Source organism: Halomonas icarae (assembly GCF_009901955.1).
Lineage (GTDB): Bacteria > Pseudomonadota > Gammaproteobacteria > Pseudomonadales > Halomonadaceae > Halomonas > Halomonas icarae.
On sequence record NZ_WUTS01000001.1, the window covers coordinates 2,345,891 to 2,403,561 of the forward strand.

Genomic DNA, 57,671 nt, shown 5'->3' on the forward strand with positions numbered 1-57,671 from the left:
CCGCTCAGGGTACCAGGTCTTGCCCAGGCTGCCGTTGTAGCGGGCCAGGGCGTCGGTGAGATCACCGTTCTCCACCGCCAGGTAGTGGGCCAGTATCGTGCAGCCATAGCGCAGATTGCGCCAGGGGTCCTTGAGGTCATCGGCGGGCAGGCCCAGCTCGCGGATCCAGAACGGCATGATCTGCATCAGCCCAACCGCCCCGGCAGAGGAGACCGCCTCGATTCGAAAGGCGCTCTCCACCTGGATCAGGGCCAGCACCAGCTCGGGAGGCAGGCCCGCCAGGGTCGCCTCGTGATAGACCCGGCGCAGCAGCTCGTGGCGCAGTGTCGGTTCCTTGATATAGCGCTCGAGCGAGGGCTCCATGGCGTTGAGCCACTGACGCGCGGCCCACACCTCGGCCGGTGGGCGAGGGCGGGAGAGCGCCTCGTCGAGGGTGGTGCGCAGGGTGTGCGGCGCGGGCGGCAGCGGTTCGACCAGCAACGGCTTGCCGTCGGCCTCGAGCGCGCTTAGGAAGCCCTGCTCGTCGGCCGCTGACGCCGTCGCCAACCACCCGCCTATCACCAGGGCGACAAGCGGGCGCTGCACGTTAACCCAGCTGAACCTTCTGACGCAGGAAGTCGAGGATCTCCCCGGCCGGCACCATGGTGGCGTCGTTGTCACGGCGTCCCTTGTATTCCAGTTCACCCTTGTCCAGTCCGCGATCGCCCACCACCAGGCGGTGAGGAAGCCCCATCAGCTCGTGGTCGGCAAACTTCACCCCGGGGCGCAGGTCGCGGTCGTCCAGCAGCACCTCGAAACCGGCGGCGCTCAGCTCGGCATAGAGCTTCTCCGACTCCTCGCGTACGCGCTGTGACTTGTGGGCATTCATGGGCACCAGCGCGATATGGAAGGGAGCGAGGGCGTCGGGCCAGATGATGCCGGCGTCGTCATGGTTCTGCTCGATGGCGGCGGCCACCACGCGGGTGACACCGATGCCGTAGCAGCCCATCCAGGGGTGGATGGCACGGCCTTCGTCACCCAGCACGCTGGCGTTCATGGCCTCGGAGTATTTCTGCCCCAGCTGGAAGACATGACCGACCTCGATGCCGCGCTTGATGGCGAGCACACCCTTGCCATCCGGCGAGGGGTCGCCCTCGACCACATTGCGGATATCGGCCACGCTGGGCAGTGCCACATCACGCTCCCAGTTGATGCCGAAGTAGTGCTTGCCGTCGATGTTGGCGCCGGCACCGAAGTCGCTCATCAGTGCCACGCTACGGTCGATGATGACCGGCATCTCGAGGTTGACCGGACCGAGGGAGCCGGGACCGGCACCCACCGCGGCGCGGATCTCCTCTTCACTGGCCATGGTCAGCGGAGCGGCCACCTCGGGCAGGTTCTCGGCCTTCACCTCGTTGAGCTCGTGGTCACCACGCACCAGCAGGGCGATCAGGCCGTCCTCGGCGGCATGAACCATCAGTGTCTTGATGGTCTTCTCGATGGGCAGGCCGTGCTGCTCCACCAAGGCGGCGATGGTCCTGGCATCGGGGGTGTCGACCAGGCGCAGCTCCTCGCCGGGGGCGGCGCGCTGAACATCGCTGCCCAGCGGTGCCGGCAGTGCCTCGGCCTTCTCCATGTTGGCGGCGTAGTCGGAGTCGGTGGAGAAGACGATGTCGTCTTCACCGGACTCGGCCAGCACATGAAACTCGTGGGAGCCGGTACCGCCGATGGCGCCGTTGTCGGCGATCACCGGGCGGAAGTCCAGCCCCAGGCGGGTGAAGATCCGCGTGTAGGCGTCATACATCGCCTGGTAGGTCTCCTTGAGGGAGGCCTCGTCCACATGGAAGGAGTAGGCATCCTTCATGATGAACTCGCGGGAGCGCATGACCCCGAAGCGGGGGCGAATCTCATCGCGGAACTTGGTCTGGATCTGATAGAAGTTGGCCGGCAGCTGCTTGTAGCTGGAGATCTCCTTGCGGACCAGGTCGGTGATCACCTCTTCGTGGGTAGGGCCCACGCAGTAGTCGCGGTCGTGACGATCCTTGAGGCGCAGAAGCTCCGGGCCATACTGCTCCCAACGGCCGGACTCCTGCCACAGCTCGGCAGGCTGAACCGCCGGCATCAGCACTTCCTGGGCGCCCGCCCGGTTCATCTCCTCACGCACGATGCGCTCGACCTTGCGCAGGGTCTTCACCCCCAGCGGCAACCAGGTGTACAGGCCGGAGGTGAGGCGGCGGATCATGCCGGCCCGCAGCATCAGCTGGTGGCTGATGACCTCTGCATCGGCGGGGGTTTCCTTCAGGGTGGAAATCAGCATCTGGGTAGCGCGCATGGGTCCGGCGTTTCCTCGGTAGTCAAAGGGGGGCCGCAAGGGCGGCAATGATGGTGGCATTGTACGGCCAAGCCACGGGCGCGGCAAAAGGCGCTCGTCTCGATGAAAGAAGTACTATCGCATTGGGTCAAGATAACTGTATCGCGCGGGGTCAAGATAACGGTGATGTCGTGCATCCAGTTTTCCTACACTGGGCTGGATAGCAGAAGCCGCAGCGTCAGGCCCAGCACCAGCGTCGTGGCAACGCTTATCAGGGTGCCCAGCAGCACGTATTCGGTCAGCTTGCGATCCCTCGCCTCACGCAGGTCGCCATAGCGCAGTACCGACTTGGCCGCGAGCAGAAAGCCCACGGCGGCGAGCTGATCCAGCAGCACCAGGGAGAGCACCAGCAGGCGCTCGAGCATGCCGATCTGTGCCCCGGCCCGGTCCAGCGTACCGGCCTCCTCGATCTGGCGGCTCCAGGGCGTCAACACCATGGCGATGGCAAACGACAGGGGGCGCGTCACGATCAGGTAGGCCGCCGCCACGCCCAGCACCCCGGGCGAGAGCAGCCAGGCACCGAGGGGTTCCAGCGGCGCCATGCTGCCGATCCAGGCCAGCCAGATCAGGAGGAGCACACTCAGGTGCAGCGCCTGGTCGAGCAGGAACCAGCGTAAGGTGCCGGGTAGCCGGGCCTTCACCAGATCGATTATCCAGTGGCTGACTCCCACCCCCAGGGCGCCGCCGAGTGCTCCTGCCGGCCCCGGCGCGTCGGGCAGCAACAGGGTCGCGACAAGCAGCACCAGGGCGGTGAGTCCCCCATGCACGGCACCGTGATAGTAGAGATGGCGTGAGCGGTGGCGTAGCCGAAAACGCTCTTCGACCCAGTGGCGTGGCTGCAGCAGGAAGTCGCCGACCAGATGGGCGAGCACCAGGCCCAGCAGCAGCGAGAGTTCGTTCGGTGTCATGGTCAGCCAGCGTCCTTGTCGGCCAGGCGGGTCTCGAGATAGGCGAGGGTATCGCTGAGCAGTGGCCAGCGTGCCGCCTTCAGGCGTTTGTAGACGCTGGGCTGGCTGATGCCGAGATGCGTCGCCATGGCTTGCTGGGACAGGGTCCGCTCGAGGCTCAGCTGGACCACCTCCGCCGAATAGGGGGACCAGCCAGCGAGCAGGTCATCGAGAAAGCGCATCAGCAACGCCAGGCTGCCATCGTCAGGGTCGTCGAGCAGTGTCAGCGCGAGATGTTCGCTGCCCTCTCCCAGGCGATCCAGTCGGTGCCCCGAGGCGACGAAGGGGGCGTCATCGGCTTCGGCGATGCGCAGGTCGGCGTGCCATCTGGCCGGCCCCACGGCCACCGCGATACGGGCATCCCAACGTTGGTCGGGTTCGGAGTGTTCGATCAGCGCCGCACGCAGGGCGATGGCCGCCGTCATGGCATGCCGAGCCCGGGGCAGGGCGATCTGGAAGCCATCGCCGCGAAAGCGCTCGGCATGACCCTGTTGTTGCCTGGCCAGGCGCTGCAGGCTGTCATCCAGGAGGCGATAGAGGCGACGGCGGTCGCTCACCTTGCGTGAGTCGACCACGTCGCCGGTCAGTACGGCGATGCGTTGGGTCGGGGTGGTCTTCTCGAACACGCAGTCACTCCTTGAGCCTGCGTCTCAGTATAGCCGCCTGTGGCTATGTCGCCAGTTTATAGCCTTTAAAGGCTATTAAATGGGTTTATAGCCCTTATGGGCTATTTGTTCAGGGTTCGCATGGCGCTCTCCAGCCCCTCGAGAGTCATGGGGTACATGCGATCCTCGACCAGCTGGCGGATCAGCCGGGTGGAGTGGGTAACGTCCCAGGTGTGACGTGGCATGGGGTTGAGCCATACCAGCCGAGGGAACTTGTCGATCACGCGCTTCAGCCACACCGCGCCGGCCTCGTCATTGAAGTGCTCCACGCTGCCGCCGGGATGGGTGATCTCGTAGGGCGACATGGCCGCATCGCCGACGATCACCACCTGATAGTCATCGCCATAGGTGTGCAGCAACTCCATGGTCGGGAGGCGTTCGGCATGACGGCGAGTCTGGGTGCCGGCACTGCTGCGCCACACCCCCTCGTAGATGCAGTTATGGAAGTAGTAGGCTTCCAGGTGCTTGAACTCCGAACGGGCCGCCGAGAACAGCTCCTCGCAGGTGCGGACATGGTCGTCCATGGAGCCGCCCACATCGAGCAGCAGCAACACCTTCACCGCGTTATGGCGCTCGGGGCGCATCTGCACATTGAGCAGGCCGGCATCCCGCGCGGTTTCGCGAATGGTGGCATCGACATCGAACTCCTCCGCGGCCCCCTGGCGCGCGAACTTCCTGAGCCGGCGCAGCGCCATCTTGGTGTTGCGCGTGCCAAGCTCCAGGGAGTCGTCATAGTCGCGAAAGCGGCGCTCATCCCACACCTTGGCCGCACGCCGGTGGCGAGAGCCATCCTGGCCGATGCGAATTCCCTCCGGGTTATAGCCGTAGGCACCGAAGGGGCTGGTGCCGCCGGTACCGATCCACTTGTTACCGCCCGCATGGCGCTCCTGCTGCTCCTCGAGACGCTTCTTGAAGGTCTCGATCAGCTGCTCGAGGCCGCCCAGAGATTCGATTTGGGCCTTCTCCTCATCGGAGAGCTGCTTCTCGAACTCGCGGCGCAGCCAGTCATCGGGGATCAGCGCCTCGATGGCGGCGTCGAGGTTCTCGAGTCCTTCGAACCAGGCGGCGAAGGCCCGATCGAAGCGGTCGAAGTGGCGCTCATCCTTGACCATCACGGTGCGGGCAATCTGGTAGAACGCCTCCATGTCGGCGAAGACCACGCCGCGTTCCACCACCGCATGGAGGTCGAGCAATTCGCGCAGCGATACCGGGACGCCGGCACGCTTGAGGGTCTCGAACAGGCCGATAAACATGGTTCAGCGCCTCTGGTTGCCCTGGCGGCGCATCATGAAGGCCAACCGCTCCAGTAACTGGGTATCCTGTTCGTTCTTGACCAGCGCGCCTGCCAGCGGCGGGATCGCCTTGACCGGGTCACGCTGATAGAGCGCCTCGCGGGCCAGCTCGTCGCTCATCAGCAGCTTTAGCCAGTCGACCAGCTCCGAGGTGGAGGGTTTCTTCTTGAGGCCCGGGGCCTGACGCAGGTCGAAGAACACCTCCAGCGCCTCGCTGACCAGCTTCGGGGCGATGTCCGGAAAGTGCACATCGACGATCGCCTGCATGGTGTCGCGGTCGGGAAACTCGATGTAGTGGAAGAAGCAGCGGCGCAGGAAGGCGTCGGGCAGCTCCTTCTCGTTGTTGGAGGTGATGATGATGATCGGGCGGTGGCGGGCGGTGATGGTCTCGCCGGTCTCGTAGACATGGAACTCCATGCGATCCAGCTCCTGGAGCAGATCGTTGGGGAACTCGATATCCGCCTTGTCGATCTCGTCAATCAGCAGTACCACCCGCCTGTCGGCGGTAAAGGCGTCCCACAGCTTGCCGGGCTTGATGTAGTTGGCGACGTTCTCCACGCCCTCGACGCCCAGCTGGGAGTCACGCAGGCGGCTTACCGCATCGTACTCGTAGAGCCCCTGGGCGGCCTTGGTGGATGACTTGATATGCCAGGTGTGAAGTTCGGTGCCCAGCGAGGCCGCCAGCTCCTCGGCGAGCAGAGTCTTGCCGGTGCCGGGCTCGCCCTTGATCAGCAGCGGACGCTCCAGGGTCACGGCGGCGTTGACCGCCTGCTTGAGGGCCTCGGTAGCTACATAGGTGGAAGTGGAATCAAACGCCATGCGTCATGCCTCGGCTTGTCATCAGAGGGGTGAAGGGATCAAACAAGTGTACGGAAGGGCGCCAGCAGGGACAAACCTCAGCACGGTTATGCAAGAAGGATTACCAAGTTAACAGCCAGGCCAGGGTTTCATGGTTTATCTGTAGACTTGTGAAAGGGTGGCCCAGGAATCTTCAAGGGAGGAAACATGCTTCGCAACCTCTATGCATCACTTCCCGATAAGCTGGAAGAAGAGCAGTTCGATGAGCTGGCCGCCGGCCAGGGGGTGCGCATCGAGCGCATCATCTCGCGCGGCCACAGTTCGCCTAAAGAGGGCTGGTACGATCAGCCCCGGCACGAGTGGGTAGCGGTGCTGCAGGGGCGTGCGGTACTGGCCTTCGTGACGGGCGAGGAGCGAGAGCTCGGCCCGGGCGATCATCTGGTGATTCCGGCACACTGCCGACACCGCGTGGCGTGGTCGGATCCGGAGCAGACGACCATCTGGCTGGCGGTGCACTATAACGGATAGCCTTCGTCTGGGCACATGGCCTTCGCGTGGAGCCTGTATCAAACTGTGTCGTAAATGGCGTGCTACAAAGGGGTCTGAACCATGCGCTTGAGGGTACTCTCCGATCTGCACCTCGAGTGCTTCGATGAATGGCGAGAGCTGCCGGATGTGGAGTGTGACGTGGTGATTCTGGCCGGAGATATCTCGCGCGGGACTCGAGGGCTCGAGTGGGCGGCCGAGCGCTTCGCCGGCATACCGACTCTCTATGTCCCCGGCAACCATGAGTTCTATCGTAGCAGTATGCCGGTTCTACGCCGGGAGCTGGCCGACGAGGCAGCCAGGCTCGGCATCCACCTGCTCGACAACCGCTCACTGACCCTGGGCGGCGTGCGCTTCCACGGCACTACCCTGTGGACCGACTTCGACCTCTATGCCGGCGAGCCCGATCACGACCCGGCGCTTACCGAAGAGAGGGTACTGGCCTTTATGCCGGACTTTCGCATCGTCGAGCAGCCGGACGCAGTGGTGTTCACCCCGGCGGAGAGCCGTCGTCTGCATGCCAAGGCGAGGAGCTGGCTGGAGTCCGCGCTCGCCGAGCCCTTCGGCGGCCCCCGGGTGGTGATCAGCCACCATGCGCCGCTGGCCGAGTGCATCCCGTCCGGCTATCGGGGCGATGCGGCCTCGCCGGCCTTCGCGTCTCATCTGCCCGAGCTGATGGGGCGCATGGACCTCTGGATCCACGGCCACGTCCACGAGCCGGTCGATGTCGAAATCGCGGGGACCCGCGTTATCGCCAACCCCGGTGGTTACCCGGGAGAGTTCGATCCCCCGCTCTTTACTCCCGACCTGGTCGTTGCGGTGCCGGGGCCATCAAGCTGATGCACATCACCCCTGTGCTGCCTGCCGCCCGAACTGCAGCTCGGCCAGGCGGCGGTAGAGCGGGCTCGTGTCGAGCAGCTGGTCATGGCTGCCGGCGGCCACCAGGCGTCCCTCGTCGATCACCAGGAGGCGGTCGGCGGCGGCCACCGTGGCCAGGCGATGAGCGATCACCAGGCTGGTGCGTCCCACCATCAGCCGGTCCAGGGCCTGCTGTACCAGGCGCTCGCTCTCGGCATCCAGGGCGCTGGTCGCCTCGTCCAGCAACAGCACTCGGGGATCCTTGAGCAGCGCCCGGGCAATCGCCAGGCGCTGGCGCTGGCCGCCGGAGAGTTGTACGCCCCCGGGGCCCAAGGGGGTATCGAAGCCCCTGGGTAGCGCCTCGATAAAGGCCAGCGCGTTGGCCGCTTCGGCGGCCCTGCGCAGTGCATCGGTCGAGGCATCGAAGTCGCCGTAACGCAGGTTGTCGGCCACGCTGCCGGTGAACAGCACCGGCTCCTGAGCCACCAGGCCCAGGGCCGAGCGCAGCTCGAAGGGGGCCAGGTCGCGAAGGTCGATGCCGTCGAGGCGCAGGGTGCCGCTGTCCGGATCATGGAAACGCAGCAGAAGCGCGAGCAGGGTGCTCTTGCCGGCGCCCGAGGGGCCGACCAGCGCCACCCGCTCGCCCGGGCGGATGGTCAAGTCGATGGCCTCAAGCGCCGGGGTCTTCCGGCCCGGATAGGTGAAGCTTACTCCCTCCAGGCGGATCTCGCCGGCGAGTGGCCGAGGCAGAGGGATCGGCCGGCTAGGTGGTGCGATGCCAGGGCGGGTGTCGAGCAGCTCCAGCAGGCGCTCGGCGGCCCCCGCGGCGCGCTGCACATCGCCGGCCACCTCGGCAAGTGTGGCCACGGCGCCGGCCGCCAGCACGGCATAGAAGACGAAGGCCGAGAGCTCACCGGCGCTGATCTCGCCGGCGAGTACCGCCAGCCCGCCCTGCCACAGCATGATGCCCACCCCCGCGAAGACCACCAGCATGGCGACGCCGGTCAGCCAGGCGCGCTGGCGGGTACGCGCGATGGCGCTGGCGAAGGCCTCTTCGACGCGCCCGGCATAGTCGCGCCGATCGAGCCGCTCATGGGTGAAGGCCTGGATGGTGCGGATGCCGGAGAGCGCCTCGTCGGCATAACGGCCGAGCTCCGCCACCCGGTCCTGGCTGGCCCGCGAGAGCCCCCGCACCCGCCTGCCGAACCATAGAATCGGCAGCACCGTGGCCGGAATGCCCAGCAGCACGATGGCCGACAGCCATGGCTGGGTCGCCAGCATCAGCAGGACTGCACCGATCAACATCACCAGGTTGCGCAGGGCCAGGGAGATCGAGGAGCCGAACAGGCTCTGCAGCACGCTGGTATCGGCGGTGAGTCGCGAGGTGATCTCGCCGGCGGCCTGGTCGGGCGCCTGGGCACTCTCGAAGAAGCCGGGCTCCAGGGTCAATAGATGATCGAAGACCCGGCGGCGCAGGTCCGCGGCCAGCCGCTCGCCGATCCAGGATACCAGGTAGTAGCGTAGTGCCGAGGCCATCGCCAGCACCGTGACCACGACCAGCATCATGCCCAGGGTGCGCCCCAGGGCGGCGCTGTCGGCGTCCATGAAGCCGCGGTCGATCACCAGGCGCAGCCCCTGGCCCAGCAGCAGCACGCTGCCCGAGGCCATCAGCAGGGCCAGGGCGGCCAGCGCCAGGCGCCCTCGATAGGGGGCCAGCAGGCTCAGCAGACGCAGCAGTATGCGAGGATCGGGGCGTGACGACATCACCGCCTCCCTAGCCCTGACCCTTGAGCTGCTCCTTGAGCTGCTTGGGTACCTGCTTGATGATCAGGCGGTCGCTTGCCTCGTCGTATTCGATGCTGGAGCCCAGCAGGTGGGAGTCGAAGCTGATCGAGACCCCGCCGGCGCGTCCGGTAAAGCGCTTGAACTGGTTCAGGGTCTTGCGATCCGGTGGGATCTCCGGCGACAGCCCGTAGTCGGCGTTGCGAATATGATCGTAGAAGGCCTTGGGCTGCTGTTCGTCGAGCAGCCCCGAGAGCTCCTCCAGGGTGATCGGCTCGCCCCGACTGGCCTGCTCGCTGGCATACTCCACCAGGGTCTCGGTCTTCTCGCGGCTGCTCTCTTCGGGCAGGTCCTCCTGCTCGACATAGTCGCTGAAGGCCTTGAGCAGGGTGCGGGTCTCCCCCGGGGCATCGACGCCCTCCACGGCACCCAGCAGGGCCGCGAAGCCCTCGGCCAGTGCCTTGCCGCCACGCTCGCGGGTCCAGGAGAGGTACTGTCGGGAGTCGCCGCGCTGCCACTGGCTGATATCGAGCCGGGCGGCCAGGCTCATCTGGGTCATATTGAGCTGGCGCGCCGGCGTCGGCTGCAGATCGTCGTCGATGGCGAACCCCTCTCGATGGTGCAGCAGGGCCAGGGTCAGGAAGCGAGCATCGCCGAAACGCGTGTCCAGCACCATCAGGTCACCGGACACGGAGAGGTGGGCATCCAGCAGCGTGGCGAGGCGGCCGGCGAGGTCTCGTGTCACGGCAACGAAGTCGCGTTGCTCCTCCAGATAGGCGGTGAGCTCCATCGCCAGCGGTGAGGCGGCATCACTCTCATCATCCTGGCCGCGCTCCGCGAAGTGGCCCCAGGCCTTGTTCTTGGCATGATAGGCGCGGGTCAGGCCCTCGAGCATGGCCTCCAGGGCCTCCGACTCGGACAGCGGTTCACTTGCCGGCAGTAGACGAGCCGGGGCGTCACCGCCTTTCTCGATGCGATGCACGATGGCGTTGAGGATGGGCATGGGACCTCCCGCGATGGTGGACGAGGGCAGGCATGATACCCGCCGCTGGTCGCCGCCGATAGGCGCGACGGTCTCAGCGCTCCTCGAGATAGGCGGTCATCGAACCGGCCAGCAGCAGCGCGATCAGATCCGCCTGACGATGGGTATCGGTCTTCTGGAACAGGTTGCGCAGGTGAAAGGCCACGGTAGTAGGAGAGACGCCCATCTGCTCGGCAATCTCCTCGCTGCGCAGGCCCTCCAGCAGTGCGGTGGCGATTCGTGACTCGGTAGGCGTCAGCCCGAACAGGCTGGCCAGTATCTCCCGAGGCAATGGCGGACGCTGATCCGGCGCCGATAACAGCACCACGACACTGGCGTCCTTCCCCGTGGCTTCCGGTGTCTGTCCTAGCGCGCAGATCAGCACCAGCAGGCCGTGTCCGCCTGGCTGATGGGGCAGGCGCAGGGAGAAGACCGGCTCCTCGCCCTGGCAACTGGCCAGGGTCGCCGCCGCGAGGGTCTCGCGTAATTTTCGGGCCATGGCACCGCGCACGGAGAATGTCCGGTTCAATCGAAGAACGTCGCTCGCTGCGGCCAATTGCTGCGCTCGCTGATTGATGAAAGTGATCTCGCCCTGGCAATCAAGCAGCACCATGCCCGGTGCCACCAGATCCAGCACACGGGTGGCGGCCTGAAACGCCTGTTGTGATACTTCCTGGTGCAGCGCGCTCATGGCCTGGCGCAGCTCCTGGAGTTCATGGCTCGACTTGTCGCGCATGCGTGAGACCTGCCGCAACCGGGCATCGATCGTGGCCAGCAACAGGTCGAAGTCGATAGGTTTGACCAGGTAGTCGTCGGCCCCGAGGCGCTTGCCTTCGACCACCTCCCGAGGATCCGAAAGGGCGGTGAGAAACACGAAGGGCGTATCGGCCAGGTGTGGCCGCTGTTCGCGCACGGCATCGAGTACCCCGTAGCCGTTGAGCCCGGGCATATTGATATCGCACAGGATCAGATCCGGAGTACAGGCGTCGACCTGCTGCAGAGTGGCCTCACCATCGGCCGCCTCGAGCACGGCATATCCCGCTTCTCTGAGCTCATCGCAGATGTCGGCGCGCAGATCTTCCTGATCCTCGGCGCATAGAATCAGCGGTGAACGGTGAGTGATGTCATGACTGTTCATTGCCGTTCTCCCTGACCTCGGCGGCGGGTAGCCGCAGCGTAAAGGTGGTGCCCTCACCGGGGCGCGAGCACATCGTCAGGTCGCCGTGCTGGATCTGGGCCAGATGGCGAGCGATATTCAATCCCAGGCCGGTACCATCGCTGCCGGCCGCAGCGCTGCCGCGGAAGAATCGCTCGAACAGTCGCGGTTGCTCGTCGACAGCAATGCCACGACCGAAATCCGTTACCCGACAGATGATCTGATTCGCCTCGCGGGCCGTGGTGAGATGTACCGGCTGACTCTCGGGGGAGTACTTCACGGCATTCTCGACAAGATTGGCCAGTATCTGCTCGGTCAGGGTGCGGTCGCACCAGGCCCAGGCGTCTTCAGCGCCGTGCCGTGCCTGCAGACGCCGGGTACCGGAGACGTCGGCCTCCAGGTGGCAGAGCTCATCGACGATACGACGCAACGAATGCCGTCCCAGGCTGGCTATGACCTGCTTGCCGTCGATACGCGCGGCGGTCAGCGAGGACTCCACCAGGCGGGTCATCTGGGTGACCGCCTCGCGCAGCCGCGTATAGCGTTCGCTGCGCTGTTCGGGGCTGAACTGCAGATGCCGACGTTGTAGCCGCTGCAGGCCCGAGTCGATGACCGCCAGCGGCGTTCGGAACTGATGGGAGACCATGGCGGCGAAGCTGCGATAGAACTCGCTGACGCCACGCTCGCGGTCGAGGGACTGGGCGAGGGCCTCGGAGGTCTGACGATAGCGATAGACGTGACGTTCGACCTCCTCCTCCAGGCGGTCACGATGCACCATCAATTCACGCTGTGCGGCGCGTCGCTGGCGCAGGGCGATGACCAGCAGCATGACCAGTACCATGCCGCTCAGGCCAATGCCGATGATGGAAGCGATCACCTGCCTGAGGCTGCTATGGTACGTATCCAGGCGTGCCCCCGTACTCTCCCACTCGGCCATCATGACACGGTTGGCGATGCGATTGAGGCTGGCCATCAGCGCATCGAGATGTGGCGTGAGCCGTTGAGGGTCGAATCCGTTCATCCCTTCCGTGGTCGTGGCACTGTCACGCAGGGCTTGCATCTGAAGCAGTGCATCATCCAGACGCGCCGCCAATCCTTCGTTGGTGAGGTAGCGTCGCTGGGGGCCATCATCCAGCAGCGTCAGGCGGCTGGTGAGGATATCCAGGCGCAGCTCGGGGTCCTCGCGGAGGTCTCCCAGCGCCTGCCGGTTGATCGCCTGATCCAGTCGGTGGCTGGCCACCTGGGCCTGGGTCACCACCCACAGCATGTTCTCATCCACATTGACGCGCATGGCCTGCTCGACCTGAACGAGGCGAACCAGTGCGAAGACGAGAAACGCGGTCAATGCCACGATCACCAGAGTCGGCGCGGCATAGGCGGGTACGCTTCGCAGCTTGGCCATCAGTCGATCTCGAGCCGATGCAGCTGCCAGACCCAGCGGTAGTCGTAACGGATATCCTGCAGCTCGAGGTGGTCGTCACGCGGATAGACGATCCACAGGGGCCCCTTGTCGCGACGGGTGAGGCGTTGCTCGTTCATGGTGTCGGCCAGCAGCACATCGTAGCGCCGGAAGTCCTCGATCGGGATCTCGACCCGGTAGTCGTTGAGGGCCAGGGCCGTCACCGTTTCGCCGTCCGCCGCCAGGGCATCCAGCAGATCCCGAACCAGAAAGCCCTCGAATGTCTGGCGGCCGTCGGTAACGCTGGTATGGGTCGTCAGCCGCTCACGGGGCAGGGCATTCAGCATCTGGGCATCCAGATGAGCCTCATCACCGAGATTGGTGAGTGCAATATCGCCGGCGACCTCCAACAAGACGTCATCCCTGGGGGGAAGGAAGGGGGTGTCGGTGGACCAGGTCGCGGTCGGGAAGGCGAGTAACAGAGCCACCAGAAAACAGTATCGGAGAAAACAGTATCGGATCGGTATCACGTCAACGTCTCCCTTGTGATCGCCCCTCTTTTGTGATCGCCCCTATTGCACTGTAGCCCGCCGGGATCAAGGGTGACCCCCTGCGTATGAAGGGGTCGCGTGCTGCATCGGGGCGCTAGGCTATGAGAAGGCGGCGGCAGCAGGAACGCCTGGCGTCCAGGCTTTCGAGGGCGCACCTTCAGGGCACCCTAGCATGTTGCCGTATCGAGGGTGAGATAGGGAGCGACAGCCACTCAGGCTGGGTAGGCCGGGGGAGTCAAGACGATGACGAGTAATACGCTGCGACAGCCTGATATGCGCGAGCGCATTCAGCAATTATTACACCCGACAGGAGTTGCGGCAGAGCTGGCCGGTGAGTAGGGCCCTGCAGGGCGAGCAGCGCACGAACTCTCTGATTGGTGAGGGTGGTGAGGCGGATTAATGGGACCAGGCGCTGGAGTCGCCAGGAGCCTGAAGCGGGGCAGGTCCCCGGAATTAGCGAGGAGATCATCATGAAACGTGGCATGGCAGTTATTGCAGCCGGTGCGCTGAGCCTCGGGAGCTGGGTGGCACAGGCCCAGGCCGACGAAGTGGTCGAGCAGATCGAGCTGGGCCTGGAGCTCTACCAGGAGGAGGAGTATGGCGCGGCGATCACCGAACTGGAGTTCGCCATTAGCGATATGCGCAAGCTGATGGCGGCGAGAATCGCCGAGACCTTCCCCGCGCCTCCCGACGGGTGGAGCGCCGCCGAGGTCAGCACCAGTGGTGGTGGCGGTGCGGCGGCGATGTTCGGTGGGGGAGGGAGCATGCTGGAGCGCGAGTATCGGCAGGACGGCGGCGAGGGTCGGCTTACCGCCAAGCTGATGATCGACAATCCGATGATTCAGGCCATGTCGGCGATGTTCAACAACCCGGCATTGATCGCCGCCCAACCCAATATGGAGCGTATTCGCATCGGGCGCGAATCCGCGATTCTCAAGTGGGATCCCGACAACGGCAGCGCCGAGGCCTCCTTCCTGATGGATGGACGCATCCTGATGCAGGTCGATGGCAGCAGGCTGGAATCGGAAGCTCCTGCCGTCGAGCTGCTCAAGGCGTGGGATCTTGACGCCGTGCGCGAGCAGTCCGCCCGTTGACCGTAACAGTCCCGCTCCTGCGGGACTGTTACGATGGCTGGTCCCGGTGGCTAGGGCTTCAGTCGATAGCCGGTACGGAAGATCCAGGCCACCACCGCCAGTGCCGCGGCAAGGAATAAAACGATCATACCCAGGCTGAGCAGAGGGCTGACATCGCTGATTCCGTAGAAACTCCAGCGGAAGCCGCTGACCAGATAGACCACCGGATTGGCCAGGGTGACCGCCTGCCAGAAGGGGGGCAGCATATCGATGGAGTAGAAGGTGCCACCGAGGAAGGTCAGCGGCGTGATCACCAGCAGCGGCACCAGCTGTAGCTTCTCGAAGCCATCGGCCCAGATGCCGATGATAAAGCCCAGCAGGCTGAAGGTAGTCGCCGTCAGCACCAGGAACAGTGCCATCATCAGCGGGTGCGCGATGGTGTAGGGCACGAACAGCCGTGCGGTGATCAGCACGATGATCCCCAGGATCAGCGACTTGCTGGCCGCGGCGCCCACATATCCCGCGACGACCTCCCAGTAGGACATGGGCGCGGAGAGCACCTCGTAGACGGTGCCCGAGAAGCGCGGAAAGAAGATGCCGAACGAGGCGTTGGAGACGCTCTGGGTGAGCAGCATCAGCATGATCAGGCCAGGCACGATAAAGGCGCCGTAGCTGATGCCGTCCACCTCGCTGATCCGCGTGCCGATGGCGGCACCGAACACCACGAAGTAGAGCGAGGTGGAGAGTACTGGCGAGACGATGCTCTGCAGCACGGTACGCAGGCTGCGGGCCATCTCGGCACGGTAGAGGGTCTTGACGGACTCGAGGTTCACGTCGCCTCCTTGACCAGATTGACGAAGATCTCCTCCAGGGAGCTCTGGCGGGTATACAGGTCCTTGACGGCGATGTCCGCGGCCTCCAGGTCGGCCAGCAGCCCGGCGATACCGGTGCCATCATCCTCGTCTGCCGTGGCGTCATAGGCGTAGACCAGGGCGTGTCCCTCCTCGGCCAGCGTCAGGCGATGACGGGCGAGGCGTTCCGGCACCGATGCCAGCGGATCACGCAGATGGAGGGTGAGCTCCTTGCGGCCCAGCTGCTGCATCAGCGCCTGCTTGCCCTCCACCAGCACCAGCTCGCCGGAGCGGATCACCCCGATGCGGTCGGCCATCTCCTCGGCCTCCTCGATATAGTGGGTGGTGAGGATGATGGTCACTCCGCTGTCGCGCAGCGCCCGCACCACCTCCCACATGTCTCGGCGCAGGGCCACATCGACCCCGGCGGTGGGTTCGTCGAGAAACAGGATCTCCGGCTCGTGGGCCAGCGCCTTGGCGATCAGCACCCGGCGCTTCATGCCGCCGGAGAGGGTGATCATGCGATTGTTGCGCTTCTCCCACAGCGACAGCGAGCGTAGCACCTTCTCGATATGTGCCGGATCCCTCGGCTTGCCGAACAGCCCCCGGCTGAAGCTCACCGTATCCCACACCTTGATGAAGGCGTCGTTGGTCAGCTCCTGGGGCACCAGGCCGATGCGTGCCCGTGCCTCGCGAAACTGACGCACATTGTCGTAGCCATCGACCAGCACGCGTCCGCGGCTCGGGTTGACCAGCCCGCAGATCACGCTGATCAGGGTGGTCTTGCCCGCTCCATTGGGGCCGAGCAGGGCGAAGATCTCGCCACGACGAATCTCGAGATTGATATCCTTGAGTGCCTCGAAGCCGCCGGCGAATGTCTTGCCCAGGCCCTCGACGCGAATGGCCGTGCTGTCCCGCGCTTCACTCAAGGGTAATGTCGCCGTCGAAGGTCAGCGCCAGGTCGATGCCGTCGACCGTCACGGTGACCCGCGCCGGCAGCTGCTCGTCCCCCTTGAGGTCGCCCGCATCGATCGCCTGCTGCACGGCCTTCTCGATCTCCTGCTGGGTATTCACGCCGACGGTCTTGAGCAGCTTGCGAATGCTGTGCTGGAAAGCGTCCTGGTTCATGCTGAGACTCCTTTAGCAAGGGGGATCAATTTCCATCCTACCGTGACTGCTCGAGACTGTCGCCTCGGCGCCGATGGCATTTAGTCGGGAGATGGCACTTAGCCTGGAGATGGCACCGACGAGGTTCGCGTGAGTCTACGCAGAACGAAAAAAGCGACCCGAAGGGCGCTTTGGTATCGGCTCCGGCCGCCGCGAACGGCGGCCTGCGATGTTGCGAGCATCGGAGTCGAAGCTGAGGATATCAGAACCGCGGCACTCAGGCCTCTTGAGCGATCGGAATCACGTTGGAGGCGGCGTTCTGATACTCCTCGATCTCGTGGAAGTTCATGTAGCGATAGATCTCGCCGGCCATGGCGTCGAACTCGCTCATGTAGCGGCGATATTCGTCGACGCTCGGCAGGCGGCCTTCCACGGCGGCCACGGCCGCCAGTTCCGCAGAGGCGAGGTAGACGTTGGCACCGTCGCCCAGGCGGTTCGGGAAGTTACGGGTGGAGGTGGAGACCACGGTGCTCTTGGCGGCGACGCGCGCCTGGTTACCCATGCACAGCGAGCAGCCCGGCATCTCCATGCGTGCCCCGGCACGCCCATAGATGCCGTAGTAGCCCTCCTCGGTCAGCTGGTGCTGATCCATCTTGGTCGGCGGTGCCAGCCACAGGCGAGTCTTCAGGCTGCCGGCCGGCTGCTTCTCGAGCAGCTTGCCCGCGGCGCGGAAGTGGCCGATGTTGGTCATGCACGAACCGATGAAGACTTCGTCGATCTTCTCGCCGGCCACCTCGGAGAGCAGACGGGCGTCGTCCGGGTCGTTGGGCGCGCAGAGTACCGGCTCATTGAGCTGGTCGAGATCGATCTCGATGATCTCGGCGTACTCGGCGTCCTGGTCGGCACGCATCAGGCTCGGGTTGGCCAGCCACTCCTCCATGCCCTGGATGCGGCGCTCGATGGTACGGCGGTCGCCGTAGCCATTGGCGATCATCCACTTGAGCAAGGTGATGTTGGACTTGAGGTACTCGGTCACGCTCTCCTCGGACAGCGTGATGGTGCAGCCGGCGGCGGAGCGCTCGGCGGAGGCGTCGGAGAGCTCGAAGGCCTGCTCCACGGTGAGGTCCTCGAGACCCTCGATCTCCAGCACGCGACCGGAGAAGGCGTTCTTCTTGCCGGACTTCTCGACGGTCAGCAGGCCGTCCTTGATCGCGTAGTAGGGGATCGCGTGGACCAGGTCACGCAGGGTGACGCCCGGCTGACGCTTGCCCTTGAAGCGCACCAGCACGGATTCCGGCATATCCAGCGGCATCACGCCGGTGGCGGCGGCGAAGGCCACCAGCCCGGAGCCGGCCGGGAAGGAGATGCCCAGCGGGAAGCGGGTATGGGAGTCGCCGCCGGTGCCCACGGTGTCGGGCAGCAGCATGCGGTTCAGCCAGCTGTGGATGATGCCGTCGCCCGGGCGCAGCGAGACGCCGCCGCGGTTCATGATGAAGTCGGGCAGGGTGTGGTGGGTATCCACATCGACCGGCTTGGGGTAGGCGGCGGTGTGGCAGAAGGACTGCATCACCAGATCGGCCTGGAAACCGAGACACGCCAGATCCTTGAGCTCGTCGCGGGTCATCGGCCCGGTGGTGTCCTGAGAGCCCACGGTGGCCATCTTCGGCTCGCAGTACATGCCGGGACGCACGCCGTCCAGGCCGCAGGCCTTGCCGACCATCTTCTGGGCCAGGGTGAAGCCCTTGCCGGTGTCGGCGGGCTGCTCGGGCAGGCGGAAGACGTCGGAGGCGGGCAGGCCCAGAGACTCACGCGCCTTGGTGGTCAGGCCGCGACCGATGATCAGCGGGATACGGCCGCCGGCGCGCACCTCGTCGAGGATCAGCTGGGTCTTGAGCTCGAAGGTGGTCAGCACCTCGTCGGTGCCGTGCTTGCACACCTTGCCCTCGTAGGGGTAGACGTCGATGACGTCGCCCATCTCGAGCCTGGAGACATCCATCTCGACCGGCAGGGCGCCGGAGTCTTCCATGGTGTTGAAGAAGATCGGGGCGATCTTGCCGCCGAAGCAGAAGCCGCCGGCGCGCTTGTTCGGCACGTTGGGGATATCGTCACCGAAGAACCACAGCACGGAGTTGGTGGCGGACTTGCGCGAGGAGCCGGTGCCGACCACATCGCCGACGTAGGCCACCGGGAAGCCCTTGGCCTTCACGTCCTCGATCTGCTTGAGGGGGCCCTTGACGCCCGGCTCCTCCGGCTCGATGCCGTCACGCTCGTTCTTGAGCATGGCGTTGGCGTGCACCGGAATATCGGGGCGCGACCAGGCGTCCGGGGCCGGGGAGAGGTCGTCGGTGTTGGTCTCGCCAGGCACCTTGAAGACGGTCAGGGTGATCTTCTCGTCCAGCTTGGGCTTGGCGAGGAACCACTCGGCGTCGGCCCAGGACTGGATGACATCCTTGGCCACGGCGTTGCCCGCCTTGGCACGCTCCTCCACGTCGTGGAAGGCGTCGAACATCAGCAGGGTATGCTTGAGCTGTTCGCCCACTTCCTTGGCCAGGTCGGCATCGTCGAGCAGCTCGACCAGCGAGACGATGTTGTAACCGCCCTGCATGGTGCCCAGCAGCTTGACGGCGTGGACCCTGTCGATCAGCGGGGACTCGGCCTCGCCCTTGGCGATGGCGGTCAGGAAGGCGGCCTTGACGTAGGCAGCCTCGTCGACGCCCGGCGGGACGCGGTTGGTCAGCAGGTCGAGGATGAACTCCTCTTCACCCGCCGGCGGCGTCTTCAGCAGTTCCACCAGGGCGGCGACCTGCTCGGCGTTCAGCGGCTTAGGCGGCACGCCTTCGGCGGCACGCTCCTCGACATGTTGGCGATAGGCTTCAAGCACGTTAGGGCCCTCATTGCGTGTGGGGCCAGAGTGTCGCGACCCGGTGGAATCACGACCCAGTTAGAGTCGCTATTCGATTGAGTCGCTACCCGGTAGAAACAGCACCGGAACAAGCCTCTGGCGTGTGGAACAGGGAGGGAAGTCCCCGTTTCAGGTGGCGGCGATTCTACGCGAGACTGTCGACAATGTTAAGAGAAGCCCATGCTGGCGGGCCTTGCACTTTGGTCGGCGGGATGTGGGTTGTACTACAGGAGCCTCCCATTCTTGGGGCCTGACCCCAAAAGGGGAGGGCTCACAACGGCAGGTTGAGCTGGCGCCTCGCATCGGCCTCCACCAGCCGGGTGCCGACGCCCAGCAGACGCACCGGGCGTTGGCCGCGCCGCCAGGCCTGCTCCAGCAATCTGGCGTAGTTCTCGGGGGAGGGCGCCAGGCCACGGCTCTCCAGGGTGGTGAGGCTGAAGTCATCGAAGCGTACCTTGATGACGATGCCGGCAAGCGCCGGGTGGCCGTGGCGTGCCAGGCGCTCCTCCAGCTTCTCGCAGAGCGGCAGCAGTGCCTCCCGGCAGTGGGCGAGGTCGGGCAGGTCGCGGGCGAAGGTGGTCTCCACGCTGACCGACTTGCGCTCGCGCTCGGGCTTGACCGGGCGGTCATCGATGCCGCGGGCCAGCTCGAAGAGGCGCTTGCCGAACTTGCCGAACTCCTCCACCAGGCGCTCGATGGGCAGCTCTCGCAGCTCGGCGCAGGTGTCGATGCCCAGGGCGTCCAGGCGAGCGCCGGTGGCCGGGCCCACGCCGTGGAGTTTTTTTACCGGTAGCGCGCTGACGAACTCCTCGACTCGGTGTGGAGGGATGACCGTCAGGCCATCGGGCTTCTCCCAGTCGCTGGCGATCTTGGCCAGAAACTTGCTGGAGGCCGCGCCTACCGAGACGGTGATCCCGGTACGTCTCAGGCTCTCCTGCTTGATCCACTGCGCCATCCAGGTGGCGCTGCCCGAGAAACGCTCCACGCCGGTGACATCGAGAAACGCCTCGTCCAGCGAGAGCGGTTCCACCAGGGGGGTCAGCTCATGGAAGATCGCCTGGATCTGGCGAGAGACCTCGCGGTACTTGTCGAAGTCGCCGCGCAGCAGGGTGAGGTGAGGGCAGAGGCGTAGTGCGCGGGCCGTGGGCATCGCCGAATGGATGCCGAAGGCCCGCGCCGGGTAGTTGCAGGTCGCGATGACCCCGCGCCGATCGACACTCCCGCCGATGGCCAGCGGAATGTCGCGTAACGCAGGGTTGTCGCGCATCTCCACCGCCGCATAGAAGCAGTCGCAGTCGGCGTGGAGGATCTTGCGCTCAGGAGAGGGCTTGACCGTTGCCGCCACGGATCACGCCAACGCCGATGCCTTCGATCTCCAGTGGATCGTGCCGCAGGTCGACCTCGATGGGGGCGAAATCGGCATTTTCCGCCACCAGGGTCACCTGGTGACCCTTGCGCTGGAAACGCTTCACGGTGACCTCATCCTCCAGTCGTGCCACCACGATCTGACCATTGCGCACTCGATCGGTGCGGTGCACCGCCAGCAGGTCGCCCTCGAGGATGCCGATCTCCTTCATCGACAGGCCGCGGACTCGCAGCAGGTAGTCGGCCCGGGGCGTGAAATACTCCGGGGGCAGCGGGCAGTAGCGATCGATATGTTCGGCGGCCAGGATCGGGCTGCCCGCCGCCACCTCACCGATGATCGGCAGCTGCCGCGCCGGGGCCTCCTCGGTCTCGGCCTCCGCTTCCTGGGCGGGCAGTCGAATCCCCCGTGAGGTGCCGGAGATCATGCGGATGGCGCCCTTGCGCTCGAGGGCGCGCAGATGCTCCTCGGCCGCATTGGGCGAGCGATACCCCATCGCCCGGGAGATCTCCGCCCGGGTCGGTGGGTACCCGAGTTCCTGCATGGTCTTGACGATAAAGTCGTAGACGTTCTGTTGGCGCTGGGTCAGCGGACGAGCCATGGGAACCTCCTGTGCGAATGGCGCAAGCGTATTGATCAAGTATACAGCATGTCGTTCCTTACAGTAATTGGGATGTTCCAGCGTGGAAACATCGGAAAGGGGCTCGATCTCAAGGTCGTTTTAAACGATGCGTTACCCGAGCGTTGAGCCCAAACTGCCCACTAGCGTAGAATTGCGCTAAGTTTCAAACAAATGTTTATAACTGGACGCTCCCAGCATGGCACAGAATGATACCGTCACCCGGATCCTCGACACCGCCGAGGTGCTGTTCGCCGAGCGTGGCTTCGCCGAGACATCGCTGCGCACCATTACCAGCAAGGCCAAGGTCAACCTGGCGGCGGTGAACTACCATTTCGGTTCCAAGAAGTCGTTGATCCAGGCGGTCTTCGCGCGTTATCTCGACCCCTTTACCGAACGCTTTCATCGTGCTCTGGATGAGCTCGAGGCGCACTATGCTGGCCAGCCCATTCCCCTGGAACGTCTGCTCGAGACCATGGCGGGCAGCGTGCTGGAGGTGCCGGCGGAGCGCAACAGCCTCAAGGTCTTCATGCGTCTGCTTGGGCTCGCCTACAGTCAGGCCCAGGGCCACCTGCGCCGCTATATCCAGGAGGAGTATGGCAGCGTCTTTACCCGCTTCACCGCGCTGATTCGCCAGGCGACGCCGGAGCTGCCCGATAGCGAACGCTTCTGGCGCCTGCACTTCATGCTCGGCTCGGTGATCTTTACCCTCTCGGGCCTGGATGCGCTGCGTGATATCGCCGAGAAGGACTATGGTGAGCATGTCACGGTACGCGATCTGGTACGTCGCCTGCGGCCGGTGGTGGTGGCCGCCATGCAGGCACCGTTACCGGACCACCTGTCGTCTGCCCCACAGGAGGCCTGATCATGTCCCAGACGCCCACTCCTCAGGTGCATATGTCTCAACCCGCCAGAGACCCTTTGGGTCCCGTCATGCTGGATCTGGAGGGCACGCGGCTGACGGCCGATGAGGCCGACCTGCTGTGCCGTCCGGAGGTAGGGGGCGTGATCCTGTTCGCGCGCAATGTCGATTCGGCCACTCAGGTGCGCAAGCTGTGTGACTCGATTCGTCAACTGCGGCCCACTCTGTTGATCGGCATCGATCAGGAGGGGGGGCGTGTCCAGCGCATTCGCGAGGGCGTGACGCGGCTGCCCACCATGCGCCGCCTCGGGCGTGACATGGATAGCCGCCCCGACGAGACCCGGCGGCTGTGTCAGGACACCGGCTGGCTGCTGGGCATGGAGATGGCCGCCTGCGGTCTCGATCTCACCTTCGCCCCGGTACTCGATGTCGATGGTGGCACCTCCACGGTGATCGGCGACCGCAGCCTCTCCTCCTCTCCCGAGGTCGTGACGACGCTGGCCGGTGCCTTGATCGATGGCCTCCACGAGGCCGGCATGGTGGCGGTGGGCAAGCACTTTCCGGGGCATGGCGGGGTGTCGGCCGACTCTCATCACGAGCTGCCGGTCGATGGTCGCCCCCTCGAGGCCCTGCGCGCCCATGATCTGGTGCCTTTCGAGCGGCTGGCCGCGCGGCTCGACGCCGTGATGCCGGCCCATGTCGTCTATTCCGACTTCGATAGCCGCCCCGCAGGCTTTTCCCCGGCCTGGCTAGGCATGCTGCGGGAGAGCCTGGGGTTCCGGGGGGTGATCTTCTCCGACGATCTGAGCATGGCCGGTGCCGCCTCGGCGGGGACGCCCGCCGAGCGTGCCCAGGCGGCACTCTCTGCCGGCTGTGACATGCTGCTGGTCTGCAATGATCGTCAGGCGGCCCTGGAGGTGCTCGATGCCTGTCGCGATCACCGCACCACGCCACGCCTGTCGAAGCTACGCTTCGGCCGCGCGCGGCCGTCCCTGGAGAGCCTCTCCGCGCTGTCGCGCTGGCGCCGCCTGCATGCCCACCTCGAGGCCATGGGGTAATCCCAACTTTAATTCCATACGAGATCCTTTCGATGTCCAGACTCGACCCCGAGACCCATCAGTCGTTGACCGATATGCGCGAACTGATGGCCAACGCCGACTGCCTGATCAGCCAGGAGGAGGTCGAACGCGCCCTCGACCGCATGGCAGAGGAGATCACCCGCGACCTGGGTGACAAGCTGCCGGTCTTCTACTGCGTCATGAATGGGGGGTTGATCACCACCGGCCACCTGCTGACTCGCCTCGGCTTCCCGCTGGAGGTGGATTACCTGCATGCCACCCGCTACCGCGGCAGGACGCGGGGAGGGGAGCTGTTCTGGCGCGTATCGCCGGAGATCCCCATGGCGGGACGCCATGTGGTAATCGTTGACGATATCCTCGATGAGGGCGCGACCCTGGCCGCCATTCTCGACTACTGCCGCGAGGCGGGGGCGGCCAGCGTCACCACCGCCGTGCTGGTCGACAAGCAGCACGACCGCAAGGCGGTTCCCGGCCTCAAGGCCGACTACTGCAGCCTGGAGGTCGCCGACCGCTATGTGTACGGCTTCGGCATGGATATCAAGGGTTACTGGCGCAACGCCCCGGGAATCTTCGCACCCAAAGGACTATAAGCAGTGCTAACTGCTGGTGGGAGGCCGGCTTTGCCGGGCGAAGGCGCCGCCAGGCGGCCCGGAGGGGTTGCTCAGCTCCTTGGCATTGCCAGGGAGGCCTTCGGCCTTCATTCGCCCGGGGGAACCGGCCTTCCACCATACCCAGCCTTCCTGCCATAGTTTTTCGGCCTCCCAGCGGGTGGCGGTGCATAGAATCAGAAACCCCGCCGGCCCTTGAGGCCTGCGGGGTTTCTCTTTCTAGTTTCTACCTTTCGCTTGGCTGCCTGGCTGCCTGGCTGCTTGGCCCCTACTTCAAGCCAAGCTCATGCACGGCTTCCTCGCGCATCTTGAACTTCTGGATCTTGCCGGTGACGGTCATCGGGAACTCGTCGACGAACTTCACATAGCGCGGCACCTTGTAGTGGGCGATCTTGCCCTTGCAGAACGCCTTGAGCGCCTCCTCGGTCAGCGCCTGGCCCTCGGTCAGCTTGATCCAGGCCATCACCTCCTCGCCATACTTCTCGTCCGGGACGCCGATCACCTGCACATCCGAGACGGCGGGGTGGGTGTAGAGGAAGTCCTCGATCTCGCGCGGATAGATGTTCTCGCCGCCGCGGATGATCATGTCCTTGATGCGTCCGACGATCGCCACATACCCCTCGTCATCCATGGTGGCGAGGTCGCCGGTGTGCATCCAGCCCGCCGCATCGATGGCCTTGTCGGTGGCTTCCTGGTTGTTCCAGTAGCCGAGCATCACGCTGTAGCCGCGGGTGCAGAGTTCACCGGTCTCGCCACGCGCCACCACGGCGCCGGTCTCGGGGCTGACCAGCTTGACCTCCAGGTGGGGGTGAATCGTGCCCACGGTGGTCACGCGCTTCTCCAGCGGGGCGTCGGTCTCGGTCTGGAAGCTCACCGGGCTGGTCTCGGTCATGCCGTAGCAGATGGTGACATCCTGCATGTTCATGCGATCGATCACCTTGCGCATCACCTCGATGGGGCAGATCGAGCCCGCCATGATGCCGGTACGCAGATGCGAGAGATCGAAGCTCTCGAAATCCGGGTGCTCCAGCTCGGCGATGAACATGGTCGGCACGCCATAGAGGGTGGTCGCCTTCTCCTCGGAGACCGCACGCAGGGTCTGCTCGGGATCGAAGCCATCCCCCGGATAGATCATGGTGGCACCATGGGTCATGCAGCCCAGGTTGCCCATCACCATGCCGAAGCAGTGGTAGAGCGGTACCGGGATCACCATGCGGTCCTTCTCGGTCAGCGCCATGGTGCGCGCCACGAAGAAACCGTTGTTGAGGATATTGTGGTGGGAGAGGGTGGCACCCTTCGGCGCGCCGGTGGTGCCGGAGGTGTACTGAATATTGATCGGATCATCGAACTGCAGGCTGGCCTGCACCTCGGCGAGGTGCTCGGCAGAGACCTCGTCGGCGTGAGCCAGCATCGACTGCCAGCTGAACATGCCGGTCAGGGCGCGATCGCCATCCAGGCAGATGACGCGCTTGAGCTCCGGAAGCCTGGCGCTCTTGAAGGTGCTCGGTCCGCCGTCGCGCAGCTCTTTCTGGAGCCCCGGGGCCGGCTCTTCGTTGAGTTCCGGGGCCAGCTCGGCCAGCATCGCGACGTAGTCGGAGCTCTTGAACGTCCCCTGCAGAATCAGCGTCGAGGCGCCGGACTGCTTGAGGGCGTACTCCAGCTCGTGGGTGCGGTAGCTGGGGTTGATATTGACCAGGATGGCACCGATCTTGGCCGTGGCGAACTGGGTAATGGTCCACTCGGCACAGTTCGGCGACCAGATGCCCACCCGCTCGCCTTTCTGCACGCCGATGGCGAGCAGGGCGCGGGCGGCCTGGTCGACGGTGGCCTGCAGCTCCTTCCAGGTATAGCGCAGCCCCTGGTGACGGCTGATCAGGGCGTCACCGTCGGGGAAGCGTGCGACGGTCTCGTCGAAGCAGTCACCGATGGTCTGGCCCTTGAGCGGGGTATCACTGGTGCCGCTGACATAGCTGATCGAGTTGATTTGACGTGTCATGAGCGTGTCTCGCGCTTGTTGCTGAATATTGTTGCTGAAATTGTTGGGCGGTTGGACAGCACTGCGTGGGGGCTGGCACGGATGCGTCAGTCGCTATCGCCGAGGCTCGCCAGCACATCCCGGGCGCGGCGCTCGACGTCGTCGAGCTCGAGCTGCATCAGCCGAATATCCTCCAGCTGGCGCTCCAGGTTGCTGCGCTTGTCGGCCAGGATCTCGATAAGGCGTCGCAGCTGGCGCCGATTTCCGTCGGGCATGGCGTCGTACATCATGACCACCTCACGGATCTCGGCCAGCGAGAAGCCCAGGCGCTTGCCGCGCAGGGTGAGCTTCAGGCGTACGCGGTCCTTCTCGTCATAGATGCGAGTCTGGCCGCGACGCTCCGGAGCCAGCAGCCCCTCCTGCTCATAGAAGCGGATGGTACGCGTGGTGACCTCGAACATCTTGGCCAGCTCGCCGATGCTGTAGGTACGTCGCTGGCGGGGCAGCGGGCCGTCCTGGGCGGTGGCGGGAGCCGAAGTGGAGGGTGGTTGAGTCATGAGTGTCTTCCGTTTGTTATTGGCAAGCGGAGCGTGGCTCGCCCGCCTTCAGGCAACACTAGCCGAGGTTTACGTTAACGTAAAGGTCTTGTTAGACCATGGGTTGATATGGGATAAACCAAGCAAGTGCTAGGTTGGTGCGACTGTCCAGTAGCGCCAGGCATCACGGCCGTGAAGCGCCACTACACTGTCCATAACACTGCTCTTAACACTGCTCTTAACACTGCTCTTAACACTGTTCTTGACACGGCCCATAACAACCAGACGACGAGGAACCTTCCATGGACTTCTCCTTGACCGACGACCAGAAGGCACTGGCCCAGGCCGCGGCGGACTTCGCCCGCGCCGAGCTCGCCGACCATGCCGCCGAGTGGGACGCCAACGCTCACTTCCCGGTTGACGTGATTCGCCGGGCGGGAGAGGCCGGCTTCCTGGGCATCTATACCCCCGAGGAGCACGGCGGCCTGGGGCTCTCGCGACTGGAGGCCTCGCTGATCTTCGAGCAGCTCGCCCAGGGCTGTGTGGCCACCACCGCCTATCTCACCATCCACAATATGGTGACCTGGATGATCGCCAGCTGGGGCGATGATGCCCTGCGCGAGGCCTGGGTGCCCGCCATGGTAGCCGGCGAGGCGCTGGGTTCCTACTGCCTCACCGAGCCCGGTGCCGGTTCGGATGCCGCCAGCCTGCGCACCAAGGCCGTGCGCGAGGGCGACGAATATGTGCTGAGTGGCTCTAAGATGTTTATCTCGGGTGCCGGTGCCACCGAGGTGCTGGTGGTGATGGCGCGCACCGGGGCGCCGGACAGCGGTGCCGGAGGCGTCTCGGCGATCGTGGTGCCTGCCGATGCCGCCGGTATCGAGTATGGCAAGAACGAGGAGAAGATGGGCTGGAAGAGTCAACCGACTCGCCTGGTCAGCTTCGACGGCGTGCGGGTGCCGGTCACCAATCGCCTGGGCGAGGAGGGCGAGGGCTTCAAGTTCGCCATGAAGGGACTCGACGGCGGCCGCCTCAATATCGCCAGCTGCTCCCTGGGCGCCGCCCAGCAGGCGCTGACCCTCTCTCGCGACTACCTGGCCGAGCGCAAGCAGTTCGGGCGCGAGCTCAACCAGTTCCAGGCGCTGCAGTTCAAGCTTGCCGATATGGCCAGCGAGCTCACCGCCGCGCGCCTGATGGTGCGTCACGCCGCCTGGCGCCTGGACAATGGTGACCCCGAGGCCACCGCCCACTGTGCCATGGCCAAGCGCTTCGCCACCGACATGGGCTTCACTGTCTGCAACGAGGCCCTGCAGCTGCATGGCGGTTATGGTTATATCCGCGAGTACCCCCTGGAGCGGCTGGTGCGCGATACCCGTGTTCATCAGATTCTCGAGGGGACCAACGAGATCATGCGTCTGATCGTCGCGCGGCGCCTGCTCGCCGACGGCGTGATCGAATCGCTTCAATAACTCGCTTGAACAAACCATCTTGTCTGAATCGGGCAGCTCGCCTGAATCCAGTAACTCGCCTGAAAAAAGCCATAAGGAGACCAGGATGTCGGATCTACCCGTGCTCTTCGACGAGCGGCCCACCGCCGACGGTGGGCGCATCGGCGTCGCCACCCTCAACGCCCCGCGCTCGCTCAACTCGCTGTCACTCGAGATGGCGCGCCAGCTCGATGCCAAGCTCGAGGCCTGGGCGGTGGACCGCAATATCGTCGCGGTATGGATCGAGGGCAGCGGCGACAAGGCCTTCTGCGCCGGTGGCGACGTGGTCGCACTCTACCGGGCCCTGAACGAAGAGGATGAGAACCGCGGGTCGGGTCGCGACAGCGAGCTGCCGGCGACCTACTTCACCCTGGAGTACCGTCTCGACTACCGCATCCACACCTTTCCCAAGCCGGTAATGGTGTGGGCGGATGGCATCGTCATGGGCGGTGGCCTGGGGCTGACGGCCGGGGCGTCCCATCGTCTCGTCACCGAGACCACCCTGATCGCCATGCCCGAGATCACCATCGGGCTCTATCCGGATATCGGCGCCAGCTGGTTCCTAAACCGCATGCCGCTGGGCGTGGGCGCCTACCTGGGCCTGACCGGCGCCCAGCTCAACGCTCGGGATGCCCTGGACCTCGGCCTGGGAGATCACTTTATCCCTCGTGAGTGTCGCGCGGCGCTGCTCGAGGCACTGGGCGAGGCCGACTTTGGCGATCGCAGCGCCAAGACACGGCGTGCCACTGTCCAGGCCGTGATCGACCGCTTCGAGGCGCGTGAACAGGCGCCGGCAGGGCAGGTAGCACCACACCAGGACACCATTCAGGCGCTGGTCGGCAACGTCGATGTCGAGACCGCCGTGTCCCGCATTCTGGCCGATGACAGCGACGACAAGTGGCTCGCCGCCAACCGCAAGCGCCTGGCCGCCGGCTGCCCGATCAGTGCCCACCTGGTGTGGCGCATGCTCGAGCGCCACGCCCACACCAGCCTCGCCGACGCCTTCCGCGACGAGCTGGTGCTCTCGGTGCAGTGCGGCCGCCTCGGCGACTTCGTCGAAGGCGTACGCGCGCTGCTGATCGACAAGGACAAGAATCCCCAGTGGACCTACCGCGACGTCGCCAGCGTCCCCGTGACCTTTATCGACGCCATGTTCGAATCCCCATGGACCAGCGAGGAGCACCCACTGCGCGACCTGGGCCATGGCCAGCGGGTGGGGTAACGAATTGATGTCGTATCGCCGCACGCGGTGCCAATAGGCGAAATCGATCCGCCGCAGCGGCTCCGCATCGCAAATGACGCCGTAGGCGCCCCGGTGGTATTGCCAAACCATGTGCTGGCCTCACTTGTGGGAGGCCGGCTCTGCCGGGCGAATGGCGCCGTAGGCGCCCCGGTGGTGTTGCCAAACCATGGGTTGGCCTCACTTGTGGGAGGCCGGCTCTGCCGGGCGACTGGCGCCGTAGGCGCCCCGGTGGTGTTGCCAAACCATGTGCTGGCCTCACTTGTGGGAGGCCGGCTCTGCCGGGCGAATGGCGCCGTCAGGCGCCCTGATTGACCAAATTTCAAACAAGGAGAAAGACATGAATATCGCCTTTATCGGCCTCGGCAACATGGGGTCCCCCATGGCCAGCAACCTGGTCAAGGCCGGCCATGACGTTACCGTCTTCGACCTTGTCGAGAGCGCCATGCAGGCGCTGGAGAGCGAGGGTGCCAAGCGCGCCGAGTCCGCCGAGGCCGCCGCGAAGGGCGCCGAGGTGATCATCTCCATGCTGCCCGCCGGCGTTCACGTCAAGAGCCTCTACCTGGGGCGTGACGGTGGCCCTGGGCTGCTGGAAAGCCTGGAGAGCAAGCCGCTGATCATCGACGCCTCCACCATCTCGCCGGAGGATGCCCGCGAGGTGGCCGCCGCCGCCAAGGAGCGCGGCGTGACCTGGCTCGACGCACCCGTCTCCGGCGGCGTAGGCGGTGCCAAGGCGGGTGCCCTGACCTTTATCGTCGGCGGTAGCGCCGAAGGCTTCGAGCAGGCCAGGCCGGTGCTCGAGGCCATGGGCAAGAATATCTTCCACGCCGGCGAGAACGGTGCCGGCCAGGTCGCCAAGATCTGCAACAACATGCTGCTGGGTATCCTGATGAGTGGCACGGCCGAGGCCCTGGCGCTGGGGGTCAAGAACGGCATGGACCCGGCCGTGCTCTCCGAGATCATGAAGCAGAGCAGTGGCGGCAACTGGGCGCTCAACGTCTACAACCCCTGGCCCGGCGTCATGGAAGGCTCCGCCGCCAGCCGCGACTACCAGGGTGGCTTCCTCACCGACCTGATGGCCAAGGATCTCGGCCTCGCCTGGGAGCTGGCGCTGGGTTCCAAATCCACCGTGCCCATGGGCTCCCAGGCCCGCAACCTCTTCGCCCTGCACAGCGCCCAGGGCAGCGGCAGCCTCGACTTCTCCAGCATCCAGAAGCTCTATCGCGAAGGGGAGTAGGGCCACGCCGCTTTGTGCAAGGCCGGCTTGGGCACCTGGTGTGAGGCCGGCTGTGCCGGGCGAATGGGCCTCTCATTAAAACTGGCCGGCTCGGGTGCCTGGTGGGAGGCCGGCTGTGCCGGGCGAATGGAGGCCGAAGGCCTCCCCGGAGGGGCCAGCATGTTTCGCAACACCGCTGGGGCGCCTGACGGCGCCTTCGCCCGGGAAACCCGGCCTCCCACCACATAGCGGCAGGCTTCCTGCCATGCTCTGCCGCCCTTTCACCGTTGTAGCTGTATCCTGAGGGCCCAGCATCCCACCGCGCTCTTGAAGGAAGCCGGCGATCACCGACGGCCTTCTCGTGAAATTGCTGACACATCACTCCTCTTCCCGGGGCTAATCTATCTATTAGTTCCTGGGGAGAGAGGGTATTGAGTGCTATCACAGCCATGCCTTGCGAGGTGGGCGCCAGTCCATGGTTGGCCATTGTTACCTGGTAACGGCGGTAACAATGGGCCGACAGGCGAGGTTTATCGAATTCCAGAACGCCGCCCACGCCAGCTGCAGTTTCTATTCAGAATCGGTGCGTCGCCACGCTGACACCCTGGCCTTCGTCGTGATGCCTGACCATATTCACTGGCTCCTGCAGGTCGAGGGAAGCCTTTCGGAGGCGGTGAGAATCTACAAGGCCCTGGTGTCATGCCGTGTCGGCTCCAGGCTCTGGCAGGATGGCTTTCATGATCATGGGATCCGCCGTGAGGAAGATCTACGCAAGATTGCCCGTTACATCGTGGGTAATCCGCTGCGGGCGGGGTTAGTCGACAATATTCTGAATTATCCCTATTGGGATGCAGTCTGGCTTTGAGTGCGGCTAGTTTTTATCTTCCTGTAGAAAGCTGTCGTGAGCGGTAGGATGGGAGGCCGACTTGGCCGGGGAATGGGCCTCTCATTAAAACTGGCCGGCTCGGTAGCCTGGTGGGAGGCCGGCTGTGCCGGGCGAATGGAGGCCGAAGGCCTCCCCGGAGATGCCAGAATGTTTCGCAACACCGCTGGGGCGCCTGACGGCGCCTTCGCCCGGGAAACCCGGCCTCCCACCAGAAGCCATATGCCTTCTGCCATGGCTCACCGGCCTCCCATCACAAGCCGTAGGTCTCCTGCCACCAAGATCTACTTGGCTGGTGGTTGGGGCTGCTCTTGCTAATGGCCGGCTCGGGTGCCTGGTGGGAGGCCGGCTGTGCCGGGCGAATGGAGGCCGAAGGCCTCCCCAGAGGGGCCAGAGTGTTTCGCAACACCGCTGGGGCGCCTGACGGCGCCTTCGCCCGGGAAACCCGGCCTCCCATCACATAGACCCTAGCCTCTTGCCATGGCTCACCTGCCTCCCACCACATAGTTCCAAGTTTCCTGCCATGGCCCACTTGCCTCCCGCCTCAAGCCACCTGCTAACTGCCACCAAGGTCTAACGCCCTCCTATCCGAGGGCGCTTCGCGCTACCATGGCGTTCTAACGTTATCTTCACCCGGTGAGACGCGAACCGATCATGTCCGAGACCCTGTCCGAGCCCGGCGCCGTCAAGAGCGATGCCGAGGCGTTGCTGTCCGATGAGTTGCTGGCGTTCCTTGGCTGCCGTACCCCCGATGCCTGGGTGGCGTGGGCGCTGGAGAACCCCGAGCTACTGCTGATCGACCACGCCCAGTGCGAGAAGAAGGCGGCCTCTACCGCCATGAGCCTGCTCTACCGCTATGTGGATCAGCCGCTGCTGCTGACCAAGATGAGCCAGCTGGCCCGCGAGGAGCTGCTGCACTTCGAGCAGGTGGTCAAGCTGATGGAGGCCCGGGGCATCGTCTATCGTCATCTCACAGCCTCGCGCTATGCCGAGGGGCTGCGTCGCCATGTGCGTGCCAATGACCCCGAGCGGTTGGTCGATATCCTGATCATCGGCGCCCTGATCGAGGCGCGCAGCTGCGAGCGCTTCGCGCGGCTGATTCCTCACCTGGATAAGGAACTTGCCAAGTTCTATCGCACTCTGGTTAAGTCAGAGGGGCGCCACTACGAGGACTACCTGATGCTGGCACGGCATCTCAGTGACGCTCCTGTGGAGTCACGCATTGCCTTCTTCGCCGCGCGCGAAGCTGAGCTGATACAAGAGCCGGATACGGCCTTTCGTTTTCACAGCGGTGTGCCGGCCTGATCCCGGCTAGCCGTCAAGGACGCAGGAATACCATGATGCGGGATGCTTCCGACGCAGCCGATACCCCTACCGCGGTGCGGTTGACACTCTTCGGCCACTTCTCGCTCTCTCTCGGCGAGGACGCGCTGACCCAGTTCAGCTACGACAAGGTCAAGGCGCTGCTGGTCTACCTGCTGCTGCATCACCAGCCGGTCAGTCGCGCGACCCTGGCAGAGCTGCTCTGGCCCGACCAGGGGCTCTCGTCGGGACGCACCAATCTGCGCCATGCGCTGCACTGCCTGCGCCAGTCTTTGGGAGAGCACGCCGATGAGGTGCTGGTCGTCTCGCGTCAGACCATCGCCTTCCAGCTGCCTTCGCACTGGAGCCTCGACCTGCACGATATCCACCAGCTGCTCGATGGCGAGCGCGACCTGGCGACCCTGGAATCCCTGCTCGCGCACTACCAGGGTGACCTGGTGGGGGAGTTGCAGATCAGCCACTGCCCCGAGTTTCAGCGCTGGCTGGTGCAGGTGCGCAACGACTGGCGTCAGCGGGTGATTCGCTTCGCCGAAGGGGTGCTGGAGCGCTTCGATAGCGTGCCCGATACGTTGCTCGAGGAGCTGGTCAATCGCTTCTCGGGCTACGGCCCCTTCCACGAGCGTCTGGTTCGCCAGCTTGCCGAACAGGGCCAGCTGGCCGCGGCCCATGAGCAGTACAACGCCTATCTGCAGCTGCTGGCGCTCTCCGGCCAGCAGCCCGAGGCCGGCTTCCTGCAGCTGGCGCGCTACTGGTCCGACGCTCAGTCCGATGCCAGCGCCGCCGCCGGCCTCGGCTTCTCGCGCACTCTCGCCCCGGACAGCTCGCCGCTGCGGGAAGATGAGATCGAGCAGCGTCAGCTCTCGGTGATGGCCATCCGCCTGCGTCTCAAGGCCGATCTCTCGACCCGCTCCTCCAGCCGCACCTGCCTGATGCTGCAGTTCGAGTTGATGCGCTGGCTGGAGGAGCAGTGCCACCACCTGGGGGGCTTCTGGTTGCCCGGCGCCACCGGCGGGCTGGGGCTGGCCTGCTTCGGCACCCACGGCCCGACGCATCAGCTGGCCGAGCTGGTGGCGCTCTATGAACACTGCCGCCGCATGCTGCCGGAAGAGTCGGCGCGCCACTGGACGGGGGAGGGCGAGCCGCCGCTTATCGAGCTCGCCGCCGGCCTCAACAGCGGCCGAGTGATCTATCTGCCCGAGCGCCGCCTGGTCGACCCGCTGGGACAGGTCACCCAGGGCTCGCTTGAGTTGATGAGCGCCGCCGAAGGCAACGAGCTGGTGATCTCCCAGGAGGCCAGCCAGCATATGCCGCCGGCGCTCGACCTGCAGCCACGGCTGAGCTCACGCCTGGTGGCCAGCGATGGTCGGGTGCGCCTGCGCGCTCTGGTGCTTGGTGCGAATGAAGGCGGACGCGAAGCCTTGCCGCCGAGCCTGGTCGGCCGCGAGACCCAGCTGCGCACGCTGCGCGACGCCCTGGCCCGTGCCGGCATCGGCCTGCGGCAGAGCGTGCTGGTTCGCGGCCCCTCGGGCATGGGCAAGTCGGCACTGATGGTCGGCTTCCGCCAGCTCGAGCAGAGCCGCGATGCCGCCATCTGCTGGCAGCCCACCACGCGGCTCTCGGTGCAGGAGCCCTACGGGGTGGCACGCAAGCTGCTGCGCTGGCATCTGGGGCGCGAACTGGATATCAAGCGCCAGGATGCCAGGCGTCAGGATGCCAGGCGCCAGGATGCCAGGCGTCAGGATATCAGGCGCCAGGATAACGAACACCTGGATGCCGAGAGCCTGGCCAATCTGTGCCAGCGCCTGGGGTTGCCGGAACCCGATGAGGCCCGCCGAACGCTGCTCGAGGATGCCATGGGGGTCCATGAGTCGCGTGTCGGCAACGAGCACGCCCAGAGCGGCGAGGCGGTGGAGCTGGTGGTGGACCTGGCCCAGCGTCTGATCGGCCAGATCGCCGTCGAGCGTACCCTGGTGCTGATGATCGACGATCTGCAGTGGCTCGACGAGCTCAGCCTCAAGGTGCTGGCGGGGCTGCAGGCGCGTCTGCCCATCAACTGCGCCTTCATGCTGGTGGCCAGCCACCATGGCCGCGAAGGGCTGCCCGCCAAGCTGCACTGGGACCAGCAGGTCAGCCTCGGCAAGCTCGACGCCATGCACGCCTCGCGGCTGCTCTCCCAGCTGGCCCGGCGCTATCGTCTGCACATCAGCCCACGCCTGCGCGGCCAGATCATCGAGCGCTGCGATGGCGTGCCGCTCTATCTTCAGGAGATCGTGCGGCGTGTCGAGATGGATCGTCGCGAGGGGCGCAGCGTGCAGCTCGACGAGCTGCCCCACGGCCTGCTCGGCCTGCTGGCCAGTCGCATCGACCAGCTCGATGGCGATCGAGAGGTGGCGCATATCGCCGCGGTGCTGGGGCGCCGCTTCCGCTACGACTTCCTGGCCGAATGCAGCGAGTTCGACGGCCAGCGCCTGACGCGTGCCCTCGAGCAGATGCGTCACCTGGACATCATCGAGCCCGCCGAGGGCGACGACACCGGTCGCGAGTTCCAGTTTACCCATCAGCTGCTGCAGGAGGCGGCCTATCTCTCCTGCCCGCGGGATATACGTACCGCCATCCACCGCCAGGTGGTCGCGCTGATCGAAGAGCGCTTCCCGATGTGGATCAGTCGCCACCCGGGCGACTTCGCTACCCATCTGCGGCGCAGCGGCCACTACGCCCGCGGCGCCCGCTACTACGAGCTGGCGGCCCGCGAGGCGCTCAAGGTCAGCGCCAACCGTACCGCCCTGAAGATGGCCGACCTCGGCCTGGTCAGCCTGCGTCAGGTAGAGGGCCAGACCGAACGCGAGATCAGCCTGCTGACGGTGCGCGGCCAGGCGGCCTTCGCCCTGGAGGGGCATGGTTCACCCACCGCCCACGAGAGCTTCGTGCGCGCCCGTGAGCTGATCAAGGCGCTGGCCGAGGAGGGCGAGAGCGTCGACCTGGAGCAGGCCTTCCTGGTCAAGTGGGGGCTCTGGGTGGGCTGCAGCCAGCGCCACGCCCATGCCGACGCCTTCCGCCTGGCCGCCGCCCTGGCCGACCTCGCCCGCAAGATCGGCGATGTGCGCTATGCCCGCCTCGCCGAATATGCCCAGGCCAGCTGTGAATACTGGGCCGGGCGTATCCCGCTCGCCCATGACCATCTCGACGAGATCAATCCCCTCGAGTCGGAGATGATGATCGAATGGCTGCCGTTCTCCGACCACCCCCAGGTGGCCGCGGCCTGTTTCCAGGGCTGGGCACTCTGCCTGCGCGGCGACTACCGCCGCGCCGAGTCCCAGGTCGAGTCGGCGATTCGCCTTGCCGAACGCATCGGCCACCCCGGCAGCCTGGCCATGGCGCTGCTGTATGCCGCCACGCTCTACCGTCAGCTGGGTCATGTGCATCTGGCGACCGACCGCGCCGAGCGCGCCCATCGGTTGACCGGCACCCCCGATCTGCACCTGTGGCAGGTGGCGGCCAGAAGCGTGCTTGGCTGGCAGCGGGCCATCGCCGGTGATCGCGAGGGCCTTGCCAAGGTCGATGCCACCCTCGAGGAGCTCACCGAGCTGACCGGACGCGACCACTACGCCCGCCCCTCGCTATGGTATGTCGATGCCTGCATGGCGCTGGGCGAGTATGCCCGCGCCGAGGAGTATCTCGACCAGGCCCTGGTGCTCGCTCGCGAGCGCTCCACGCTGTTTGTTCCCGAACTCGCCATCCAGCTGGCTCGGGTGCGCCACCGCCTCGGTCATTCGCGGGAAGAGCTCGTGGCGCTGATCGAACTGGCCCTGAACGATGCCCGCGAGGATGGCAACCTGCATCTGCAGATCATCGCCCTGGAGGCCTGGCTGACCCTCGTCGACCCCGCCGACGCCAATGCCCGGCAGGAGTTCCGCCGCCTGCTCGCCGAGATCAGCTACAGCGACGCCCCCATCCTCACCCGCTGGCACAGCCTGCTCGACCGCGCCCAGCCCCGCGCCGTGGATACCGCCCTGTAGCCCTGTGTTGTCGGAGGAGCTGGTCCGCCGAAGCGGTTTCGCATCGCGACGGGAGGCTGGGTTTCATTGTGGCAGGTCGGCTCTCATTGAGGGAAATCGGGGCTCATTGTGGGAGGCCGGGGCTGATTTTGGGAGGCTGGGATTCAGTGTGGGAGGCCGGCTCTGCCGGGCGAATGGAGGCCGCAGGCCTCCCCGGTTGGGTCAGAAAAATGCGACAAGACTAACGGGCGCCTGACGGCGCCATCGCCCGGGGAACCCGGCCTCCCACAGGTTGGTGACCCCCCCCAGTGAGTAGCGCAAGGCCTCCTTGGGTGGTGCTCCCGGAGTCAATGGGTTCATCGCAAACTGGCGTAAATCCGTTCGGTAGTGAGTATTGGGAAGCTGGAGCTTATTGTGGGTGGCCGGGGCTCCTTGTGGGAGGCCGGCTCTGCCGGGCGAATGGAGGCCGCAGGCCTCCCCGGCTGGGCGTCACCCTGCGATGAATCAATCAATGACGTAACGAACACTGAAAGGAATCGCCATGAAGATCGCCGTCGCCGGTACCGGCTATGTGGGCCTCTCCAATGCCATGCTGCTGGCCCAGCACAACGACGTGGTCGCGCTGGATGTTGTTCCGGAGAAGGTCGAGTCCCTCAATGCCGGCATCTCGCCCATCGAGGATGCCGAGATCAGCGAGTTTCTCGCCAACCGAGCGCTCTCCTTCACGGCCACGCTCGACAAGGAGGCCGCCTACCGCGAGGCGGACTTCGTCCTGATCGCCACGCCCACCGACTACGACCCGCGCACCAACCACTTCGATACCTCAAGCGTCGAGGCGGTGATCCAGGATGTGCGCGACATCAACCCCGCCGCGGTGATGGTGATCAAGTCCACCGTGCCGGTGGGCTTCACCGCCGACGCCTGCCGCCGCTATGGCACCGAAAACCTGCTCTTCTCGCCGGAGTTTCTGCGTGAGGGCAGGGCGCTTTACGACAACCTCCACCCCTCGCGGATCATCGTGGGCGAACGCTCCGCCCGCGCCGAGGCATTTGCGGGGCTGCTGACCGAGGGCGCGGTGAAGGAGGAGATCCCGGTGCTGTTTACCAACAGCACCGAGGCCGAGGCGATCAAGCTGTTCGCCAATACCTTCCTCGCCATGCGGGTGGCCTACTTCAACGAGCTGGATACCTACGCCGAGACCCATGGCCTGGACACTCGCCAGATCATCGAGGGGGTGGGGCTCGACCCGCGCATCGGCAGCCACTACAACAACCCGAGCTTCGGCTACGGTGGCTACTGCCTGCCCAAGGACACCAAGCAGCTGCTGGCCAACTATGAGAACGTGCCCAGCAACATGATCCAGGCGGTGGTGGATGCCAACCGCACCCGCAAGGACTTTATCGCCGAGCAGGTGCTGGCGCGCCGACCGAGTGTAGTGGGCGTCTACCGCTTGATCATGAAATCCGGCTCCGACAACTTCCGCGCCAGCGCCATGCAGGGGGTGATGAAGCGCCTCAAGGCCAAGGGCATCGAGGTGATCGTCTATGAACCGGTGCTGGAGGAGGAGGCCTTCTACGGCTCTCGTGTTCTGCGCGACCTCGACGCCTTCAAGGCGGAGGCCGAGGTGATCCTCAGCAACCGCATGGCCGATGAGCTCGCCGACGTGGCCGAGAAGGTCTACACCCGGGACCTCTTCGGCAGCGATTGAGTCGGTATGGCGGTCGGGACAGTACTGGCCGGAACAGCCCCGGTTGGGACTGACCCGCCCTATCTACCTCTATCAGTGGCCCCAGACGATAAAGTGGGGGTTCAGCGTGTCGCCGGGTGTGGCGTAGCCGAGCGGCTCGCCCTCCAGGGTCACCACCCGACCGCCGGCCTGCTCGACCACCGCCTGGGCGGCGCCGGTGTCCCACAGGCAGGTAGGCCCGAGGCGCGGGTAGACATCCGCCACGCCTTCGGCGATCAGGCACAGCTTCAGCGAGCTGCCCATGGGCACCATGTCGTGGCTGCCGAGTGTCTCCAGCCATTCGGCCAGATCGGGGCTCGGGTGGGAACGGCTGCCCACCACGCGCCACATCGCACCCTCGGCGGGCCTGCCGGCAACGCGAATGGTCTGGCGCTGGTTATCCTTGCCTTCACCCCATTCCACCTTGAAGGCCCCCACGCCCTGGGCAGCCAGGTAGGAGACCTCGAGAGCCGGGGCGACCACCACGCCCAGCACCGGCCGGCCATTCTCGACCAGCGCGATATTGACGGTGAACTCGCCGTTGCGTTTGATGAATTCCTTGGTGCCATCCAGCGGATCGACCAGCCAGTAGCGACCATTGGCATCGGCCCCGACGAATCCCTCGGTATCCTCCTCCGAGAGTACGGGTATACTCTCGGGCAGCGCGTTCAGCCCCGCCACGATCTCCACGTGGGCCGCCTTGTCCGCCTCGGTCAGCTGGCTCCTGTCCGCCTTCTCCTCGATGGAGAAGTCGCGGGAGTAGATGGCCATGATGGCATCGCCGGCCTTGAGGGCGAGGCGCTCGGCGGCGTCGAGCAATTCAGAAAGATGCAATGACATAAAGGTCTCGATGGTTACTGGGATGCAGGAATGACCGCTCCGGTGCCTCGGCGCCGCATTAGGTTGCGCCGCAGGCGGACCATTGTGGTGGCGATACGGAGGAGCGGCAGTTGTACGATGGGCATGGATCGCCTCCTCATCATCTCAAGGCTTGAGGCCGCAGGAAATCCCGGCATGGCACTAGCCTGCATTTTCAATCGCTGAGCCCAATGACAGCCAAGGCAGAATAAGATCAAGGCCCTGCAACGAACGGTAAAAACCACCCTTGCCTTTGGTTGGCACGAGGGGGGGCAAGGCGCCGCCAAGGGCACTCTTGCCGGAATGAGGCAGGTTGCCGTCTTGGGGCCTCTAAAACCGTACGCTATCGCTTCTCGGCGTGGAGCCGAAAGGCGAAGTTGCGTAGAATATTGCGCCACCAATGACGATCGTCCTGGCCAGATGCCCGGCGATGTCTATGTTTCTGAAGGGCATGGGAAGCGCCCGGTTTAAATCCCGGGGCGGTAGCGTGCCTGAAAAAAATTCATGATAAGGGCCCGGCGCCGGGCATTGCAATGCCAGCGAAAACTGTTGTCGAGCCTATTGCACAGTAGTGAAGTATTCTTCTGTATATCAAAAATATGGTGAAGTATCTTGAACTCTGGCTTAAGTCATAAAATTATTAAGATCTTTGGCGAGAAGTGGCTTGGGCCAATCATCCTGACCTCGCTCGTATTTTTTCTCTCTCTCTTTGGGTTGAAGGAAATTACCGTTGCGTGTGTCGCGCTATTTTTTATGGTGTGTGGCTTCCAGTTATTACTTGGAGTTTACGATAAGCTGGATTTTTCCATTGTCAGGATAGAGAGAAAGAAAAGGAGAACGGAGAGAGTTCTTCTGAAGTGGGGTGTACATGCTCGCTTCTCACTGGCTTTGGCGCCAGTATTCTACCTCCTGTCACCTGTGGTTGCATGGGTCTATCTCGCCTTGCATATCATTGTCTTTTCGAAGGTTTTAGTGAGATTGGCTGCACGGATAATTAATAGAAAAAAGATATATAAAAATACGCTCATTGATCTAGAGGGCTATCAGCCTGAAATTGCCGTATACGTAACAGGTATGCGGGAGGTGGCTTATCAGATCAATCAATGGCTTCCCGTTCTGGAAAGGCAAAACGTCAAGGTCATGATCATTGCCAGAGAAGCCATTATTTTTGATGACATGCCCGATACACCGATACCGGTATTTACCGCCAAGAGTCAGCGAGAGTTGGAAATATTGCTGGGTGAGTGTTCCTCAATGAGGACGGTGCTCTACCCCGCTAACACCATGAAGAATGTTCAGGCTCTCAGGTACTTCAAGTTAAATCACTATTTTATAAATCATGGAGAAAGTGATAAGGCAGTAAACCAGAGCAAATTTTTAATGGCTTACGACAAGCTACTACTGGCGGGGCCACTTTCCAAGAGGCGGCTTCAGGATGCAGGCTTGCCCCTACGTGATGATCAAATAGAGTACGTCGGGAGACCGCAGGCGGAGTTGCTTCTGGAAGCAGTGAGTGATGAGGGTGTGGCGGATGTCAATACCATTCTCTATGCTCCAACCTGGGAAGGTTATGTAAAAAATGTAGATTATAGTTCTATCGGTCCTCTCGGTTATGAGCTGTGCAAGGATATACTTGAGTCAGGTCAGTATAAGCTCCTTTTCAAGCCACATCCCTATACTGGGAAGGTGAGTGGTAAAAAGAAGCAAGAACTAGAGCGAATAAAGTCTCTTTTCGAGCATCACGATGTGCCCGTGTACGATGATAACGCTTCACTGCATAAGTTGATGAACGAAAGTGATTTACTGATATGTGACATATCCAGCGTGCTGAACGAATACCTGATAACAAAGAAGCCAATTATCCTTTGCAATGTAGATAAGAAAGAAAAAAACGAATTCCTGGAGGAGTTCCCATCTGCACGCGCGGCAACGCTACTGGATCTAGGTCAGGAAGTGCTTGATGTGATACAAGGGATCGCGACAAAAGACGAGCAGCGTCAGGAGAGAGCACATGTTCGGAGTGAGTCTCTTGGTGACTTTCCTGAAGGTGCGATGACACGTTTTTCGAAGGTGCTGGAAAACAGTCTCAGTGAACAATCAAAATCGACAGGGGAAGAGTGTTGAGAGCTTTCTTTCAGCATTTCAGTCATATTGGAAAAGCACTCAGAGAGTTCTCAGGAAATTCTCAGTTTTATCAACTCTCCTGTTTTCTATTAGCCATTTCGCGTCTTCTTCAGGTGGTTAGCTTCTTTCTTCCTTTGAAAATATTGATAATGCTTTCCTCTAAGCAGCCGCCATCCTATCTTGAATATCTACCTATAGAGATTACATATGACACTGCCTTGACCTTACTAATCTTAATGGTGCCTACAGCATATTGTGGCTATATGATCGCCGGGGTTTTTCATCGTTTTTTTATAGATAGGGATCTTGCTAAGTGGAAAGAAAGTGGCTACAAAACAACTCTTATTAACGTTAAGTCAAAAGCAAAGCTAGTTAAGCTTCATGCACATTTGTCTAAAGCGCTTTCTGAGATTATTTTAGTGGTAATGTCTCTGTTACTTGTCTTGGTAATTGATTTTCCAATGTTTGTTGTTGTTTGCATAATGCTGTTTTTGAATCTTAAAGTTTTCGTCGCCAAAGTTTTTTACAAGAGCGATCAAGGCCGGGTAGGTGTTTTTCGGTTACATCGTCGACAGTATATTGAATATTTTACATCAATGAATTTTGTTATTGTTTTCATGCTGCTAGCGGCTCAGGTGTCATATTCGTATATTGGTATATTTGAAGCATTGTTTGTAATACTTTTGTCTAGGATGATGTTCCAGTCCATGCAGCGCTTTTCTGTCGAGAACTTATATATTGTCCATCATCTCGGTTTTGAGCAAAAGCTATGATAGTTAAAGTCTTGATCTGACATGGAATAGGGTGCTTCACAGCACTGGAGAAGTATTTTGTTACCTCGGACTTTCCAATTTTAGCATAGTTAATTATTTGAAAGGAAGTTGCTTTGAAAGTTGATAATCTGGTATATAAGTCTAAGCTTGGTTATTATAGAAGTGTGCGGCATAATAAGAAGATGCCTTTCAACAAGGCGTTTAGAGTTAAAAATGCAGTTTTGAAGTTTTTCTTGCGCAATAACGTTTTTAGAGTTTTTGGTTTTTTTGTTAAGAAAGATATGCTTTTAGGAGGAGCAGGAAAAAGTACCTATTCGTTTAAAATAAAAAATAAAAAATATCCTGTAAGGAAAATATTAAGAATATCATGGACTTTTAGGTTGTGTAGGTACGAGTTGTTTTTTTACTTTGCCAGCATCCCGTGCGAAGATTTTCTTGATGCTGAGATACACAATGCAGTCCAACTTTGCTCGAATCACTCGTCAGGGGTTAATTTTGTTAAAAGAATAAATTATAATTTTATACTACAAAAGCTTACAAAGCTTCATTTTTTCAGCAAAGTCAATATTTGGAAAGAGAAGGGGACATCCTTTTATTTTAGGCAATCTATTAATGGGAATCTTTACTTAAGCGTCAGGAAGATAAATCAGACGGATAGTCGAGTATATCGATATAAAATATTTTTGGCATACCTCTCCTCATTTTTTGTAAGGCGATTAGAAAAGTTCAATAAAAGTGTTCTTGTTTTTGAGAAAGAATGTGGGAAGTATGAGGAGAGTGGCTCAGTTGTCTATGAGAGATTGTTGGATTTAGGATATGATAATGTATATTTCATACTGACTAAAGAGGGCGAGGAAAAATACTTTGTTCCAGATAAATATAAGTCAAATATAGTTAGAAAAGGGTCTTTCAAACACTACTTGCTTTTTTTCTCATCAGTTGTTTTTATTTCCACGGAGTCACCTCCGCAGGTTGTTGATCTTAGATTGGCAAGCACTTGGGCGCTCCATAAATTAAATAAAAAAGATTATACTTATGTTTTTCTTCAGCACGGCGTCATGTATATGGTTTCCCTTTCCTCGAAAGCTAGAGAGGGATTTAAAAAGGGCGTGGGTCTATATCCAGATAGTACAAAAATAGTAGTATCTTCTAAGCTGGAAGCAAAGCACTTTATTGAGCAGGCGGGTTATGAAGAGTCTGATATTTATATTGTGGGGCTTCCTAAGTTTGATAGGGCTGTTTTAAACGAGAGCGCAAGATGTATAACAATAATGCCTACTTGGCGGCCATGGGAGTATAACTTAATTCGTAGCTCCCAGGAAGAGTCGGGATATTTCAAAATGGTGGAGGAGATTTTCGACTCAATCCCTAAAGAGTATAAGGATAGAGTTGTTTTTTTACCACACCCTTTATTTATAGAGTCGTTCAAAAACTCGATATTTAGTAAATTTATACGAGATGACTTGTCTTATGATGAGGTTTTGAGAGATACAAAAATACTCATAACTGACTATTCGTCAATAGCTTATGATAGCTTCAATCGCGGTGCTGACGTGCTGTTCTGGTGGGCTGATAAGGATTTCTGCATGGAGCAGTATGGAGGGAAGCTTATGCTCAATGAAGAAAATGTTTTTGGACCCGTCGCTTATAATAAAGAAAGCATGCGAGCTCACGTGGAGAGTTCTATTAATGGTAGCTCGGATAGAAAATTTTATATGAGAAAATATAGAGAGATAGTTTTCGATTTTGATGGAAGAAGTTCTGATAAGTTGATCGAAAGGTTAAAAGAAGATAATCTCATATAGGTTTTTTATGTCAGTAACTGTAATAACTTACGGAACATTTGATATGTTCCATATAGGGCATCTCAACCTCCTGCGTCGCCTAAGCGAAATGGGCGATCGTGTTGTGGTTGGTGTTTCGACGGATGAGTTCAACTTGGGGAAAGGAAAAAAGACGCTGATTCCTTATGAGCAGCGTGCACAGATTGTTGAATCTATAAAATATGTGGATCTAGTTATTCCTGAAGAAAGCTGGGAGCAAAAGTTATCAGACATAAAAAAACACGATGTCGATATCTTTGCTATAGGTGCGGACTGGAAGGGGAAGTTTGATTTTCTGTCTGATCTGTGCGAAGTTCAATATCTTGAGCGTACCAAAAATATATCAACCAGTGATTTAAAAAGCTCGTTGAAGCGGTTCCTTTCTATCCCCCATGAAGATCTCAGCAAAGCGTTCGAAGTGCTGGAGCTTCTGCGTCGTGATCTTGAGTAATCCCTGAGAAACAAGGTCAATATATGAAACGTAAGCATAGGTTTATCAGTGGTTATCATGCATACACCACTGATGCCATAAGGCTTGTTGATCTTGTATTGCTGTTCCTTTCCGGCTGGCTAGCCTACTGGTTAAGGTTCGATACCTGGGTGATGACCGAGCGTTACCTCTGGGGGGTGACCCTGGGAGGGCTCTTCGGTTTGATGGTGCTTCCGAGCTTTAATATCTACCGCTCGTGGCGGGGGCAGCTACGCATCCGGCTCGTTCTCAAGCTGCTTGGCGCCTACGCCGTTATTGGTGGCCTACTCGCGCTTGTCATGTTCATTACCAAGACGGGGGCAAACTTCTCCCGCTTGTGGGTCGGCTTCTGGATGGTGATAAGCGTTAGCGGGTCTATCAGCATCCGCGCCATTGCCTACCCTATTCTCAATCGGGTGCGCGCCAAAGGGGGCAATCGCAAGAGCGTGATGCTGATTGGAGACCCGGTTTCATGCGCAAGGGCGAGACGGCATATCTTGAAGTTGCCTACCGCAGGGTTTGATGTCGGGCGGGTCATTCTGACAGATCATGACTGGAACGATGACCTTGAAGGTATCAAGCACGACTTGTTTAAAAATGGGGCCAGCATCGATCAGGATGAGGAGGAAGTCTGGATCTGCCTGCCGATATCTCAGGGGGATGTGGTCAGAGATATCCAGCGCTCCCTGAACCTGTCGACGGCAAATGTTCGCTATATGCCTGATATGCGAGATTTTCGCCTGATCAATCACGCCATGTCGGATGTGGCTGGACTCATCATGCTTGACCTGAGCTGCTCGCCGATGTCATTCGGTGCCCGCCTGGTCAAGCGTTTGGAGGATCGCCTGCTGTCGGCCATTATCCTTATATTGATCAGTCCGCTTCTGGTTGCGATTGCCCTCGGGGTCAAGCTTACCTCTCCTGGCCCTGTCTTTTATCGCCAGGAACGGGTGGGGATGAATGGTAAACCGTTCATGATGCTCAAGTTTCGCTCCATGCCGGTCGATGCCGAGAAGAATGGCATACGTTGGGGAGGTGCTGCCAGCATGCCGGTGACACGCTTTGGCTCCTTCCTCCGCCGTACCAGCCTCGATGAACTGCCTCAATTCCTGAATGTTCTCAAGGGCGACATGTCCATCGTTGGCCCCAGGCCCGAGCGAACGGTCTTCGTCGACCAGCTCAAGCACGAGATCCCCGGTTACATGCAAAAGCATATGGTCAAGGCTGGTATCACGGGTTGGGCGCAGATCAATGGCTGGCGTGGCGACACGGACCTGCAGAAGCGTATAGAATTTGACCTCTGGTACGTCGAGAACTGGTCACTATGGCTTGACCTGAAGATCATTTTTCTGACCTTTTTCAAGGGCTTCATCCATAAGCACGCTTATTAGACCATTACCAGGGAGAGGGTATGAACATTGAGGTCGAGAAGTCCTATGGACTGCTTCGCTTCATCAACAAGCCGCGACCATGGCCAGTGAGGTGCCTTTACGGGGTGTTGTCATGGTGTGGATTATTGCTCCTCGGCGCTCCGATTCGTGTGGCCAGCGACAGCTGCCGGTTGGCGATGAAGCCGAATGGCATCAAGATCGTCATTCGTCGCGTGATCTGGTTTGTTCATGCCGGTTGGTTTCCCATCTCCATTCGCTCCGACTACTTTTTCGATATCTCCGAGAAGATGTCGGTTCCGGCTTGTCGCTCCCTTATCGATTGGCTGGAGCGTCGCCCACACATGGATAGCTTCGATAGACGTATCTGGCAGGCCGACCTGTATGGCGGCATTCTGGAACGCCAATGCGAAAAGCAAGGTGAGTTGTTACTGACCCCAGATCACCCCCTTATGCGGGAGGATGAGGCGTTTCGGCACTCGCTGGACGACGCCTTGCAGGCCCTGGGACGGCGTCTCGCGGATCCGCCCGCTAAGCCTCAGGCCTCGAAACGCTTCAAGAAGGGAAGCGACTCCTTCGATAAGAATGATGCCTACCAAACCATCGGCGATTTTCGGCAGCTGATGCAGGGGCTGGGCTGGTCTTGGTATGTGGTGAGCGGCACCCTGCTGGGTGCGGTACGTGAGCAAGACTTTCTCGGGCATGATTATGATATTGATGTAGGCGTCGACTTTCAGGACTTCGAGCTTAGCCTTCTGGAAGAGGCGGTAGCCTCCTCGGCAGGGAGCTGGTTTATCAAGTCGGTAAGCTACTGTACTTTCCGTGAACCGAAAGAGGATGGCTCGGTCCGCTACCATCAGATGGATAAGCCCATACTGGTTAAGTTGGTGCACCGGACAGGTTTGGTAGCGGATCTCTTCGTGCATGTAGAGGAGAGTGGTGTGCTCTGGCATGGATCGGCGATTCATCGCTGGGACAATTCCCCCTTCGAGCTGGCCGAATATCGGCTGGGTGAAGAAACTGTCTATGGAGCCGCCGATGCCGACCGCTACCTGACGGAGAACTATGGTGACTGGCGCACCCCGGTATTGGAGTTCGATTGCAGTGTTGATCCTCCGAATATTCGCTATTCGCGTACTGCCAGGGCGGTGACCTATCTCGCCAAGGTGGCTTATCGCTTTGTCCTTGATGGCGATGTCGAACGAGCCCGGCGCTATCTCGACTCCATGGAAGCTTCCGGCGTTATCGAGCGGTATGATTCCGCTTGGCGCTATAACGGTTAATGAGAGAGACAATGCAGATATTGGTCACCGGCGGCGCCGGCTATATCGGCTCCCACACCGTCGTCGAACTGCTTGAGGCGGGTCATGAGGTCGTCGTTATCGACAACCTCTGTAATGGCTCTCGGGAAGCACTTCGTCGCGTGGAGCGAATTACCGGCAAGCCGGTTCACTTCGTTGAGTGTGATATCCGTGACCGCGAGGGCCTGGATGCGGTCTTCAGCGAGCATGCCATCGATGCGGTGATCCACTTTGCCGGCTTGAAGGCGGTGGGGGAGAGCGTCGGCAAGCCGCTGGCGTACTACGAGAACAATGTGCACGGCACCCTGGTGCTTTGCCAGGCCATGGAGGCGGCGGGTGTCAGGCGCATGGTGTTCAGCTCCTCGGCGACGGTCTATGGCAGCGAGGCGCCGGTGCCCTATGTGGAAACCACGTCGCGCGGCACCACCTCCAACCCCTACGGCACCTCCAAGGCGATGGTGGAGAAGGTGCTCGAGGATCTGGTGGTGGCCGATGAGCGCTGGTCGGTAGCAGTGCTGCGTTACTTCAACCCCATCGGCGCACACCCCTCGGGTCTGATCGGTGAGGATCCACAGGGCATTCCCAATAACCTGATGCCATACATCGCTCAGGTAGCAGTGGGCCGGCTAGATGAGTTGACGATTTTCGGTAACGACTATCCGACGGTAGATGGCACCTGTGAGCGTGACTATCTGCATGTGGTGGATCTGGCGGTAGGTCACCTCAAGGCGCTGAAGGCGTTGGAGTGGCGCGGAGTTCGCACCTATAACATGGGTACCGGAAAGGCAGTCTCCGTGCTCGATATGGTCAAGAGTTTTTCTCGGGTCACCGGGGTGGAGGTCCCCTATTCTTTTGGTGAGCGCCGGGGGGGCGACTTGACTGAGTGTTGGGCCGATGCATCAAAGGCCGCGCAGGAGCTGGGCTGGTCTGCCGAGAAGGGCCTGGACGAGATGATGGCCGACACCTGGCGCTGGCAGTCGGCCAACCCGCAAGGCTTCGCCGAATAGCGCGGATTGAACTGTGGCGTGTGATAGAATGGCCGGCCTTGCGCCGGCCATTTCTGTTTCTGGCCTACCGAATTTCCGACCGTTCGAATCTGGCTTCTCCATGACCACGCCTACCGTTTCCGCTACAGCCGCTGCGCCCGCATGGCATCGTCAGCCATCTTACCTTCAACTCTACACCGGCCTTGCCGTCTTCCTGTTGGGGGCGATTGCCCTGGTGGTGCCCAGTGGTTATTCATTGGGTGCGGTGATGCTGCTGCTGGGCAGCGTGGTGCTGTTGATCAAGCGGCCGGCGCTGGGTCTGGATCGCCGTGACATCGCCATCATGGCGGCCTTGATCCTCTATGCGCTGATACGGATCGCCGCGGCCTGGTGGGATGGGCAGGGCTGGTCGGGCGTCGACAAGCCCATTCGCTTCGTGCTGGCGATTCCGGCCATGCTGTTGGTCATGGCCTATCCGCCCCGGCTGAGCTGGTTCTGGAGTGGTCTCGCCATCGGTGCGATCGGTGCCGGCGGCTGGGCCGGCTGGCAGAAGCTGGTGGCGGGCGTGGATCGAGCGACGGGCTATACTTATGTGATCCAATTCGGCAACCTGAGCATGCTGCTGGGCATCCTCTGCGTGGCAGGGCTTGGCTGGGCGTATGTGCAGCGTCACCGTCACTTTTGGCTTGGCTTGATGGCGGTGGGGGCCCTGTGTGGTGTGCTGGGTTCGCTGTTCTCGGGTAGCCGTGGCGGCTGGGTCGGCATCCCCTTTATCCTGCTGGTGCTCTACCGGGGGTATGGGCGCCAGCTCTCTCTTGGGCTCAAGATCACCGCGCTGGCTGTGGTTATCGGCGGTGGCGCGCTGGTGTATGCCCTGCCGCAGACCGGTGTGCAGCCGCGGGTTCTCAAGGCGTTCGATGATATCGAGCGTTATGTGGAGGGTGAGAGCCGTACCAGTTCGCTCGGCGCCCGCTTCGAGATGTGGAAGGGCGCCACGCGGCTGATCATGGAGAAGCCGCTGACCGGCTGGGGTGAGAACGGCTATCGTCGCGCCATGCAGGCCCTGGGCGAGCAGGATATCGTGCATCCCAGGGTGGCGAAGAAGTACGGCCATCCCCACAACGAGTTTCTTAACGAGCTGGTCAAGCGGGGCGTGTTCGGCCTGCTGGCCTTGTTGGCCCTCTATTTGATGCCGATGCGCTTCTTTGCCCGGCAGATGGCGAGCCAGAACCTCGAGCGGCGCAGCCTGGCGATCGCCGGGGTGTTGCTGCCGGTGGCGTATATCGATTTCGGCCTATCCCAGGCCTTTCTGGCCCACAACAGCGGCACCATGATGTTCGCGTTTCTGCTGGCGGTGCTGTGGGGTTGTTTCCGAGCCACGGGGATGTCGGAGACGGCTCAATCTGTTCGGTAGCGGCATGAGAGGTGGTGAGGCGTTCGATGGGGTCTGTCTACCATAGATTGGGGTCAGACCCCAAACCCCGGGGTCTGACCCCTAGTCAACCTCACGACAAGGTCATAGCAAGAAGAACTGGCTATATATCGCCATCAGCGGTTCGCCACCGAGCAGGGCGATCCAGCCGGCCAGTGCCAGGTAGGGGCCGAATGGCATGGGGGCGCCGCGCAGCCTGGGAATGGCGAGCTGGATCAGGATGCCGAGCACCGCGCCGACCCCGGCGGAGAGAATCAGTAGCAGCGGCAGGTACTGCCAGCCCATCCAGGCGCCCAGGGCGGCGAGCAGCTTGAAGTCGCCATAGCCCATGCCCTCCTTGCCGGTGATCAGCTTGAAGGCCCAGTAGAAGCTCCACAGCACCAGGTAGCCCGCCATGGCGCCGATCACTGCACTGGGCAGCAGCAGCGGCTGGAACAGCAGCTGATAGAGCAGGCCCGCCCACAGCAGCGGCAGGGTGAGTGCATCGGGAAGCAGCTGAGTGCGCAGATCGATCGCCGCCATGGCGAGCAGTGCAAGACAGGCACCGAGCACGAACAGCCCCTGCCAGGTGGCGCCAAACAGCAGGACCACGGCCACGGCGAGCGCGCCGCCGGCCAGTTCCACCAGCGGGTACTGGGGGCTGATGCGGGTGGCACAGTGGGCGCAGCGGCCGCGACGCTTCAGCCAGCCGAGCACCGGGATATTGTCGTGCCAGGCGACGGGCGTCTCGCAGCTCGGGCACATCGAGCGCGGCGTCAGCAGGTTGAAGGTCTCCTGTTGCTCTTCGGGGAGCTCCAGCGCCTCGCGGGCCTCGGCTCGCCAGCCAAGCATCAGCATCACCGGCAGGCGGGCGATCACCACGTTGAGAAAGCTGCCCAGGCAGAGGCCGATAAAGGCCGCCAGGGGGATGAGCAGGGTAGGGGGAAGGTGCAGCACTGATAAATCCTTGGTTAATTACACTTCAGCGTGAATCTGTTTAGCAGGCGGAGACTGGTGGGAGGCAGGCGGTGCATGGTGGGTGGCAGGTGATGCATGGTGGGTGGCAGGTGATGCATGGTGGGAGGCCGGCTGTGCCGGGCGAATGGCGCCGTCAGGCGCCGCAGTGGCGTTAGGAAGGCCGGTAGCTTCCATTGGGAGCCTTCGGCTCCTTCGCCCGGGGGACCCGGCCTCCCACCAGTGTTCCCAGCTTTGTCTGCCCACCAGTGTTCCCAGCTTTGCCTCCCACCAGTGTTACCAACCGTTGCAGCCGCGGCTAGATCACCGAGCCCAGCTGGAAGATCGGCAGGTACATGGAGACGACCAGGCCGCCGACCAGCACGCCGAGCACCACGATGATAAAGGGTTCGAGCAGCGAGGTGAGCGTATCGACCATATTGTCGACCTCCTCCTCGTAGTAGTCCGCCACGCGGTTGAGCATGGCGTCCAGCGAACCGGCCTCCTCGCCGATGCCGACCATCTGCACCGCCAGCGGCGGGAACTTCTCGGTCATGCGCATGGCGAAATTGAGCTGCTGGCCGGTCGCGACATCCTCGCGAACCTCCTCCACGGCGCGTTCGTAGACCTTGTTGCCGGTGGCGCCGCCGGCGGTATTCAGCGCCTCCACCAGCGGTACGCCGGCCCCGAAGGAGGTGGCCAGGGTGCGCGAGTAGCGCGCCACGGCGGATTTATCGAGGATCTGGCCGATCACTGGGACCTTCAGCGACCAGGCATGCACCCGGTAGGCGAAGGCTTCCGAACGCTTCATGCCGTTACGAATAAAGAATACCAGCGCGACGATGCCGAGCACGCCCCACCACCAGTACTGCTGGGCGAATTCGGAGAGCTGCATGGTCATGCGGGTCATCGCCGGCAGCTCGGCACCGAAGCCCTGGAACAGGCTCTCGAACTGCGGCACCACCTTGACCAGCAGCAGGGCGGTGACGCCCAGGCCCACGCTGATCACCGCGGCGGGGTACCACAGCGCCTTCTTCACCCGGCTCTTAAGGGCCTCGACCTTCTCCTTGTAGGTGGCCACGCGGTCGAGCATGCGATCCAGCGAGCCGGACTGCTCGCCGGCCGCCACCAGGTTGCAGAACAGCCTGTCGAAGTGCTGGGGGTAGCGGCGCATGGCCTCGGAGAAGCTGGCACCGGCGCTGACATCGTTCATCAGCTCCTGCACCAGGGCGCTCATGGCGGGCTTCTTCATGCTCTCCGCCACCACCTGAAAGGCCTGCAGGATGGGTACACCGGCGCGAATCATGGTCGACATCTGGCGGGCGAACAGCATGATGTCATGTGGCTTGATCTTGCCCATGCCGCCGCCGATGCCACTCTTGCGACGCACGCTGCCGACGATGATGTTCTGGCCAGCGAGGACCTTCTCGACCTCCTGGCGCTTGGTGGCGACCACCTCGCCCTTCATCTTGCGTCCGTTAGGCCCCTTGCCGGTCCAGTTCCAGCGGTAGAGCTTGGTCTTTTGGCTCGCCTTGGCCTTCTGGCCTGCCCTGGTGTTCTTTGCCGTCGCCATTCGAGATCCCTGTTCCTGCGTCTACGCGTTGTTGTTACTGGTTACCCCTCGTTGGCGACATTTCCGGGAGGCCTTCGGCCTCCATTCGCCCGGGGGACCCGGCCTCCCACCCTGTTGTCCTCGCCCCTCGTTCCTCGCCCCTCGTTCCTCACCCCTCGTTCCTCACCCCTCGTTCCTCGCCCCTCGCCCCTCGTTCCTCGCCCCTCGTTCCTTCAATCCTTCGTCACCCTGAACACTTCCGCCAGGCTGGTCACCCCCTGCATCGCCTTGAGCAGGGCGCTGCGGCGCAGATCGGGGTGGCCCTCCTGGCGTGCCTGGTGGTCGAAGTCCATGGAGTCGCCGTTCTTCATGATCAGGTGGCTCATGGCGTTGCTGATCGGCACCACCTCGTAGATGCCCACGCGCCCCTTGAAGCCCTTGGTGCAGTGCTTGCAGCCGACCGGCTCGAAGATGGTCGCGGTGGCGATCTCCTCGGCGCTGAAGCCCTGCTCCTCGAGCACCTCACGGGGGATGTCGGCCGCCTGCTTGCAGTGATCACACAGCCGCCGCGCCAGGCGCTGGGCGATGATCAGGCTCACGGAGCTGGCGATATTGAACGCGGCCAGGCCCATGTTGGCAAGGCGCGACAGCGTTTCCGAGGCGGAGTTGGTGTGCACGGTGGAGAGCACCAGGTGGCCGGTCTGGGAGGCCTTGACGGCGATCTCGGCGGTCTCCAGGTCACGGATCTCGCCGACCATCACCACATCCGGGTCCTGGCGCAGGAAGGCGCGCAGGGCGCTGGCGAAGTCCAGGCCGATCTTGGGCAGCACGTTGACCTGATTGACGCCGGGTACCTTGATCTCCACCGGGTCCTCGGCGGTGCAGATATTGCGCTCCACCTCGTTGAGGATATTGATGCCGGTATAGAGCGTTACCGTCTTGCCGCTGCCGGTGGGGCCGGTAACCAGGATCATGCCCTGGGGCTGGCTGAGCGCTGTCTCGTACATCGCCTTCTGCGCGGGGGTGAAGCCGAGCTGCTCGATGCCGATCTGGGCCGAGCTGGGATCGAGGATCCGCAGTACCAGCTTCTCGCCATAGACCGTGGGCAGCGAGTTGACGCGAAAGTCGATGGAGCGCGTCTGGGAGAGCTTGAGCTTGATGGCGCCATCCTGGGGCAGGCGTCGCTCGGAGATATCCAGGCGTGCCATCACCTTGAGCCGCGCGGCGATGCGGGTGCGCATGGCGAAGGGTGGATGGGCGATATCGTGGAGCATGCCATCGATGCGGAAGCGTACCCGATAGTTGGTCTCGTAGGGTTCGAAGTGGATATCCGAGGCGCCGCGGCTGATGGCATCGAGCAGGATCTTGTTGACGAACTTGATGATCGGGGCATCTTCGCGGGCCGACTGGGCATCGGTGTTGATGTCCACCTCGCGGCCGCCATCCTCCTCGGCGTAGTCCAGCTCGCCGATGGCGTCGTCAACGCCCTTCAGCGAGTCGAGCATGCTGGTCTCGCTGCTGGCCAGGTAGCTCTCCAGCACCGGCACCAGCTGGTCCTCGGGTGCCAGCACGCCCTCCGGCGAGAGGCCGGTGGCGAACTGCAGCTCGTCGAGCTGGGTCAGGGTGGAGGGGGAGGGCACCGCCACCGTCAGCCGATGGCCATGCTGAATCAGCGGCAGCACCTTGAGCTTGCGCAGGATCTTCTCGGGGAAGCGCTCCGCCTTGGGCAGCGTCTCTAGGCGGATGGCATCCAGATCGATGATCGGCAGGCCATACTCGCGCGCCGCGGTCAGCGTGGCGTCGCGGGCCGGCACCAGCCCGGAGTCGATCACATGGTGCAAAAGCGAGACGTCCCCCTCCCGCGCCTCCCTCTCGGCGCGCACCGCCGCCGCCGCGCTGAGCCGCTCGTCGGCCACCATGCGCCGCGCCAGGCCACGCAGCCCGGCGGCCGCATCGTCGCTGACGGGCGGCTGGGAGGAGGTCGGCGGTGAGCGGTAATCGTTCATGGCGTCTCGCGGGTTGTGGGGTGTGGCGATCGTGGGGTGTGACCTAGCGCTCTCGTCACATGGAGATGAGGCAATTCACCCCATTCTAGCCGTTCGCATCCTCTGCGCCCACCCATCGTCCGCGTCCGCGGCCGCGGCCGCGGCCGCTCGGGCCGCGAGAGGGGGCTTGCCAGCACGGCGTGAGTTATGCAATCTGATATGCATCAAGATTGTGGTACTTATGCAGTTTTGACCTACAATAATCCTTGCAAGGTTGCGAAGCGTAAATTAATGTAACCATCAACCAAGGATGAGACTTTTGATCTTGGTGGATATGGTGGGGCCCAGACCCTTCCCAACCATCGAAACCGACACCGCACGGGCAGCACCGCAAGGCTCACGCCACAAGCGCCACGGCGGAACAGCAAGCAAGGGGTAAGGAATGAAGCAAATGATGATGAAGAAAACACAGCTCAACAAGGCTCAGGGGGGCTTTACCCTGATCGAGCTGCTGATTGTGGTGGCGATTATTGGGATCTTGGCGGCGATTGCGATTCCGCAGTATCAGGATTATGTCCAGAAATCAGAAAATGCTGCATGTTTGGCAGAGGCCAGATCTTACGCTACCGCTGTAGCTGCGGCGCGTGCTGCAGGAGGTTCTGATCCCAAGCTCAGTGATGTGTTTTCTGGTGGAGCGACGGCCTCTTGTGATCTCAAATTTTCAGGTAGTGATTCTGAGAATGTTTCATATGCTATCACAAAAGACGATGGTACTTCAGGTGTCGAAGAAGTTAGCATAGGCTTTAATAGTTAAATGAGTGGTTAGTGTGGGTTGGTTATGGTTAGATCCCACACTTTCTTCTAAGATTGAAACAGTCAGCGGTCGGCAGATATGCCGGCCGCTGGCGTTTTTACCATTCAATTTGCAGTCGTTTTTCTCGGTGATGGGCTAAGTTTTTTCCTTGCCCTGAATCGGTAGTGTTGAGTCGTGATGCCTTCTTTCCTTATTAAACTTGATCATCATCGCGTGATCGCTCGTGTGTGGCCTGTGCTCGCTATCGCTCTGGGTTTATTGATGTCATGGCAAGCAAGTGGTGCAGGTTCGTTTGCCGCCCAGCGTAGTGTTCAGATGTTGGCTCTGCTGCTCGTGATCGGGGTGGCCGGCTGGACGATGCGACAGTCTCTATTTGTATCTTTGCTACCAGTCAGTCATGTTGGGCGGTGGCTATGTACCTGCAGCATCTTGCTGGCATCGTTGTCAGTGCTGGTAGCGCCGCTACCTGGCGTGGCGTTGCTGGAGCTGGCCTATCTATTAATGTTGGGGGTGGCAACGGTGCTTATAGCGCTTAGTACACGCTATCTATCGCGACTTGGTTGGGTCATCCTGGGAAGCTTGATAACTCTTTTCATGCTAGTTTATGCATTGCTAGCTGCGGATCACATCCAGCTGGTATGGAGGTTTGCTGACCGACACGATTTCGGTCCTGGGTTCGCCAATGTGCGCTTTTTCGCCGATGTTGCTGTGGGGCTTATGCCGCTGGCGATGCTCTATGCGCTGGGGCGTCGCCGGCCCTCCATGGTAGCTGGCCTTCTGTGCCTCCTGCCGCTAAGTGCCTGGTGGTGGCTGCTGTGGGTTTCAGAAAGCCGTGCGGCATTGCTGGGCCTCCTCGTGGGAGCGGCCTTTGCTTTGTTGGTATTAGGTCGCGCCGCACGCTGGCCGGTGCTACTGCTGGCGCTCTCGGGCGTACTGGGTCTCGCCGGGTGGTGGTTTCTCAACCCCCTTGGCGGCGGCAGCGGCGGCAGCGGCGGCACTGAGGCCGTTTTCCTGCGCGATATCACCTCGAGTTCTCGGCGATTTATCCTGTGGCCCGAGGCGCTTGGCTATGCCCTCGACCACTTCCCCCTGGGTATCGGTCCCATGGGCTTTGCCTACAGCGGGAAGATGCTCGAGGGGCACGCCCATAATCTTTTCTTCAATACCGCGGCGGAGTGGGGGCTCCCACTGATGCTGCTGCTGTTAGGGCTGGCCCTCTACGGCACCTGGGTGATCTTGCGACGTGACCGCGCCATGAAAGAAGAGGACAAGAGGATCTTTGCCTGCCTGGTGATTGCTTTCGTTGGGGTGATGGTCAATGCCCAGTTTTCCGGCTCCCATATCATTCCGCTTAGCTCACTAGTGCTGGTGCTGGCCATTGGCCTGGTATTTGGCTATCGACCAGGGGGCGTATCGTTGCCACAGGTATCCCCAGGCTCGATGCTGCATTCTTCGAGCAGCCCGCCATCGCTGCGAGCCACGCTGGTGTGGGCAGGACTAATGTTGATGTATGCCTATCTGCTCTATGCGGGGCTCGAGCTCTACTGGCTTTCACAGGAATCGACGCTAACCTGCTTTCGGGAGCAGGGGCGTGCCTACTACTACCCGCGCTTCTGGGCCCAGGGCCGAATCGAATGCATGCAGATGGTGGCGCCGGATCACTGGTTGTTCTGGAGTTGGCGATAGCTCAGGCAGCGGTATGTTGCGCCGCACAAAAAAGCCTGCTATTGTTGCAGTGCAACAGAGCGGGACCTTCACGCGAGAGGCTCCGTTCACAGCCACTGAACCAGGAGGTTCCCAGATGACCAACACATTTTCTTTCGACACCAAGCCGTTCGATAACGCCCAGATCGACTCCCTGTTCTTCGCCCCGGCCCGCGCCTTTGCCGCGCTCTCCGTGGACTACACCGAGAAGCTGGTCAACGCCCAGCTCGAGGCCACCAAGGCCTACACCGACCTCAACCTGGCGCAGCTTCGTCGCCTGACCGAGGTCAAGGACGCCGAAGGCCTGAAGAGCTACGTTGAGGGCCAGCAGGACGTTGCCAAGCAGCTGAGCGAGCGCCTGAAGGGCGACGCCGAGAAGGTCGTGGCCCTGCAGCAGCAGTTCGTGCAGGAGAGTCAGAAGCTGACCGAGGGCAACGTCAAGCAGGCCCAGGAGAGCGTTCAGCAGGCCCAGGAGAGCGCGGAGAAGGCCACTGCTTCCGCCACCAGCAAGTCTGGCAAGGAAGCGTCTGCCAAGAGCGGCAAGTAAGCTCGACGCGGGGCTCGTTGCCAGGGCGCCATAGCCGCTTCTGATAACGAGCCCCCGCGGCAAGACCCAGCAGGCCGCCGATCCCAGGATCGGCGGCCTGCTGTCGTCTGGGCGCTTGGCGTTTTGCCAGGTGTTTAGTCCCAGGGTGTAATGGTCCATGGTTCGAACAATCGCCCCAGGAGTATTCCTGGCTCCAGTTTTTCATCAACGTGCCAGGAACACTACAATACGCTGCAAAAGCTGCCGTTAATCAGATTGTTCCGCAGCTACTATAGCTCGTAGTTCATTAAACGACGCGGAACAGGAACCTACAAGCCATCGCGGTTCGACGTGGTCTGCCATTGGCATGGTATCGAACATCGCCTGACACGCCAGTCCCGGTCAGCGAAAACGATCGATAGATAGAGCTCCTAGCCAGGGCGGGGCTTGGTTATGAATGTCAGCTTCGATCAGGGCGCCAGTGGTGGCCGCCAGGGTTAGGCCTAGGTGCCCATGGCCAATGCCATAGTGCACCCTGCGGGTATGAGCGGAAGGGCCAATGATAGGTAGGGTGTCCGGCAGAGAGGGGCGACACCCCATCCAGTGGGCGCTGGGAGCTCCCAGCTCTGGAAATAGCCTTTCCATGGCGCGCTCCAGGTAGCGGTAGCGGGCGGGATTGGCCGGGTCGCTGGCGCGACCCAGCTCCACCGTCCCGGCCACGCGCAGGCGTCCGGCCATGGGCGTCATATAGAAGCCGTACTCGGCGATGCAGCAGGGCCGCTGGAGCAGAGGC

At 62.0% G+C, this 57,671-nt stretch carries 48 protein-coding genes (2 of these 48 running past the window's edge); 24 read left to right on the top strand and 24 right to left on the bottom strand.

Features of this window, described 5'->3' with window-relative positions:
• The 6 genes from GRB80_RS10605 to GRB80_RS10630 form a co-directional block, all read right to left on the bottom strand.
• Positions 1-585, bottom strand: partial view of a lytic transglycosylase domain-containing protein gene (locus GRB80_RS10605; protein WP_374708656.1) — the 5' portion only. Its footprint begins 63 nt before the window's first position; 585 of the gene's 648 nt are visible here — the first part of the coding sequence; its start codon is at positions 583-585; its stop codon lies beyond the left edge, outside the window.
• A 1-nt stretch (position 586) separates the two neighbouring features.
• Positions 587-2,311: a proline--tRNA ligase gene (locus GRB80_RS10610; RefSeq protein WP_161423561.1), complete on the bottom strand. Its 1,725-nt coding sequence runs from the start codon at positions 2,309-2,311 to the stop codon at positions 587-589.
• 185 nt (positions 2,312-2,496) lie between these two features.
• Positions 2,497-3,258 carry a DUF3307 domain-containing protein gene (locus GRB80_RS10615; RefSeq protein ID WP_161423562.1) on the bottom strand — a complete coding sequence of 254 codons (762 nt, stop codon included), beginning with the start codon at positions 3,256-3,258 and terminating at the stop codon, positions 2,497-2,499.
• Positions 3,259-3,260: 2 nt separating this feature from the next.
• Positions 3,261-3,923 (bottom strand): hypothetical protein, encoded by a 663-nt coding sequence (locus tag GRB80_RS10620; protein ID WP_132043942.1) that lies wholly within the window; start codon positions 3,921-3,923, stop codon positions 3,261-3,263.
• 101 nt (positions 3,924-4,024) lie between these two features.
• Entirely contained in the window at positions 4,025-5,215 is a 1,191-nt protein-coding gene (locus tag GRB80_RS10625) for a vWA domain-containing protein (RefSeq protein WP_161423563.1), read from the bottom strand.
• A gap of 3 nt (positions 5,216-5,218) precedes the next feature.
• Positions 5,219-6,073 (bottom strand): AAA family ATPase, encoded by an 855-nt coding sequence (locus GRB80_RS10630; RefSeq protein ID WP_132043938.1) that lies wholly within the window; start codon positions 6,071-6,073, stop codon positions 5,219-5,221.
• Positions 6,074-6,259: 186 nt separating this feature from the next.
• On the opposite strand from GRB80_RS10630, the gene GRB80_RS10635 reads away from it, so the two are divergent.
• On the top strand, positions 6,260-6,580 hold the full coding sequence (locus tag GRB80_RS10635; RefSeq protein WP_161423564.1) for a cupin domain-containing protein: 321 nt from the start codon (positions 6,260-6,262) through the stop codon (positions 6,578-6,580).
• 81 nt (positions 6,581-6,661) lie between these two features.
• On the top strand, positions 6,662-7,438 hold the full coding sequence (locus GRB80_RS10640) for a metallophosphoesterase (RefSeq protein ID WP_161423565.1): 777 nt from the start codon (positions 6,662-6,664) through the stop codon (positions 7,436-7,438).
• A gap of 6 nt (positions 7,439-7,444) precedes the next feature.
• Here GRB80_RS10640 and GRB80_RS10645 read toward each other — a convergent pair whose 3' ends face one another.
• The 5 genes from GRB80_RS10645 to GRB80_RS10665 form a co-directional block, all read right to left on the bottom strand.
• Entirely contained in the window at positions 7,445-9,220 is a 1,776-nt protein-coding gene (locus tag GRB80_RS10645) for an ABC transporter transmembrane domain-containing protein (RefSeq protein WP_161423566.1), read from the bottom strand.
• 10 nt (positions 9,221-9,230) lie between these two features.
• A complete protein-coding gene (gene yejK / locus GRB80_RS10650; RefSeq protein ID WP_161423567.1) occupies positions 9,231-10,241 on the bottom strand; it encodes a nucleoid-associated protein YejK in 1,011 nt (336 codons plus the stop codon).
• 73 nt (positions 10,242-10,314) lie between these two features.
• Positions 10,315-11,397 carry a response regulator gene (locus GRB80_RS10655; RefSeq protein ID WP_161423568.1) on the bottom strand — a complete coding sequence of 361 codons (1,083 nt, stop codon included), beginning with the start codon at positions 11,395-11,397 and terminating at the stop codon, positions 10,315-10,317.
• Positions 11,384-12,817, bottom strand: coding sequence for a sensor histidine kinase (locus tag GRB80_RS10660; protein WP_202597207.1), 1,434 nt, complete (start codon positions 12,815-12,817; stop codon positions 11,384-11,386). The genes GRB80_RS10655 and GRB80_RS10660 overlap by 14 nt, the downstream gene beginning before the upstream one ends.
• Positions 12,817-13,302 (bottom strand): putative pterin-binding protein, encoded by a 486-nt coding sequence (locus GRB80_RS10665; protein WP_309663569.1) that lies wholly within the window; start codon positions 13,300-13,302, stop codon positions 12,817-12,819. The genes GRB80_RS10660 and GRB80_RS10665 overlap by 1 nt, the downstream gene beginning before the upstream one ends.
• Positions 13,303-13,835: 533 nt before the next feature.
• Here GRB80_RS10665 and GRB80_RS10670 point away from each other — a divergent pair.
• Positions 13,836-14,459 carry a hypothetical protein gene (locus GRB80_RS10670; protein ID WP_237561969.1) on the top strand — a complete coding sequence of 208 codons (624 nt, stop codon included), beginning with the start codon at positions 13,836-13,838 and terminating at the stop codon, positions 14,457-14,459.
• Between the two features lie 50 nt (positions 14,460-14,509).
• Here GRB80_RS10670 and GRB80_RS10675 read toward each other — a convergent pair whose 3' ends face one another.
• The 6 genes from GRB80_RS10675 to lexA form a co-directional block, all read right to left on the bottom strand.
• A complete protein-coding gene (locus GRB80_RS10675; RefSeq protein ID WP_132043926.1) occupies positions 14,510-15,271 on the bottom strand; it encodes an ABC transporter permease in 762 nt (253 codons plus the stop codon).
• On the bottom strand, positions 15,268-16,218 hold the full coding sequence (locus GRB80_RS10680) for an ABC transporter ATP-binding protein (protein WP_202597208.1): 951 nt from the start codon (positions 16,216-16,218) through the stop codon (positions 15,268-15,270). The genes GRB80_RS10675 and GRB80_RS10680 overlap by 4 nt, the downstream gene beginning before the upstream one ends.
• On the bottom strand, positions 16,211-16,417 hold the full coding sequence (locus GRB80_RS10685) for a DUF6494 family protein (RefSeq protein ID WP_132043924.1): 207 nt from the start codon (positions 16,415-16,417) through the stop codon (positions 16,211-16,213). Before GRB80_RS10685 ends, GRB80_RS10680 begins: the two co-directional genes overlap by 8 nt.
• Positions 16,418-16,673: 256 nt before the next feature.
• Positions 16,674-19,277: a bifunctional aconitate hydratase 2/2-methylisocitrate dehydratase gene (acnB, locus tag GRB80_RS10690; protein ID WP_161423569.1), complete on the bottom strand. Its 2,604-nt coding sequence runs from the start codon at positions 19,275-19,277 to the stop codon at positions 16,674-16,676.
• A gap of 292 nt (positions 19,278-19,569) precedes the next feature.
• Complete coding sequence (gene dinB / locus GRB80_RS10695; RefSeq protein WP_132043920.1) at positions 19,570-20,643, bottom strand: DNA polymerase IV; 1,074 nt, start codon at positions 20,641-20,643, stop codon at positions 19,570-19,572.
• Positions 20,615-21,262 carry a transcriptional repressor LexA gene (lexA, locus tag GRB80_RS10700; RefSeq protein WP_161423570.1) on the bottom strand — a complete coding sequence of 216 codons (648 nt, stop codon included), beginning with the start codon at positions 21,260-21,262 and terminating at the stop codon, positions 20,615-20,617. Before lexA ends, dinB begins: the two co-directional genes overlap by 29 nt.
• A gap of 217 nt (positions 21,263-21,479) precedes the next feature.
• On the opposite strand from lexA, the gene GRB80_RS10705 reads away from it, so the two are divergent.
• Genes GRB80_RS10705 through GRB80_RS10715 form a run of 3 tightly spaced genes read left to right on the top strand, consistent with a single transcriptional unit; the run spans position 21,480 to position 23,811 of the window.
• Positions 21,480-22,145, top strand: a complete 666-nt coding sequence (locus GRB80_RS10705; protein WP_132043916.1) for a TetR/AcrR family transcriptional regulator — start codon at positions 21,480-21,482, stop codon at positions 22,143-22,145.
• Positions 22,146-22,147: 2 nt separating this feature from the next.
• The gene (nagZ, locus tag GRB80_RS10710) at positions 22,148-23,200 is read left to right on the top strand and encodes a beta-N-acetylhexosaminidase (protein ID WP_237561970.1); all 1,053 of its coding nucleotides are present in this window, start codon (positions 22,148-22,150) and stop codon (positions 23,198-23,200) included.
• A gap of 32 nt (positions 23,201-23,232) precedes the next feature.
• Positions 23,233-23,811, top strand: a complete 579-nt coding sequence (locus GRB80_RS10715) for a hypoxanthine-guanine phosphoribosyltransferase (RefSeq protein ID WP_161423571.1) — start codon at positions 23,233-23,235, stop codon at positions 23,809-23,811.
• Positions 23,812-24,097: 286 nt separating this feature from the next.
• Here the strand turns inward: GRB80_RS10715 and GRB80_RS10720 are convergent, their stop codons facing one another.
• Both GRB80_RS10720 and GRB80_RS10725 read right to left on the bottom strand, forming a co-directional pair.
• Positions 24,098-25,825, bottom strand: coding sequence for an AMP-binding protein (locus tag GRB80_RS10720; protein WP_161423572.1), 1,728 nt, complete (start codon positions 25,823-25,825; stop codon positions 24,098-24,100).
• An 86-nt stretch (positions 25,826-25,911) separates the two neighbouring features.
• Positions 25,912-26,361: a MerR family transcriptional regulator gene (locus GRB80_RS10725; RefSeq protein WP_132043910.1), complete on the bottom strand. Its 450-nt coding sequence runs from the start codon at positions 26,359-26,361 to the stop codon at positions 25,912-25,914.
• A 281-nt stretch (positions 26,362-26,642) separates the two neighbouring features.
• Between GRB80_RS10725 and GRB80_RS10730 the strand changes: the two genes are divergently transcribed.
• The 7 genes from GRB80_RS10730 to GRB80_RS10760 all read left to right on the top strand — a co-directional run bounded on the left by GRB80_RS10730 (position 26,643) and on the right by GRB80_RS10760 (position 38,192).
• Positions 26,643-27,809 carry an acyl-CoA dehydrogenase family protein gene (locus GRB80_RS10730; protein WP_132043908.1) on the top strand — a complete coding sequence of 389 codons (1,167 nt, stop codon included), beginning with the start codon at positions 26,643-26,645 and terminating at the stop codon, positions 27,807-27,809.
• A gap of 85 nt (positions 27,810-27,894) precedes the next feature.
• Entirely contained in the window at positions 27,895-29,049 is a 1,155-nt protein-coding gene (locus tag GRB80_RS10735; protein ID WP_161423573.1) for an enoyl-CoA hydratase/isomerase family protein, read from the top strand.
• A 358-nt stretch (positions 29,050-29,407) separates the two neighbouring features.
• Positions 29,408-30,304: a 3-hydroxyisobutyrate dehydrogenase gene (gene mmsB, locus GRB80_RS10740; protein WP_161423574.1), complete on the top strand. Its 897-nt coding sequence runs from the start codon at positions 29,408-29,410 to the stop codon at positions 30,302-30,304.
• A gap of 454 nt (positions 30,305-30,758) precedes the next feature.
• Positions 30,759-31,148: an REP-associated tyrosine transposase gene (locus GRB80_RS10745; RefSeq protein WP_161423575.1), complete on the top strand. Its 390-nt coding sequence runs from the start codon at positions 30,759-30,761 to the stop codon at positions 31,146-31,148.
• A gap of 672 nt (positions 31,149-31,820) precedes the next feature.
• Complete coding sequence (locus tag GRB80_RS10750) at positions 31,821-32,471, top strand: MiaE family protein (RefSeq protein WP_132045484.1); 651 nt, start codon at positions 31,821-31,823, stop codon at positions 32,469-32,471.
• 35 nt (positions 32,472-32,506) lie between these two features.
• Positions 32,507-36,505 carry an ATP-binding protein gene (locus tag GRB80_RS10755; protein WP_161424320.1) on the top strand — a complete coding sequence of 1,333 codons (3,999 nt, stop codon included), beginning with the start codon at positions 32,507-32,509 and terminating at the stop codon, positions 36,503-36,505.
• A 520-nt stretch (positions 36,506-37,025) separates the two neighbouring features.
• Positions 37,026-38,192, top strand: a complete 1,167-nt coding sequence (locus GRB80_RS10760; RefSeq protein ID WP_161423576.1) for a nucleotide sugar dehydrogenase — start codon at positions 37,026-37,028, stop codon at positions 38,190-38,192.
• 72 nt (positions 38,193-38,264) lie between these two features.
• Here GRB80_RS10760 and cysQ read toward each other — a convergent pair whose 3' ends face one another.
• Positions 38,265-39,050, bottom strand: a complete 786-nt coding sequence (cysQ, locus tag GRB80_RS10765; protein WP_161423577.1) for a 3'(2'),5'-bisphosphate nucleotidase CysQ — start codon at positions 39,048-39,050, stop codon at positions 38,265-38,267.
• A gap of 630 nt (positions 39,051-39,680) precedes the next feature.
• Here cysQ and GRB80_RS10770 point away from each other — a divergent pair.
• The 8 genes from GRB80_RS10770 to GRB80_RS10805 all read left to right on the top strand — a co-directional run bounded on the left by GRB80_RS10770 (position 39,681) and on the right by GRB80_RS10805 (position 49,346).
• Positions 39,681-41,192, top strand: a complete 1,512-nt coding sequence (locus GRB80_RS10770) for a CDP-glycerol glycerophosphotransferase family protein (RefSeq protein ID WP_161423578.1) — start codon at positions 39,681-39,683, stop codon at positions 41,190-41,192.
• Complete coding sequence (locus GRB80_RS10775) at positions 41,189-41,965, top strand: hypothetical protein (protein ID WP_161423579.1); 777 nt, start codon at positions 41,189-41,191, stop codon at positions 41,963-41,965. The genes GRB80_RS10770 and GRB80_RS10775 overlap by 4 nt, the downstream gene beginning before the upstream one ends.
• Positions 41,966-42,078: 113 nt before the next feature.
• Complete coding sequence (locus tag GRB80_RS10780) at positions 42,079-43,770, top strand: CDP-glycerol glycerophosphotransferase family protein (protein WP_161423580.1); 1,692 nt, start codon at positions 42,079-42,081, stop codon at positions 43,768-43,770.
• A gap of 7 nt (positions 43,771-43,777) precedes the next feature.
• Complete coding sequence (tagD, locus tag GRB80_RS10785; RefSeq protein WP_161423581.1) at positions 43,778-44,239, top strand: glycerol-3-phosphate cytidylyltransferase; 462 nt, start codon at positions 43,778-43,780, stop codon at positions 44,237-44,239.
• Positions 44,240-44,262: 23 nt separating this feature from the next.
• The gene (locus GRB80_RS10790; protein ID WP_161423582.1) at positions 44,263-45,648 is read left to right on the top strand and encodes an undecaprenyl-phosphate glucose phosphotransferase; all 1,386 of its coding nucleotides are present in this window, start codon (positions 44,263-44,265) and stop codon (positions 45,646-45,648) included.
• A 20-nt stretch (positions 45,649-45,668) separates the two neighbouring features.
• Positions 45,669-46,928 carry a LicD family protein gene (locus GRB80_RS10795; RefSeq protein WP_161423583.1) on the top strand — a complete coding sequence of 420 codons (1,260 nt, stop codon included), beginning with the start codon at positions 45,669-45,671 and terminating at the stop codon, positions 46,926-46,928.
• A gap of 11 nt (positions 46,929-46,939) precedes the next feature.
• On the top strand, positions 46,940-47,953 hold the full coding sequence (gene galE, locus GRB80_RS10800) for a UDP-glucose 4-epimerase GalE (protein ID WP_161423584.1): 1,014 nt from the start codon (positions 46,940-46,942) through the stop codon (positions 47,951-47,953).
• 100 nt (positions 47,954-48,053) lie between these two features.
• Positions 48,054-49,346, top strand: a complete 1,293-nt coding sequence (locus tag GRB80_RS10805; RefSeq protein ID WP_161423585.1) for an O-antigen ligase family protein — start codon at positions 48,054-48,056, stop codon at positions 49,344-49,346.
• Positions 49,347-49,448: 102 nt separating this feature from the next.
• On the opposite strand, the gene GRB80_RS10810 is transcribed toward GRB80_RS10805, so the two are convergent.
• The 3 genes from GRB80_RS10810 to pilB all read right to left on the bottom strand — a co-directional run bounded on the left by GRB80_RS10810 (position 49,449) and on the right by pilB (position 53,855).
• Positions 49,449-50,297, bottom strand: a complete 849-nt coding sequence (locus tag GRB80_RS10810; protein WP_161424321.1) for a prepilin peptidase — start codon at positions 50,295-50,297, stop codon at positions 49,449-49,451.
• 319 nt (positions 50,298-50,616) lie between these two features.
• The gene (locus GRB80_RS10815; RefSeq protein ID WP_161423586.1) at positions 50,617-51,870 is read right to left on the bottom strand and encodes a type II secretion system F family protein; all 1,254 of its coding nucleotides are present in this window, start codon (positions 51,868-51,870) and stop codon (positions 50,617-50,619) included.
• A 212-nt stretch (positions 51,871-52,082) separates the two neighbouring features.
• Positions 52,083-53,855, bottom strand: a complete 1,773-nt coding sequence (gene pilB, locus GRB80_RS10820) for a type IV-A pilus assembly ATPase PilB (RefSeq protein ID WP_161423587.1) — start codon at positions 53,853-53,855, stop codon at positions 52,083-52,085.
• A gap of 430 nt (positions 53,856-54,285) precedes the next feature.
• On the opposite strand from pilB, the gene GRB80_RS16610 reads away from it, so the two are divergent.
• The 3 genes from GRB80_RS16610 (at position 54,286) to GRB80_RS10835 (ending at position 56,899) form a co-directional block, all read left to right on the top strand.
• A complete protein-coding gene (locus tag GRB80_RS16610) occupies positions 54,286-54,648 on the top strand; it encodes a prepilin-type N-terminal cleavage/methylation domain-containing protein (protein WP_374708662.1) in 363 nt (120 codons plus the stop codon).
• 177 nt (positions 54,649-54,825) lie between these two features.
• On the top strand, positions 54,826-56,334 hold the full coding sequence (locus GRB80_RS10830; RefSeq protein ID WP_161423588.1) for an O-antigen ligase family protein: 1,509 nt from the start codon (positions 54,826-54,828) through the stop codon (positions 56,332-56,334).
• 115 nt (positions 56,335-56,449) lie between these two features.
• Positions 56,450-56,899: a phasin family protein gene (locus tag GRB80_RS10835; RefSeq protein WP_161423589.1), complete on the top strand. Its 450-nt coding sequence runs from the start codon at positions 56,450-56,452 to the stop codon at positions 56,897-56,899.
• A 381-nt stretch (positions 56,900-57,280) separates the two neighbouring features.
• On the opposite strand, the gene GRB80_RS10840 is transcribed toward GRB80_RS10835, so the two are convergent.
• Positions 57,281-57,671 carry the final stretch of an NAD(P)/FAD-dependent oxidoreductase gene (locus tag GRB80_RS10840; protein WP_161423590.1) on the bottom strand. The gene runs 509 nt beyond the window's last position, so only the last 391 of its 900 coding nucleotides appear in the window; the start codon falls outside the window, past its right edge; the stop codon is at positions 57,281-57,283.

Excerpts from the sequence above, each read along its gene's own strand:
- GRB80_RS10610 (WP_161423561.1), bottom strand. The coding sequence starts at position 2,311 with ATGCGCGCTACCCAGATGCTGATTTCCACCCTGAAGGAAACCCCCGCC.
- GRB80_RS10615 (WP_161423562.1), bottom strand. The coding sequence starts at position 3,258 with ATGACACCGAACGAACTCTCGCTGCTGCTGGGCCTGGTGCTCGCCCAT.
- GRB80_RS10625 (WP_161423563.1), bottom strand. The coding sequence starts at position 5,215 with ATGTTTATCGGCCTGTTCGAGACCCTCAAGCGTGCCGGCGTCCCGGTA.
- GRB80_RS10630 (WP_132043938.1), bottom strand. The coding sequence starts at position 6,073 with ATGGCGTTTGATTCCACTTCCACCTATGTAGCTACCGAGGCCCTCAAG.
- GRB80_RS10635 (WP_161423564.1), top strand. The coding sequence starts at position 6,260 with ATGCTTCGCAACCTCTATGCATCACTTCCCGATAAGCTGGAAGAAGAG.
- GRB80_RS10640 (WP_161423565.1), top strand. The coding sequence starts at position 6,662 with ATGCGCTTGAGGGTACTCTCCGATCTGCACCTCGAGTGCTTCGATGAA.
- GRB80_RS10645 (WP_161423566.1), bottom strand. The coding sequence starts at position 9,220 with ATGTCGTCACGCCCCGATCCTCGCATACTGCTGCGTCTGCTGAGCCTG.
- yejK (WP_161423567.1), bottom strand. The coding sequence starts at position 10,241 with ATGCCCATCCTCAACGCCATCGTGCATCGCATCGAGAAAGGCGGTGAC.
- GRB80_RS10655 (WP_161423568.1), bottom strand. The coding sequence starts at position 11,397 with ATGAACAGTCATGACATCACTCACCGTTCACCGCTGATTCTATGCGCC.
- GRB80_RS10660 (WP_202597207.1), bottom strand. The coding sequence starts at position 12,817 with ATGGCCAAGCTGCGAAGCGTACCCGCCTATGCCGCGCCGACTCTGGTG.
- GRB80_RS10670 (WP_237561969.1), top strand. The coding sequence starts at position 13,836 with ATGAAACGTGGCATGGCAGTTATTGCAGCCGGTGCGCTGAGCCTCGGG.
- GRB80_RS10685 (WP_132043924.1), bottom strand. The coding sequence starts at position 16,417 with ATGAACCAGGACGCTTTCCAGCACAGCATTCGCAAGCTGCTCAAGACC.
- lexA (WP_161423570.1), bottom strand. The coding sequence starts at position 21,262 with ATGGCTCGTCCGCTGACCCAGCGCCAACAGAACGTCTACGACTTTATC.
- GRB80_RS10705 (WP_132043916.1), top strand. The coding sequence starts at position 21,480 with ATGGCACAGAATGATACCGTCACCCGGATCCTCGACACCGCCGAGGTG.
- nagZ (WP_237561970.1), top strand. The coding sequence starts at position 22,148 with ATGTCCCAGACGCCCACTCCTCAGGTGCATATGTCTCAACCCGCCAGA.
- GRB80_RS10715 (WP_161423571.1), top strand. The coding sequence starts at position 23,233 with ATGTCCAGACTCGACCCCGAGACCCATCAGTCGTTGACCGATATGCGC.
- GRB80_RS10720 (WP_161423572.1), bottom strand. The coding sequence starts at position 25,825 with ATGACACGTCAAATCAACTCGATCAGCTATGTCAGCGGCACCAGTGAT.
- GRB80_RS10725 (WP_132043910.1), bottom strand. The coding sequence starts at position 26,361 with ATGACTCAACCACCCTCCACTTCGGCTCCCGCCACCGCCCAGGACGGC.
- GRB80_RS10730 (WP_132043908.1), top strand. The coding sequence starts at position 26,643 with ATGGACTTCTCCTTGACCGACGACCAGAAGGCACTGGCCCAGGCCGCG.
- GRB80_RS10735 (WP_161423573.1), top strand. The coding sequence starts at position 27,895 with ATGTCGGATCTACCCGTGCTCTTCGACGAGCGGCCCACCGCCGACGGT.
- mmsB (WP_161423574.1), top strand. The coding sequence starts at position 29,408 with ATGAATATCGCCTTTATCGGCCTCGGCAACATGGGGTCCCCCATGGCC.
- GRB80_RS10745 (WP_161423575.1), top strand. The coding sequence starts at position 30,759 with ATGGTTGGCCATTGTTACCTGGTAACGGCGGTAACAATGGGCCGACAG.
- GRB80_RS10750 (WP_132045484.1), top strand. The coding sequence starts at position 31,821 with ATGTCCGAGACCCTGTCCGAGCCCGGCGCCGTCAAGAGCGATGCCGAG.
- GRB80_RS10755 (WP_161424320.1), top strand. The coding sequence starts at position 32,507 with ATGCGGGATGCTTCCGACGCAGCCGATACCCCTACCGCGGTGCGGTTG.
- GRB80_RS10760 (WP_161423576.1), top strand. The coding sequence starts at position 37,026 with ATGAAGATCGCCGTCGCCGGTACCGGCTATGTGGGCCTCTCCAATGCC.
- cysQ (WP_161423577.1), bottom strand. The coding sequence starts at position 39,050 with ATGTCATTGCATCTTTCTGAATTGCTCGACGCCGCCGAGCGCCTCGCC.
- tagD (WP_161423581.1), top strand. The coding sequence starts at position 43,778 with ATGTCAGTAACTGTAATAACTTACGGAACATTTGATATGTTCCATATA.
- GRB80_RS10790 (WP_161423582.1), top strand. The coding sequence starts at position 44,263 with ATGAAACGTAAGCATAGGTTTATCAGTGGTTATCATGCATACACCACT.
- GRB80_RS10795 (WP_161423583.1), top strand. The coding sequence starts at position 45,669 with ATGAACATTGAGGTCGAGAAGTCCTATGGACTGCTTCGCTTCATCAAC.
- galE (WP_161423584.1), top strand. The coding sequence starts at position 46,940 with ATGCAGATATTGGTCACCGGCGGCGCCGGCTATATCGGCTCCCACACC.
- GRB80_RS10805 (WP_161423585.1), top strand. The coding sequence starts at position 48,054 with ATGACCACGCCTACCGTTTCCGCTACAGCCGCTGCGCCCGCATGGCAT.
- GRB80_RS10815 (WP_161423586.1), bottom strand. The coding sequence starts at position 51,870 with ATGGCGACGGCAAAGAACACCAGGGCAGGCCAGAAGGCCAAGGCGAGC.
- pilB (WP_161423587.1), bottom strand. The coding sequence starts at position 53,855 with ATGAACGATTACCGCTCACCGCCGACCTCCTCCCAGCCGCCCGTCAGC.
- GRB80_RS16610 (WP_374708662.1), top strand. The coding sequence starts at position 54,286 with ATGATGATGAAGAAAACACAGCTCAACAAGGCTCAGGGGGGCTTTACC.
- GRB80_RS10830 (WP_161423588.1), top strand. The coding sequence starts at position 54,826 with ATGCCTTCTTTCCTTATTAAACTTGATCATCATCGCGTGATCGCTCGT.
- GRB80_RS10835 (WP_161423589.1), top strand. The coding sequence starts at position 56,450 with ATGACCAACACATTTTCTTTCGACACCAAGCCGTTCGATAACGCCCAG.